At 60.8% G+C, this 57,671-nt stretch carries 52 protein-coding genes and 1 tRNA gene (2 of these 53 cut by a window edge); 32 read left to right on the top strand and 21 right to left on the bottom strand.

Annotation, left to right across the window (positions count from 1 at the left end):
- From ACRESH_RS07785 to ACRESH_RS07775, 3 genes are all read left to right on the top strand, one after another.
- Positions 1-5: the end of a histidine triad nucleotide-binding protein gene (locus ACRESH_RS07785; RefSeq protein WP_431741435.1), read on the top strand. Its footprint begins 334 nt before the window's first position; only the last 5 of its 339 coding nucleotides appear in the window; the start codon falls outside the window, past its left edge; its stop codon occupies positions 3-5.
- 65 nt (positions 6-70) lie between these two features.
- Complete coding sequence (coq7, locus tag ACRESH_RS07780) at positions 71-718, top strand: 2-polyprenyl-3-methyl-6-methoxy-1,4-benzoquinone monooxygenase (protein WP_431741434.1); 648 nt, start codon at positions 71-73, stop codon at positions 716-718.
- Positions 719-726: 8 nt separating this feature from the next.
- Entirely contained in the window at positions 727-1,767 is a 1,041-nt protein-coding gene (locus ACRESH_RS07775) for a DUF2157 domain-containing protein (protein WP_431741433.1), read from the top strand.
- Positions 1,768-1,840: 73 nt separating this feature from the next.
- Here ACRESH_RS07775 and ACRESH_RS07770 read toward each other — a convergent pair whose 3' ends face one another.
- Positions 1,841-2,263, bottom strand: coding sequence for an OsmC family protein (locus tag ACRESH_RS07770; protein WP_431741432.1), 423 nt, complete (start codon positions 2,261-2,263; stop codon positions 1,841-1,843).
- Between the two features lie 189 nt (positions 2,264-2,452).
- Between ACRESH_RS07770 and crp the strand changes: the two genes are divergently transcribed.
- On the top strand, positions 2,453-3,097 hold the full coding sequence (crp, locus tag ACRESH_RS07765) for a cAMP-activated global transcriptional regulator CRP (RefSeq protein ID WP_431741431.1): 645 nt from the start codon (positions 2,453-2,455) through the stop codon (positions 3,095-3,097).
- Here crp and ACRESH_RS07760 read toward each other — a convergent pair.
- The 13 genes from ACRESH_RS07760 to ACRESH_RS07700 all read right to left on the bottom strand — a co-directional run bounded on the left by ACRESH_RS07760 (position 3,094) and on the right by ACRESH_RS07700 (position 17,212).
- Positions 3,094-3,798 (bottom strand): lipoate--protein ligase family protein, encoded by a 705-nt coding sequence (locus tag ACRESH_RS07760; protein ID WP_431741430.1) that lies wholly within the window; start codon positions 3,796-3,798, stop codon positions 3,094-3,096. The genes crp and ACRESH_RS07760 overlap by 4 nt on opposite strands.
- Positions 3,799-3,851: 53 nt before the next feature.
- A complete protein-coding gene (gene trpC / locus ACRESH_RS07755; RefSeq protein ID WP_431741429.1) occupies positions 3,852-4,688 on the bottom strand; it encodes an indole-3-glycerol phosphate synthase TrpC in 837 nt (278 codons plus the stop codon).
- Positions 4,685-5,734 (bottom strand): anthranilate phosphoribosyltransferase, encoded by a 1,050-nt coding sequence (gene trpD / locus ACRESH_RS07750; protein WP_431741428.1) that lies wholly within the window; start codon positions 5,732-5,734, stop codon positions 4,685-4,687. The genes trpC and trpD overlap by 4 nt, the downstream gene beginning before the upstream one ends.
- 9 nt (positions 5,735-5,743) lie before the next feature.
- Positions 5,744-6,337 carry an aminodeoxychorismate/anthranilate synthase component II gene (locus tag ACRESH_RS07745; RefSeq protein ID WP_431741427.1) on the bottom strand — a complete coding sequence of 198 codons (594 nt, stop codon included), beginning with the start codon at positions 6,335-6,337 and terminating at the stop codon, positions 5,744-5,746.
- Between the two features lie 53 nt (positions 6,338-6,390).
- Positions 6,391-7,872, bottom strand: a complete 1,482-nt coding sequence (gene trpE / locus ACRESH_RS07740) for an anthranilate synthase component I (protein WP_431741426.1) — start codon at positions 7,870-7,872, stop codon at positions 6,391-6,393.
- A gap of 69 nt (positions 7,873-7,941) precedes the next feature.
- Entirely contained in the window at positions 7,942-8,760 is an 819-nt protein-coding gene (locus ACRESH_RS07735; protein ID WP_431741425.1) for a phosphoglycolate phosphatase, read from the bottom strand.
- Positions 8,757-9,431 carry a ribulose-phosphate 3-epimerase gene (gene rpe / locus ACRESH_RS07730; protein ID WP_431741424.1) on the bottom strand — a complete coding sequence of 225 codons (675 nt, stop codon included), beginning with the start codon at positions 9,429-9,431 and terminating at the stop codon, positions 8,757-8,759. The genes ACRESH_RS07735 and rpe overlap by 4 nt, the downstream gene beginning before the upstream one ends.
- A 186-nt stretch (positions 9,432-9,617) precedes the next feature.
- On the bottom strand, positions 9,618-10,445 hold the full coding sequence (locus tag ACRESH_RS07725; protein WP_431741423.1) for an ABC transporter permease: 828 nt from the start codon (positions 10,443-10,445) through the stop codon (positions 9,618-9,620).
- A gap of 11 nt (positions 10,446-10,456) precedes the next feature.
- Entirely contained in the window at positions 10,457-11,704 is a 1,248-nt protein-coding gene (locus ACRESH_RS07720; RefSeq protein WP_431741422.1) for an ABC transporter permease, read from the bottom strand.
- A 64-nt stretch (positions 11,705-11,768) separates the two neighbouring features.
- Positions 11,769-12,803 carry an ABC transporter substrate-binding protein gene (locus ACRESH_RS07715; RefSeq protein ID WP_431741421.1) on the bottom strand — a complete coding sequence of 345 codons (1,035 nt, stop codon included), beginning with the start codon at positions 12,801-12,803 and terminating at the stop codon, positions 11,769-11,771.
- A gap of 39 nt (positions 12,804-12,842) precedes the next feature.
- Entirely contained in the window at positions 12,843-13,967 is a 1,125-nt protein-coding gene (locus ACRESH_RS07710) for an ABC transporter ATP-binding protein (protein ID WP_431741420.1), read from the bottom strand.
- A 214-nt stretch (positions 13,968-14,181) separates the two neighbouring features.
- On the bottom strand, positions 14,182-14,814 hold the full coding sequence (locus tag ACRESH_RS07705) for a response regulator (RefSeq protein WP_174446954.1): 633 nt from the start codon (positions 14,812-14,814) through the stop codon (positions 14,182-14,184).
- Between the two features lie 7 nt (positions 14,815-14,821).
- Complete coding sequence (locus ACRESH_RS07700) at positions 14,822-17,212, bottom strand: PAS domain-containing sensor histidine kinase (RefSeq protein ID WP_431741419.1); 2,391 nt, start codon at positions 17,210-17,212, stop codon at positions 14,822-14,824.
- A gap of 94 nt (positions 17,213-17,306) precedes the next feature.
- On the opposite strand from ACRESH_RS07700, the gene ACRESH_RS07695 reads away from it, so the two are divergent.
- Positions 17,307-18,311, top strand: coding sequence for an alpha/beta hydrolase family protein (locus ACRESH_RS07695; RefSeq protein WP_431741418.1), 1,005 nt, complete (start codon positions 17,307-17,309; stop codon positions 18,309-18,311).
- On the opposite strand, the gene ACRESH_RS07690 is transcribed toward ACRESH_RS07695, so the two are convergent.
- Genes ACRESH_RS07690 through ACRESH_RS07680 form a run of 3 tightly spaced genes read right to left on the bottom strand, consistent with a single transcriptional unit; the run spans position 18,308 to position 20,767 of the window.
- Positions 18,308-19,072: a TerB family tellurite resistance protein gene (locus ACRESH_RS07690; protein WP_431741417.1), complete on the bottom strand. Its 765-nt coding sequence runs from the start codon at positions 19,070-19,072 to the stop codon at positions 18,308-18,310. The genes ACRESH_RS07695 and ACRESH_RS07690 overlap by 4 nt on opposite strands.
- Position 19,073: 1 nt before the next feature.
- On the bottom strand, positions 19,074-19,745 hold the full coding sequence (gene murU, locus ACRESH_RS07685) for an N-acetylmuramate alpha-1-phosphate uridylyltransferase MurU (RefSeq protein ID WP_431741416.1): 672 nt from the start codon (positions 19,743-19,745) through the stop codon (positions 19,074-19,076).
- Positions 19,742-20,767: an aminoglycoside phosphotransferase family protein gene (locus tag ACRESH_RS07680; RefSeq protein ID WP_431741415.1), complete on the bottom strand. Its 1,026-nt coding sequence runs from the start codon at positions 20,765-20,767 to the stop codon at positions 19,742-19,744. Before ACRESH_RS07680 ends, murU begins: the two co-directional genes overlap by 4 nt.
- A 130-nt stretch (positions 20,768-20,897) precedes the next feature.
- Between ACRESH_RS07680 and ACRESH_RS07675 the strand changes: the two genes are divergently transcribed.
- The 11 genes from ACRESH_RS07675 to ACRESH_RS07625 all read left to right on the top strand — a co-directional run bounded on the left by ACRESH_RS07675 (position 20,898) and on the right by ACRESH_RS07625 (position 34,928).
- Positions 20,898-23,714 (top strand): LPS-assembly protein LptD, encoded by a 2,817-nt coding sequence (locus ACRESH_RS07675; protein ID WP_431741414.1) that lies wholly within the window; start codon positions 20,898-20,900, stop codon positions 23,712-23,714.
- Positions 23,695-25,011, top strand: coding sequence for a peptidylprolyl isomerase SurA (surA, locus tag ACRESH_RS07670; RefSeq protein ID WP_431741413.1), 1,317 nt, complete (start codon positions 23,695-23,697; stop codon positions 25,009-25,011). The genes ACRESH_RS07675 and surA overlap by 20 nt, the downstream gene beginning before the upstream one ends.
- Entirely contained in the window at positions 25,008-25,997 is a 990-nt protein-coding gene (pdxA, locus tag ACRESH_RS07665) for a 4-hydroxythreonine-4-phosphate dehydrogenase PdxA (protein WP_431741412.1), read from the top strand. The genes surA and pdxA overlap by 4 nt, the downstream gene beginning before the upstream one ends.
- Positions 25,994-26,800 carry a 16S rRNA (adenine(1518)-N(6)/adenine(1519)-N(6))-dimethyltransferase RsmA gene (rsmA, locus tag ACRESH_RS07660; protein WP_431741411.1) on the top strand — a complete coding sequence of 269 codons (807 nt, stop codon included), beginning with the start codon at positions 25,994-25,996 and terminating at the stop codon, positions 26,798-26,800. The genes pdxA and rsmA overlap by 4 nt, the downstream gene beginning before the upstream one ends.
- A gap of 105 nt (positions 26,801-26,905) precedes the next feature.
- Positions 26,906-27,286 carry a Co2+/Mg2+ efflux protein ApaG gene (gene apaG, locus ACRESH_RS07655; protein ID WP_431741410.1) on the top strand — a complete coding sequence of 127 codons (381 nt, stop codon included), beginning with the start codon at positions 26,906-26,908 and terminating at the stop codon, positions 27,284-27,286.
- Positions 27,286-28,158, top strand: a complete 873-nt coding sequence (locus ACRESH_RS07650) for a symmetrical bis(5'-nucleosyl)-tetraphosphatase (protein WP_431741409.1) — start codon at positions 27,286-27,288, stop codon at positions 28,156-28,158. The genes apaG and ACRESH_RS07650 overlap by 1 nt, the downstream gene beginning before the upstream one ends.
- Before the next feature lie 17 nt (positions 28,159-28,175).
- A complete protein-coding gene (gene glpE / locus ACRESH_RS07645; RefSeq protein WP_431741408.1) occupies positions 28,176-28,505 on the top strand; it encodes a thiosulfate sulfurtransferase GlpE in 330 nt (109 codons plus the stop codon).
- A gap of 282 nt (positions 28,506-28,787) precedes the next feature.
- Positions 28,788-30,710 (top strand): PrkA family serine protein kinase, encoded by a 1,923-nt coding sequence (locus tag ACRESH_RS07640; protein WP_431741407.1) that lies wholly within the window; start codon positions 28,788-28,790, stop codon positions 30,708-30,710.
- Between the two features lie 104 nt (positions 30,711-30,814).
- Complete coding sequence (locus ACRESH_RS07635; RefSeq protein ID WP_431741406.1) at positions 30,815-32,083, top strand: YeaH/YhbH family protein; 1,269 nt, start codon at positions 30,815-30,817, stop codon at positions 32,081-32,083.
- A complete protein-coding gene (locus ACRESH_RS07630; RefSeq protein ID WP_431741405.1) occupies positions 32,080-33,642 on the top strand; it encodes a SpoVR family protein in 1,563 nt (520 codons plus the stop codon). Before ACRESH_RS07635 ends, ACRESH_RS07630 begins: the two co-directional genes overlap by 4 nt.
- 56 nt (positions 33,643-33,698) lie before the next feature.
- Positions 33,699-34,928 (top strand): multifunctional CCA addition/repair protein, encoded by a 1,230-nt coding sequence (locus tag ACRESH_RS07625; protein ID WP_431741404.1) that lies wholly within the window; start codon positions 33,699-33,701, stop codon positions 34,926-34,928.
- A 62-nt stretch (positions 34,929-34,990) separates the two neighbouring features.
- On the opposite strand, the gene folK is transcribed toward ACRESH_RS07625, so the two are convergent.
- Both folK and folB read right to left on the bottom strand, forming a co-directional pair.
- Complete coding sequence (gene folK / locus ACRESH_RS07620) at positions 34,991-35,500, bottom strand: 2-amino-4-hydroxy-6-hydroxymethyldihydropteridine diphosphokinase (RefSeq protein ID WP_431741403.1); 510 nt, start codon at positions 35,498-35,500, stop codon at positions 34,991-34,993.
- A complete protein-coding gene (folB, locus tag ACRESH_RS07615; protein WP_431741402.1) occupies positions 35,491-35,844 on the bottom strand; it encodes a dihydroneopterin aldolase in 354 nt (117 codons plus the stop codon). Before folB ends, folK begins: the two co-directional genes overlap by 10 nt.
- 74 nt (positions 35,845-35,918) lie before the next feature.
- On the opposite strand from folB, the gene plsY reads away from it, so the two are divergent.
- The gene (plsY, locus tag ACRESH_RS07610) at positions 35,919-36,488 is read left to right on the top strand and encodes a glycerol-3-phosphate 1-O-acyltransferase PlsY (RefSeq protein ID WP_431741401.1); all 570 of its coding nucleotides are present in this window, start codon (positions 35,919-35,921) and stop codon (positions 36,486-36,488) included.
- Positions 36,489-36,511: 23 nt separating this feature from the next.
- On the opposite strand, the gene tsaD is transcribed toward plsY, so the two are convergent.
- A complete protein-coding gene (gene tsaD / locus ACRESH_RS07605) occupies positions 36,512-37,537 on the bottom strand; it encodes a tRNA (adenosine(37)-N6)-threonylcarbamoyltransferase complex transferase subunit TsaD (RefSeq protein ID WP_431741400.1) in 1,026 nt (341 codons plus the stop codon).
- Positions 37,538-37,739: 202 nt separating this feature from the next.
- Here tsaD and rpsU point away from each other — a divergent pair, with 202 nt between their 5' ends.
- The 5 genes from rpsU to ACRESH_RS07580 all read left to right on the top strand — a co-directional run bounded on the left by rpsU (position 37,740) and on the right by ACRESH_RS07580 (position 46,105).
- Complete coding sequence (gene rpsU, locus ACRESH_RS07600) at positions 37,740-37,955, top strand: 30S ribosomal protein S21 (RefSeq protein WP_002551877.1); 216 nt, start codon at positions 37,740-37,742, stop codon at positions 37,953-37,955.
- A 304-nt stretch (positions 37,956-38,259) separates the two neighbouring features.
- Positions 38,260-40,230 carry a DNA primase gene (dnaG, locus tag ACRESH_RS07595; protein WP_431741399.1) on the top strand — a complete coding sequence of 657 codons (1,971 nt, stop codon included), beginning with the start codon at positions 38,260-38,262 and terminating at the stop codon, positions 40,228-40,230.
- A gap of 67 nt (positions 40,231-40,297) precedes the next feature.
- Complete coding sequence (rpoD, locus tag ACRESH_RS07590) at positions 40,298-42,145, top strand: RNA polymerase sigma factor RpoD (RefSeq protein WP_431741398.1); 1,848 nt, start codon at positions 40,298-40,300, stop codon at positions 42,143-42,145.
- 126 nt (positions 42,146-42,271) lie between these two features.
- Entirely contained in the window at positions 42,272-46,015 is a 3,744-nt protein-coding gene (locus ACRESH_RS07585; protein ID WP_431741397.1) for an EAL domain-containing protein, read from the top strand.
- A gap of 13 nt (positions 46,016-46,028) precedes the next feature.
- Positions 46,029-46,105 (top strand) — tRNA-Ile (locus ACRESH_RS07580).
- Positions 46,106-46,190: 85 nt separating this feature from the next.
- On the opposite strand, the gene ACRESH_RS07575 is transcribed toward ACRESH_RS07580, so the two are convergent.
- Complete coding sequence (locus ACRESH_RS07575; protein WP_431741396.1) at positions 46,191-46,844, bottom strand: glycosyltransferase family 25 protein; 654 nt, start codon at positions 46,842-46,844, stop codon at positions 46,191-46,193.
- Between the two features lie 204 nt (positions 46,845-47,048).
- Between ACRESH_RS07575 and ACRESH_RS07570 the strand changes: the two genes are divergently transcribed.
- From ACRESH_RS07570 to ACRESH_RS07525, 10 genes are all read left to right on the top strand, one after another.
- Positions 47,049-47,510 carry an Lrp/AsnC family transcriptional regulator gene (locus ACRESH_RS07570; protein WP_431741395.1) on the top strand — a complete coding sequence of 154 codons (462 nt, stop codon included), beginning with the start codon at positions 47,049-47,051 and terminating at the stop codon, positions 47,508-47,510.
- Between the two features lie 171 nt (positions 47,511-47,681).
- A complete protein-coding gene (locus tag ACRESH_RS07565) occupies positions 47,682-49,364 on the top strand; it encodes a flavin monoamine oxidase family protein (protein WP_431741394.1) in 1,683 nt (560 codons plus the stop codon).
- 13 nt (positions 49,365-49,377) lie between these two features.
- Positions 49,378-50,181, top strand: a complete 804-nt coding sequence (locus ACRESH_RS07560; RefSeq protein WP_431741393.1) for a carbon-nitrogen hydrolase family protein — start codon at positions 49,378-49,380, stop codon at positions 50,179-50,181.
- 38 nt (positions 50,182-50,219) lie between these two features.
- Complete coding sequence (gene pqqF, locus ACRESH_RS07555) at positions 50,220-52,565, top strand: pyrroloquinoline quinone biosynthesis protein PqqF (RefSeq protein WP_431741392.1); 2,346 nt, start codon at positions 50,220-50,222, stop codon at positions 52,563-52,565.
- A 160-nt stretch (positions 52,566-52,725) separates the two neighbouring features.
- Positions 52,726-52,797 carry a pyrroloquinoline quinone precursor peptide PqqA gene (gene pqqA / locus ACRESH_RS07550; RefSeq protein ID WP_008365141.1) on the top strand — a complete coding sequence of 24 codons (72 nt, stop codon included), beginning with the start codon at positions 52,726-52,728 and terminating at the stop codon, positions 52,795-52,797.
- Between the two features lie 67 nt (positions 52,798-52,864).
- On the top strand, positions 52,865-53,776 hold the full coding sequence (gene pqqB, locus ACRESH_RS07545) for a pyrroloquinoline quinone biosynthesis protein PqqB (RefSeq protein ID WP_431741391.1): 912 nt from the start codon (positions 52,865-52,867) through the stop codon (positions 53,774-53,776).
- 11 nt (positions 53,777-53,787) lie between these two features.
- A complete protein-coding gene (pqqC, locus tag ACRESH_RS07540) occupies positions 53,788-54,543 on the top strand; it encodes a pyrroloquinoline-quinone synthase PqqC (protein WP_431741390.1) in 756 nt (251 codons plus the stop codon).
- Positions 54,540-54,815, top strand: a complete 276-nt coding sequence (gene pqqD / locus ACRESH_RS07535; RefSeq protein WP_431741389.1) for a pyrroloquinoline quinone biosynthesis peptide chaperone PqqD — start codon at positions 54,540-54,542, stop codon at positions 54,813-54,815. The genes pqqC and pqqD overlap by 4 nt, the downstream gene beginning before the upstream one ends.
- Positions 54,787-55,947 carry a pyrroloquinoline quinone biosynthesis protein PqqE gene (gene pqqE / locus ACRESH_RS07530; protein ID WP_431741388.1) on the top strand — a complete coding sequence of 387 codons (1,161 nt, stop codon included), beginning with the start codon at positions 54,787-54,789 and terminating at the stop codon, positions 55,945-55,947. The genes pqqD and pqqE overlap by 29 nt, the downstream gene beginning before the upstream one ends.
- A protein-coding gene (locus tag ACRESH_RS07525; protein WP_431741387.1) for a S9 family peptidase crosses the window boundary here: on the top strand, positions 55,913-57,671 show its 5' portion. The gene runs 80 nt beyond the window's last position; 1,759 of the gene's 1,839 nt are visible here — the first part of the coding sequence; it begins with the start codon at positions 55,913-55,915; its stop codon lies beyond the right edge, outside the window. The genes pqqE and ACRESH_RS07525 overlap by 35 nt, the downstream gene beginning before the upstream one ends.

Raw genomic sequence — 57,671 nt, 5'->3', positions numbered from 1 at the left:
GCTGATCCAGGGCAAGCCCGATCATCACGATTGCGGTAAACTGTCGGGCACATTCTTGCGGAGGTGCCCGATGGCTACCGAACGTCACTATTCGCCGCTCGACCGCTTGTTGCTGCAGGCCGATACCGCCATGCGCACCTTGCTGCCCTTCAGCGGCCAACCATCCCGCCCGTCGCCGGCCATCATCCAGCCGGATGTCGCCCTGGACGATACCCAGACCCGCCACGTGGCCGGGCTGATGCGTATCAACCATACCGGTGAAGTCTGCGCCCAGGCGCTGTATCAGGGTCAGGCCCTGACCGCCAAGCTGCCACAAGTGCGCAAGGCCATGGAGCACGCTGCCGAAGAAGAGATTGATCACCTGGCCTGGTGCGAACAACGTATCCGCCAGCTTGGCAGCCACCCGAGCGTGCTCAACCCGCTGTTCTACGGTATGTCGTTTGGCATCGGCGCGCTGGCCGGCCTGGTCAGTGACAAGGTCAGCCTGGGGTTTGTCGCCGCCACCGAACATCAGGTGTGCAAGCATCTGGACGAGCATCTGGAGCAGATTCCAAGCGAGGATGAAAAATCCCGGGCTATTCTTGAGCAGATGCGCGTCGACGAAGAACAGCATGCCGAATCGGCCCTGGAGGCTGGCGGCTTGCGCTTCCCGGCTCCCGTGCGTTTTGGCATGAGCTTGATGGCCAAGGTCATGACCAAGAGCACCTACCGTATCTAGGACACACCATGGCAGAGCGCTTCGATGCCAAGGACCTGGTCCGCGCTGTCAGTGCAGGCGTTCTGAAGCAGGGCCAGGACCAGGCCCTGCTTGAGTTCCTCAAGCAACAGCCAGCGACTCAGGCCAGCTTCCAGCTGGCCCACGTCGCCTTCTACTTCGGTGCATTGCTGATAATGGGCGCCATGGGCTGGCTGCTCAGCGAAGCCTGGATGCGCATTGGCGACAGCGCACTGCTGCTGATCGCCCTGGTGTACATCGGTGGCCTTTCCCTGGCTGGCCTGCTCATGCAGCACCGCGGCCACATCATCCCCGCCGGCGTGCTCGGCGCCGTTGCGGTGAGCATAGTGCCGTTGGCGGTGTTCGCCGTGGAGCGCCTGACGGGTTTCTGGCCGCTGGACGACGCGCAAAGCAAGTATCACAACTACTACACCTACGTGCAGGGCGGCTGGCTGCTGATGGAAGCAGCAACGGTTGTCGCCGGCCTGCTGATGCTGCGCCTGATCCCCTTCCCTTTTATCGTCATGCCGATCGCCGTGGCCCTGTGGTTCATGTCCATGGATTTGAGCGAATGGTTCTATGGCGATGCCTTCAACTGGGACCAGCGCCTCACGGTGTCGCTGTGGTTCGGCTTGGCCGGGCTGCTGGTCTTTCTGGTGATTGACGGTCGCACCCGCCAGGACTATGCCTTCTGGGGTTACCTGGCCGGGCTGCTGGCCTTCTGGCTAGGGCTGACCCTGATGGAGAGCGGCAGCGAGCTGAACAGGGCACTTTACTGTCTGATCAACCTGGGCCTGATGGGACTGGCGGTGTTGTTGCGCAGACCGCTGTTTATGGTTTTTGGCGCTATGGGCGTGGCAGCGTACCTGGGTTATCTGTCGTACGAAGTGTTTGCCGAGTCCCTGCTGTTCCCGGTGGTACTGACCTTGATCGGCCTAAGCGTGATTGGCTTGGGTATGCTTTATCAGAAGCATCGCGAAAATTTGAGTGCACGCTTTCGAGCGCAGCTGCCCAGTGGCCTGCAGAAATGGCTACCAGGGCTGCGCCGTTGAGGCTGCTTCGCAGCAGATCGCGGGGCAAGGCCCGCTCCCACAGGGATACCCCTGTAGGAGCAATGGCTTTAGATCAGCCGAGCTCGACGATCTCATAGCTGTGGGTAATTCCGACCCCCGCCCGACCGAGCATGATCGATGCCGAGCAATATTTCTCTGCCGACAGCTCTACGGCACGCTTCACCTGGGCTTCCTTGAGCCCGCGGCCCTTGACCACGAAGTTCAGGTGAATCTTGGTGAACACCTTTGGGTCCTCGCCGGCGCGTTCCGCTTCGAGGAAGGCTTCGCAGCTTTCCACCGCCTGGCGGGATTTTTTCAGGATGCTGACCACATCGAAGTTGCTGCAGCCACCCAGGCCCAGCAAGAGCATTTCCATGGGCCGTACACCCAGGTTGCGCCCACCGGCCTCGGGGGGACCGTCCATGACCACAACATGGCCACTGCCCGATTCGCCCAGAAACATGGCTTCACCTGCCCACTGGATACGCGCCTTCATCATCCGGACTCCCTTGCTTGAAAAAGGCTGCCAGCTTAGACCCAGAAGAGCCGGCGGAAAAGCTCAAGCGTGCGAGTAAATCTGCCGATACAACAACAAGTGTCTGATAAGCTGACGCCAAATCACTGGCACATTTGGCCAGACCACCTATAAAAGTGTACAGGCGTTGCCTCTTACCGGGATTCAGCCATGGTTGCCTCAGCCCTTCCAGCCAAGATCAAGAACATCGACAAGCTCCTCGCCCATTGCCAGCGGCGCCGCTACGCGGCCAAGAGCAACATCATCTATGCTGGCGACAAGGCCGATACGCTGTCATTCATCGTCAAAGGCTCGGTGACGATCCTGATCGAGGACGACGATGGCCATGAAATGATCATTGCCTACCTCAACAGCGGTGATTTTTTTGGCGAGCTCGGCCTGTTCGAGCCTGCCGGGCAGGAGCAACTGCGCAGCGCCTGGGTACGGGCCAAGAGCGAATGTGAAGTTGCAGAGATCAGCTACGAAAAATTCCGCGAACTGGTGCGTCAGGATCCAGATATTCTCTATGCCTTGGGCAGCCAGATGGCCCAGCGCCTACGCAACACCACGCGCAAGGTCGGTGATCTGGCATTTTTCGATGTCACCGGACGCGTTGCCCGCTGCTTGCTGGAACTGTGCAAGCAACCCGATGCCATGACCCATCCCGACGGCATGCAAATCAAGATCACCCGCCAGGAGATCGGTCGTATCGTTGGCTGTTCACGAGAGATGGTCGGCCGCGTCCTCAAGGACCTTGAAGAACGCAGCCTGGTTCACGTCAAAGGTAAGACCATGGTGGTCTTCGGCACCCGTTAGTCCCGAGCGATGCCTTGGATCACATCGGCATAGGCCTGACCGAGGCGCTCAAGTAGAGGCGCCTCGGGTACTACTTCGTGCAAGGCGATATGGCTGTCAGCCAGGCAACGCTGCTCCAGCTCACAACATTCGTTGAAGCGGTTGACCGCGGCCACCATCGATGCGCGCTCGTTGTCCAGCAACAAGGCACCATGCACCAGCACCACCGGGCGCTTACCGCCCAATCCCTGGCGCCAGCGCTGGGCCGTGCCCACCAGCTTACGGCCATTCAGGTTGACGTTGTAGCGGCCGTCACAGAACGCTCCTTCGATTTCGCCTACCGAGGCCAGCCCGCCCCACTCACGCAAAACATCGCACAAGGGCAGACACAGTCGCTCGTAGGCATTTTCGATTCGACCGTGGTCGCCTTCGCTACGTGGCGCCACATAAACCAGGGCGATATTGATTACCGCAGACGATTGCGGCACCGGCTCGCCGCCGGTTTCGCGCAAGAGCACCGGCCAGCCGGCAATCGCAAGTTCCGCACAGGCCGGCTCGAAGCCTTCCAGGCGGCTCATGCGCCGCGGCATGACCAGCGCGCGGTCGGTCGGGCGCCAGAACAGCAGGCCATATTCCTTTTCGCCCTTGCACACCGCGGCCAGCAGATCCTGCTCGGCATGCAGCCCGGCCTCGACAGTGACATCCAGCAATTGATCAGTCATCGCAGCAACCTTGTAGATACAAAAAAGCCGGCAACGCCGGCTTCAGAGTCGAATCAGTCCAGTCCTGGCACCAGGTTCTGCACTACTCGCTCGGGGAAGAACAGACGCTGCAACTCCAACCCCGGATGCTCGGCACGCATGAACGCTTCACCGACCAGGAACGAGTAGACCTCGTTGATTTCCATCAGCTCGACATCCGCGCGGTTGAGGATACCGCTCTCGGTAATGGCCAGACGGTCGCGAGGAATGCGCGGCAACAGATCGAGCGTGGTTTCCAGGCTGACCTCAAAGGTATGCAGGTTGCGGTTGTTGACGCCGACCAGCGGGGTATCGAGGGTTTTCAGGGCCCGCTCCAGCTCATCGCCGTCGTGCACTTCGACCAGCACATCCAGACCGACGCTTTTCGCCGTGGCAGCCAGTTCGGCCATCTTCACATCGTCCAGCGCCGAAACGATCAACAACACACAGTCGGCGCCCAGGGCGCGGGCTTCGACGATCTGATACGGGTCGATCATGAAGTCTTTGCGGATCACCGGCAGCTTGCACGCTGCACGGGCCTGCTGCAGGTAGATATCGGCGCCCTGGAAGTAGTCGACGTCTGTCAGTACCGACAGGCAAGTCGCCCCACCCTTTTCGTAGCTGGCGGCGATATCGGCCGGAACGAAGTTTTCGCGGATCACGCCCTTGCTCGGCGAAGCCTTCTTGATCTCGGCAATGACTGCAGGCTGCTTGCGCTTGGCCTGTTCGATCAGCGCATTGGCAAAACCGCGTGGCGCATCAGCGGCAGCAGCGAGGCGTTCAAGCTCGGCAAGGCTGACCCGGGCGCTGCGCTCGGCGACTTCCTGGACCTTGCGCGCCAGAATGTTTTCCAGAACTGTCGGTACACTCATCCTTCATTCTCCAGCTTGAATACGGCGGTGAAAGCGCCCAGCTCTTCGAGTTTTTCCCGGGCAAGACCAGTGTGCAGTGCGTCGTGGGCAAGCTCGACACCTTGCTTGAGGCTGATGGCGTGATCGGCGGCATAGAGTGCGGCACCGGCATTGAGCACGATCATTTCCGCAGCCTTCTGGCCATTCTCGGTCTTGCGCCGCCCCAGAGCATCGCGAATCAGCTCCAGGGACTTGGCCGGACTCTCGACGGCCAGGCCGTGCAGGCTCTGGCTTTTCATGCCGAGGTCTTCGGGTTCGACCCAGTACTCGGTGATCTGGTCATCCTTGAGTTCAGCAACGAAGGTCGGCGCGGCCAGGCTGAATTCGTCCAGACCGTCCTTGGAGTGCACCACCAGCACATGCTTGCTGCCCAGGCGTTGCAGTACTTCGGCCAGCGGCCGGCACAAGGCCTGGGTGAATACACCGACCACCTGGTGCTTCACACCGGCCGGATTCGTAAGCGGGCCAAGCATGTTGAACAAGGTGCGCAGCCCCAGATCACGACGCGGGCCGGCGGCATACTTCATCGCCTTGTGATGGGTCTGGGCAAACATGAAGCCGATGCCGACGCTGTCGATGCAACGTGCAACCTGTACTGGCGTCAGATTCAGGTAGATGCCGGCAGCTTCCAGCAGGTCGGCGCTGCCGCTCTTGCCCGAGACGGCACGGTTGCCATGTTTGGCCACGGTGCAACCGGCGGCGGCAACGACGAAGGCCGAAGCGGTGGAGACGTTGAAGATGTTCGCCCCGTCTCCACCGGTGCCAACTACATCGACCACCTGATCGAGTGTGTTGAGCTCGACCTTGTCGGCCAACTCACGCATCACCGACACCGCACCAACGATTTCATCGATGCTTTCGCTCTTCATGCGCATGCCCATCATGAAGGCGCCGATCTGCGCTTCACTGCACTGGCCGGTCATGATCTCGCGCATCACATCGCGCATCTCTTCGGTGCTCAGGTCCAGGTGGCCGACGATGCGGCTGAGCGCGCTCTTGATATCCATGATCGATCCTTAGCGGTGGCCGCCGGTCTGCTTGAGGAAGTTGGCGAACAGCTCGTGGCCCTGCTCGGTGAGGATCGATTCGGGGTGGAACTGCACCCCTTCGATGTTCAGCGTCTTGTGCCGCAGGCCCATGATCTCGTCCACCGAGCCATCTTCAAGGGCAGTCCAGGCGGTCAGTTCCAGGCACTCGGGCAAGGTTTCACGCTTGACCACCAACGAGTGGTAGCGGGTCACGGTCAGCGGGTTGTTCAGACCGGCGAACACGCCCTGGTCCTCGTGAAACACAGGGCTGGTCTTGCCGTGCATCACCTGACGGGCACGTACCACATCGCCGCCGAAGGCCTGGCCGATGGACTGGTGGCCCAGGCAGACACCGAGAATCGGCAGCTTGCCAGCAAAGTGCAGGATGGCTTCGATGGAAACGCCGGCCTCGGTCGGGGTGCACGGGCCGGGAGAGACCACAATGCGCTCGGGGTTCAGGGCTTCGATCTGGGCGATGGTCAGCTCGTCATTGCGAATGACCTTGACCTCTGCACCCAACTCGCCGAGGTACTGCACGACGTTGTAGGTGAAGGAGTCGTAGTTGTCGATCATCAGTAGCATCTGGATTCAACCTCTAGAATCAATTTCGCCGGGTGGACAGGCGTGGAGTTCGATCAACTGCGTGGCGTCTGTTCAGCCAGCGCCACCGCCCGGAACATCGCCCGGCGTTTATTGAGGGTTTCTTCCCACTCCAGTGCAGGTACCGAGTCGGCGACGATGCCGCCACCGGCCTGTACATGCAGTTCGCCATCCTTGATGACCGCAGTGCGAATCGCGATGGCCGTGTCCATGTTGCCGTTCCAGGCAAAGTAACCGACCGCACCACCGTAGACACCGCGTTTGACCGGCTCGAGCTCATCGATGATTTCCATGGCGCGGATCTTCGGCGCCCCGGACAAGGTCCCGGCTGGCAGGATTGCGCGCAGCGCATCCATGGCACTGAGTCCTTCCTTCAGCTCACCGGTGACGTTGGACACAATGTGCATGACGTTGGAGTAACGCTCGATCACCATCTTCTCGGTGACCTTGACCGTACCGGTTGCCGACACCCGACCGGCGTCGTTACGGCCCAGGTCGATCAGCATCAGGTGCTCGGCGAGTTCCTTGGCGTCCGACAGCAGGTCTTCTTCCAGCGCCCGATCCGCCTCTTCAGTAGCGCCGCGCGGACGGGTGCCGGCGATCGGCCGGACGGTGACCAGATTGTCTTCGACCCGTACCAGCACTTCCGGGGAGCTGCCCACCACGTGGAAGTCACCGAAATTGAAGAAGTACATGTACGGCGTCGGGTTAAAGCAACGCAGCGCCCGATACAGGTCAATGGGCGCGGCCTTGAAATCGATCGACATACGCTGGGACGGCACCACCTGCATGCAGTCGCCGGCCAGGATATATTCCTTGATGGTATCGACCGCACGCTCGTAGTCGCTCTGGGTGAAGCTGGAGCGGAAGGTCGGCTCGGCAGCTTGCGGGCCACCCAGTTCCAGGCCACGACGAGGAGTGATTGGCTGACGCAGTTGTTCGAGGAGGCCCTCCAGGCGTGCCAGGCCGTTTTCGTAGGCCTGTTCCTGGGCCGGGTCGACCAGCACGATGGCGTGCATCTTGCCCGCCAGGTTATCGAACACCACTACGGCGTCGGAAACCATCAGCAGGATATCCGGCACGCCCAGCGGGTCAGGATTCGGGCACTTGCCCAGACGCTTCTCGACATAGCGCACGCAGTCATAGCCGAAGTAGCCAACCAGGCCACCGTTGAAGCGCGGCAGACCGGCAATGGCCGGCACCTTGTAGCGTTCCTTGAAGGACTCGACGAAGGCCAGCGGGTCTTCCACGTCGTGCCGCTCGATCTCGACACCGTCATGAGTGATCCGCACCTGATGGCCATGTACGCGCAACACGGTGCGGCACGGCAAGCCAATGATCGAGTATCGCCCCCACTTCTCGCCGCCCTGTACCGACTCAAGCAGGTAGGAGTTGGGCTGATCGGCGAGTTTCAGGTAGATCGACAGCGGCGTGTCAAAGTCGGCCAGCGTCTCGCAGGCCAGGGGAACGCGGTTGTAGCCGGCAGCGGCCAGGCGCAGGAATTCTTCGCGGGTCATGATAGCCTCGTGGCAAACAGCAAATGGGTCAGACAGGCAAACGGGCCGGCAACGGCCGGCAGAGAACAGTCAGGCGCGCCAACGCCAACGGGCCAGGGCCTTGATGACTTTCATCCAGAGTTTGCTGGTAACCGCCACGATGGAATCTCGATCTGATGGGCAATGAACGTCCGTCAACGTTATCCCAGTGGCCGCATCTAAGCAACCGGGCAACAGCGCACGCAGGTCATCGATGACCAGGCACGGTGCTTCATCGCTGATCGGCCGCCCATGGTTGTAGCCATAGGTCAGGCCCACGCACTTGACCCCGGCAGCCTTGGCCGCCAGCACATCGCTGCGCGAATCGCCGACGAACAAGGCGGCTTCGGGCGGCACGCTGGCCATCTTCATGACGAACAACAACGCTGCCGGATCAGGCTTTTTCTGCGCCAGGGTGTCACCGCCGATGATCCAGCGAAAATAGCGACCGATCTTCATCTGGTCGAGCAACGGTGCGACAAAGCGCTCCGGCTTGTTGGTGATCAGGGCCATTTCCACGCCCTGCTTGTGCAACCACTTGAGCGTGTCGAGGACCCCGGGGTAAACCACGGTTAGCTGGTGGTTGTCGGCATAGGCCTGCATGAACAACTCAAGGCCCTTCTCAGCCTCGTCTTCATTGACGGCGGCATGATCCAGGCCGCCGGCCAGGGCCCGGCGCACCAGCACCGGGGCACCATTACCGACCCAGTGGCGCACAGCCTCCAGGCCTGCGGGCTTGCGCCCCATTTCGAGCAGCATGTGATCCACCGCCGCGGCCAGGTCGGGAACCGAATCGATCAGGGTACCGTCCAGATCGAACATCACCAGCCTGGGCAACGCTCCGGGGAACAGCTGCTCGAAGCCGCTCATGGGCGGGCCAGGGCCAGTTCGGCATGCATCTTGGCAATGACCTCCTGGTAGTTCGGGGTATTGAAGATCGCCGAACCGGCAACGAAGGTATCGGCACCGGCGGCAGCGATCTCACGGATATTGTTGACATTCACCCCGCCGTCGATTTCCAGGCGGATATCGCGGCCGCTGGCATCGATCAGCGCACGGGCTTCGCGCAGCTTGTCGAGGGTGCCGGGAATGAATTTCTGACCGCCAAAGCCTGGGTTTACGCTCATCAGCAGGATCATGTCGACCTTGTCCATCACGTACTTGAGGGCGTCAAGCGGCGTTGCCGGGTTGAACACCAGGCCGGCCTTGCAACCACCGTCACGAATCAACTGTAGTGAACGATCGATGTGCAGGGAGGCTTCCGGATGGAAGGTAATGTAGCTGGCACCCGCTTCGATGAAGTCGCCGATGATCCGGTCGACCGGGCTGACCATCAGGTGCACATCGATCGGCGCGGTGATGCCGTACTTGCGCAGTGCCGTGCAGACCATAGGACCGATGGTCAGGTTCGGCACGTAGTGGTTGTCCATTACGTCGAAGTGAACGATGTCGGCACCAGCGGCCAGCACATTGTCGACTTCCTCACCCAGGCGAGCGAAATCGGCAGACAGAATCGAGGGGGCAATAGCGTAGGGCTGCATGGCGCACCTGTAGGGCAGAATCACGGTGGCGCGCATTGTACCTCAGGCGAACGGCCAGGGGCTGACCGGTATCAAAGCGGTCGACGGAGTGGGAGCGGATTTATCCGCGAAGGACTGCGTGGCAGTCCCATTGCCTGGGACCGCTATGCGCCCCTTCGCGGATAAATCCGCTCCCACCGCAATCCATCAACCCGGCTGCTGGGTACGCAACTTCTCGCTACGCCCGCGCAACCATTCCAGGGTCAGCAACAGCACCACCGAAAATGCGATCAACAAGGTCGCCGCCGCCGCGATGGTCGGACTGAGGTTCTCACGGATGCCACTGAACATCTGCCGTGGCAGGGTCGCCTGCTCGGGGCCTGCGAGGAACAAGGTCACCACCACTTCGTCAAACGAGGTGGCAAAGGCGAACAAGGCTCCGGAAATCACCCCTGGGGCAATCAGCGGCAAGGTCACCCGGCGAAAGGCGGTCAGCGGCGAGGCGCCAAGGCTGGCTGCCGCACGCACCAGATTGTGGTTGAAGCCCTGCAGTGTCGCCGACACGGTGATGATGACGAACGGCACACCCAGCACCGCATGCACCAGGATCAGCGAAATGAAGCTGTTACCCATGCCCAACGGTGCAAAGAACAGGTAACTGGCTACACCGATGATCACCACCGGCACCACCATGGGCGAAATCACCAGCGCCATGATCAACGACTTGCCGGGGAAATCGCCGCGCGTCAGGCCGATCGAAGCCAGGGTGCCGAAGATCATTGCCAGCACGGTCGCCGCCGGGGCGACGATGATGCTGTTCTTCAGCGCCCGCATCCACTCGTCCGAGGCAAAGAAGTCGTGGTACCACTGCAGCGAAAAGCCTTGCAGCGGATAGACCAGGAAGCTGCCGGAGTTGAATGACAGCGGAATGATCACCAGCACCGGCAACACCAGGAACAACAGGATCAGCCCGCAGAGGATGCGCAAACTGTAGAACCAGACCCGCTCAACGGGCGACATGTAAGGGCTCAGCATGACAACGCTCCTCAGCTCAGACGCAGGCGGCTGGCGCCGACCAGCCAGCTATAGATCAGATACAAAATCACGGTGGCGAGCAGCAGCAGGCCGCCCAACGCAGTAGCCATGCCCCAGTTGATGCTGGTGTTGGTATAGAACGCCACGAAGTAGCTGACCATCTGATCGTTCGGGCTGCCGAGCAGCGCCGGGGTGATGTAGTAACCGATGGCCAGGATGAACACCAACAGGCAGCCCGCACCTACGCCGGCGTAGGTCTGTGGGAAGTACACCCGCCAGAAACTGGTGAACGGATGACAGCCCAGGGAGATCGCAGCACGCATGTAAGTGGGCGAGATCCCCTTCATCACGCTATAGATGGGCAGGATCATGAACGGCAGCAGGATGTGAACCATCGAGATGTACACACCCGTGCGGTTGAACACCAGCTCCAGCGGCTTGTCGATGATACCCAGGGCCATAAGCGCACTGTTGATCAGTCCACCCGATTGCAGCAGCACAATCCAGGCCGCGACCCGTACCAGGATCGAGGTCCAGAACGGCAACAGCACCAGGATCATCAACAGGTTGCTCTGCCGGGTCGGCAGGTTGGCCAGCAGGTAAGCCAGCGGATAGGCCAGCACCAGGCAGATGGCGGTGATGACGAAGCCCATCCACAGGGTCCGGGTAAAAATGTCCAGGTAAATGGCCTGGTCCGGCGTGGCCTTGGCCAGCTCGCCGAGGTCATCGATGCGATGATCCAGGGCCGCCAACAGGTAAAAAGATGTGACGTTACTGGTGTTACGGCGGATAGCCTGCCAGTAGGCCGGATCGCCCCAGCGCTCGTCCAGCTCTTGCAGTGCTTCTTTATAGGAAGCCGGCTCGGCCTTGAACGGCAAGGCTCGGGCAGTCTTGGCCAGCAGGCTGCGATAGCCGGCCAGTTCCATGTTCAGACGCTTGGAGGTGTCACCCAAGGTCTGGTTCTTGCGCGCCTGGCCGAGATCTTCACTCAGTGCCTTGTACACCGACTCACCCGGCAGGCCCTTACCGTCCCATTGCGTGACCGCCGTAACAGTCTGCGGCAAACCTGTGACAACTTCCGGGTTGCCGACGCTCTTGTAGAGCAGCGCGGCAATGGGCACCAGGAAAACCAGCAGCAGGAACAGCGCCAGCGGTGCGATCAGGGCTTGCGCCTTCCAGCGGTTGACCCGCTCGGCACGCGCCAGGCGCTGCTTGAGTGTGGAACCGGCGCCTTCATTCAGGGGCACTGCGATGGCCATAGCGAACTCCAAAATCTTGAGAACAGGGAGCGTCGGCAAGCTGCCGACGCTCCATCAGCCGACCTTACTTGGCAGCCCAGGCGTTGAAGCGTTGCTCCAACTGCTCGCTGTTGTCAGCCCAGAAGGCGACATCAATCTGCACCTGGTTGGCAATGTTTTCCGGGGTGGTCGGCATGTCTTTCTTGATCTCGTCGGAAAGCAGGCTCACCGCTTTGGAATTGGCCGGACCGTAGGCGATGTTTTCCGAATAGATCTTCTGCTGCTCGGGTTTGACCGAATAGGCGATGAACTTCTTGGCTTCTTCGGCATTCTTCGCACCCTTCGGAATGGCCCAGGCGTCGAAGTCGTAGATACCGCCGTTCCACACCACCTTCAGGTTGCTTTCTTTCTGCACAGCAGCGATCCGGCCGTTGTAGGCCGAGCTCATGACCACGTCACCGGAGGCCAGGTACTGTGGTGGCTGAGCCCCGGCTTCCCACCACTGGATGCTTGGCTTGAGTTCGTCGAGTTTCTTGAAGGCGCGGTCCTGGCCTTCCTTGGTGCCGAGTACCTTGTAGACATCTTTAGGCGCGACGCCGTCGGCCATCAGGGCGAATTCCAGAGTGTACTTGGCGCCCTTACGCAGGCCACGCTTGCCCGGGAACTGCTTGGTGTCCCAGAAATCGGCCCAGCTGGCCGGGGCGGTTTTCAGTTTGTCGGCGTTGTAGGCCATCACCGTGGACCAGACGAAGAAGCCTACGCCGCAAGGCTGGATGGCACCCGGAACATAGTCGGACTCGTCGCCGAACAGCGCCGGATCGAGCTCCTCGAACATGCCTTCGTCACAACCACGGGCCAGTTCCGGCGACTCGACCTCGACCAGGTTCCAGGACACGCTTTTGGTGTCGACCATGGCTTTGACCTTGGCCATTTCACCGTTGTATTCGCCCGCAACGATCTTGCCGTTGCCAGCCTTTTCCCATGGCTCGTAGAACGCTTTGACCTGGGCGGCCTTATTGGCGCCGCCGAAAGAGATCACGGTCAGGTCGGCCGCCGCCATGGCCTGGCCCGCCGCAAACAGCCCCAGGGTCAGAGCGGTCAACTTCATGTGCTTTAGCATTATTATTCTCTCCACAGTTCAGGGTTGGTAAGCAAACCTTCAATTGGCGTCCAGGAGCGGATCGAGCGCGCGGGCGTGCTCCACTTCCCAGCCAAGCGGTACCACATCGCCCACGGCCAGGGCCGGGTCGAGTTCGGCAATCGGCTGCTTCACGAAGAAATCGGCCTTGCCGCACACTTCCAGACGGACCCGTACGTGGTCGCCCAGATAGATGAACTCGGCCACCCGGCCGGAGAATCGGTTAACGCAGCTTTCGCTGTGGCCGTTCAGCCGTACGCGCTCGGGACGAATCGACAGGGTGACCGGTTCACCGCTCTGGCCGACATTGACAGCCAATGCCTCGACCTTCTCACCGCGGGCCAGTTGCACCAGGCAACGCTCACCGTCCTGACTGATCAGGCGACCGTTGATGCGATTGTTTTCACCGATGAAGTTGGCGACAAAGGTGTTCTTTGGCTCTTCATAGAGGGTGCGTGGATCGGCGATCTGCTGGATCTCGCCCTGATGGAACACGGCCACGCGATCAGACATAGTCAGCGCTTCGCCCTGGTCATGGGTCACATAGACCACAGTGACGCCCAGGCGCTGGTGCAGGTGCTTGATTTCCATCTGCATGTGTTCGCGCAACTGCTTGTCGAGGGCACCGAGCGGTTCATCCATCAGCACCAGCTGCGGCTCGAACACCAGTGCCCGGGCCAGGGCCACACGCTGCTGCTGGCCGCCGGACAGTTGACCGGGGTAGCGTTTGGCGAACGCATCGAGCTGGACCATATTCAGCACGCGCTTGACCCGCTCGCTGATGTCGGTCTTGCTCAGGTTGCGTACACTCAAGGGAAAGGCCAGGTTCTCAGCCACGGTCATGTGCGGAAACAGCGCGTAGTTCTGGAACACCATGCCAATGTCGCGCTTGTGCGGCGGCACGTTGTTGATCGAGCGCCCGGCCAGCTGGATCTCGCCGGCAGTCGGGGTCTCGAAGCCTGCCAGCATCATCAGGCTGGTGGTCTTGCCGGAGCCGGAGGGGCCGAGCAAGGTCAGGAATTCGCCTTTGCGAATATCCAGATTGAGGTCTTTGACGATCAGCGTCTCGCCGTCATAGCTCTTCTGCACACCGCGGAAGCTGACCAGCACTTCGCCGGCTGCAGCGCTCGAATTCACCTCACTCATACCCGTACCTTCCTGTTGGATGACTGCCGTGTTTACAGCCTAGTGAAGGTGCGAGCCGGCGCAAATCGGGGGGGGAGAGAGATTGATATCAGCGGGATGGAAGGCTTGGGGTAGGGATTGCCCTACAAGGATGACGTTTTTGGATATGTGATCGCGGGCAAGCCCGCTCCTACCGTAGAAGCGGGCTTGCCCCGCGATGTCGCTATCAGAACACTCAGAGCAACTTGTGCTCCATGGCGTACTTCACCAACTCCGCCAGCGAGTTGACATTGAGCTTCTGCATCAGGCGTGCCTTGTGGGTGCTGATGGTCTTGTTACTCAGTGCCAGCTGCTGAGCGATGTCGTTGACATTGGCCCCCTGGGCCAGGCGCTCGAACACCGAGAACTCGCGCTCCGACAGCAGCGAATGCAGTGGCCGGGCGTCAGTCAATCCGACCTCGAAGACCATCCGGTCAGCCAGATCCGGGTCGATATAACGACCACCTCCGGCCACTCGCCGAATGGCCGTCAACAGCAAGGCCGGATCGCTGTCCTTGGTCGCATAGCCAGCAGCACCGACCTTCAGCGCCCGCGCGGCCATCTGCGCCTCGTCATGCATCGACAGCACCAGAATCGCTGGCGGGTTGCTCAAGGCACGAATCCGCGGAATCGCTTCAAGGCCATTGACCCCGGGCATGGAGATATCCAGCAACACCACTTCGCAGTCAGTATGACGCAAGGTCTCCAGCAATTGCTCACCATTGCCGGCCTCCCCTGCCACCTGCATGTCCTTGGCCAGGCCGATCAACTGCTTGATACCTTCGCGGACGATGGTGTGGTCTTCGGCAACCAGAACTCGAATCACAATACCGCTCCTATTTCAGGGGAATACCCACGCTCAGGCTGGTGCCCTCGCCTGGCTCGCTCTCCAGGGTCATTTGCCCGCCCAACATCAACACCCGCTCACGCATCCCGACCAGGCCGAAGGATGCCGGGCGGCTTTCGTCCAGGGCAAAGCCGATACCGTCGTCGATCACCGTCAACCGCAAGGTACGACCGTCCAGGCTCAAGTTGATCTGCACAGTATGCGCCTGGGCGTGGCGCATGACATTGGTCAGCGCCTCCTGCAGGATGCGGAACAAGCCAATGGCCTTGGCATCGGTCAGCGGTGGCAGGTTTTCCGGTACCTGGACCAGGCATGGAATCTGCGTGCGCGCCTCGAAACGCCGCGCCTGCCATTCGATCGCCGAGGCGATGCCGGCATCCAGGATCGGCGGTCGCAACGCCGTGGCGACATCGCGAACCAGCTGGAAGAGCTGGGCAATCAGCCGTTTCATGCTGGCCAGGCGCTCGTTGAGGCCAGGGTCGAGGTCGGCGTAAGCCAGCTCACACATGGATGTTTCCAGCTTGAGCACTGTCAGCATCTGCCCCAGTTCGTCATGCACTTCCCGGGCGATGCGCGCCTTCTCTTCCTCACGAACGCTTTCCAGGTGCGCCGACAGGTCGCGCAACTGCTCCTGGGAACGCGCCAGCTCCAGCTCGACCCGTTTGCTCTGGGTGATGTCCCAGACCACGCCGTCCCAGACCACCCGGCCATCGCCCAGGCTACGGGTACTGGCCTTGATATCAGCCCAGCGTTGCTCACCTTCGCGGGTCAGGATGCGCCCCTGCCAGGACCAGTCGCGGTCGGTGGCCAGGGCCAGGTCCTGGACCTTGTGGTAGTCGGCCCGGTCATCCGGGTGAACCAGGTTGCGCAAACCCATGTCCGGGTGCTGCAAGGCTACCGGGGTATAGCCGACCAAGGCCTCGCTGCCTTCGCTGATGTAGGGAAACTCCAGTTCACCTTCAGCCGGGTTGCGTTCTAGCCGGAACACCAGGCCCGGGACGTTGCCGGCAATGCCCTTGAGCCTGGCCTCGCTTTCGCGCAAGGCGGCCAGGGCCCGACGACGTTCGGTCACGTCGGTGAGGAACACCACCAGGTACTCGGCATCGCGAAAACGCAGAAAACTCAGCGACACATCCACCGGCAGCAGGCTGCCATCGGCACGCAGGCACTGGGTTTCGAAATGCTGGGCGACATCGTTGCTGGCCCGGGCGCCCTTCCACAGCTCAAGCCAGCGATCCATGTGCAAGCCGGGCTCGAAGTCGATCAATGGCCGGTCGATCACCGCGCCCTCAGCGTAGCCGAGCATGCTTTCGGCAGCCCGGTTGGCATATCGCACATGACTGTCCCAGTTGACCCAGAGAATGCCCACGGTGCTCTGGTCGATGGAGAACTGACTCAAGCGCAAGGCCTCTTCCCGTGCCTGGCGCTGGTTGATGGTCTCCCGCGCACTCAGCAGGCTGTGCTCCAGCTGACGCAGCTGACGCCGCTGCCAGATCACGATGGCCATACTGCTGAACAGCAAGACGGCAAGCAGCAATCCCAGGTTCTGCCAGAAGCCCGGTGACTCGCTCAAGCGTGGGTACTTGGGCTCCAGCCAGCGCTGATGCAACTGTTCCAGGTCCTTGGCCGGGATGGCCTGCAGGCCGAGTTCAAGAATCTCCGCCAGCTGCGGCCAGTCGCGGCGCGAGGCAACGCGCAGCAATTGCGGCAGGCCGATATCACCGACCACCGCCAGGTCGCTGAACTCGCTCTCTCGCGACAGCCGGCTCAACTGCGCTTCGTCCACCACGGCGTAGCGAGCTTGTTCACTGAGCACCAACTGCAGTGCCTGGCGCTCCTGGGGAACGCCTTGCAAGTTGAGGTTCGAGTAGGTGGCGCGCAGATAGTCGGCCACCGCGCTGGGCATGCGTACCGCCACCCGTTCAGCGCCAGAGAGCTGCTCAATATCTACCGCCACCGCCCCACTGCGCAGCCCCACGATCAATTGGGGCACACGCATGTACGGATCACTGAACAACCACAAGCGCAGGCCGCTCGGCGTCTGGGTCAGGCCAGGAGCCAGATCGACCTCACCGGCCACCAGCGCCCGCTCAAGAGCGGCCTGATCAGGGAAATTACGCCAGGTCAAGTCCAGCCCCAGCGAGCGACCCAACCAGTTCATCAGTTCGACATTGACCCCATAGAGCTGCTGCAAGCGACGATCGAACTGGGCAAAGGGGGCTTGCAACACCAGCCCGACCCGCAGGCTGCGATGCTGCTCGAGCCACTGCTGTTGCACAGGGTCCAGAACCACAGCGGCCGGCGTGCTTGCAGGGGCAGCCCAAGTGATCAAGGACCAGCAGAAACAGCCGATAAGCAACAGGCAGCGCACTGATTTCATCTAAACGCTCATCAAAGAATGGATGGCCACTGAGCATGGCCGTCCCGGACAAATACTATTAGGCTGCCGGTATTATTCTGGCCTGGACCACTCCATGTTCGCACTTTTTCGCACGACGCTTCCGGCGTTTTGCCTTGTACTGATACTACCTTGTAGCGCACAAGCGGCTGCGGATGAAACGCGGCAAGCCGCTGAAAACACTCCGCAAGCAACCGTCCAGCGCCAACCGCTGGCCGAACGCAGCCAGGAAGATGCCCTGGCGCTGGAGCGACAACTCCCCCAAGCCGAGCAACAAATGCTGCAAGCCGGCAGCGACAATTTCCTCGCCCTGTGGAAACCGGCCAACACCAGCGAACCTGATGGCGCACTGATCATCCTCGCCGGTGCTGGCGAAACCGCCGACTGGCCGAAGACCGTCGGCCCCTTGCGCCGCAAGTTTCCAGACGCCGGCTGGCATAGCCTGAGCCTGAGCTTGCCGGACCTGCTGGCCGACAGCCCGCAAGCACGCGTCGAAACCGCCCCGGCCCCGACCCAGCCGGCGCCACAAGGTCAGAGCGCACCGGCCAAGGACACGCCTGACGACGCCAATGCCAGTGTCGAAAAAGCCACGGCCGCCGAGAGTGAAGGCAGCGAAAGTGCAAGCCGAACCCAGGCGCCGGGCGTCGATGACAAGGCTGATGCCGAGCGAATCTTTGCCCGCCTTGATGCCGCTGTAGCCTACGCCCAGCAGCACAACGCCCGCAGTATTGTCCTGCTCGGCAATGGCAGTGGTGCTTACTGGGCTGCCCGCTACCTCAGCGAGCGGCAACCGGCACAGGTTCAGAAACTGGTGATGGTCGCAGCGCAGACACCCGCGCAAGCCGAGCAGAGCCTCGACACCCTGGCGCCTTCGCTGAAAGTCCCCACCGCTGACTTCTTCTATACAAACCAGGCACAAGCCCGACGCGCTGCCGAGCAGCGCCTGCAAGCCAGCAAACGGCTCAAGGACAACAGCTATCGCCAGGTAGGACTGACCGCCACGCCCGGCAACAGCGCGGCGGAACAGGAGCAACTGTTCCGCCGGGTGCGTGGCTGGCTTAGCCCGGAAAATGCTGACTAGAAACCGCGACGCTGGCGGATGACCGTGTAAGCCTGATGCAGTTCGCGGGTGCGTTCAGTGGCTTCACGCACCTGGGATGGGCTGGCACCACTGCCGACCAGCTTGTCCGGATGGTGGCGGCTGAGCAGCCGCCGATAAGCCTGTTTGATCTGGCCCGGTTCAGCTTGTGCCTCAACGCCGAGCAAGCGCAAGGCATCCTGGTAACCAAGGCTGGCGCTGGACAGGCCAGGCCGCTGGGGCTCGTATTCCAGCGCTAGCGCCTGGACCTTGGGCACCGACCACCCCAACTGCTGCCCCCAATCAAGCAACAGCTCGCGCTCATGACGACCCGCCCGGCCATCGGCCCAGGCCATGCGCCAGCAAGCGCGCAACATGCCCTCGGCAGCATGGGGCTGCTGCTTCAAGCGACGCAGGTATACACCCAGGCGGTCCTTGCCACGCTTGCCGCGGTTGAACGCGGCAATTGCCCGGCGGCGCGCAGGCTCGCTCATTTCCAGGCGCTGCATCTCCTGACGCGCCTGCTGAATGTGCCCGTCGACCACCCGCCCGTCACACTTGGCCAAACGCCCCAGCAGAACGAACAGCACCTCATCGTCACGCAACACCGGACGCCCACCCAGGCGCTCACGCACATGGGCCCAGCTGTGCAACTGCAAGCGGCGGTCCATCGCCTGACCCAGCAACGCCCCCAGCAATGCCCCTGGAATGCTGGCAATGGCGAAGCCGGCCCCGGCACCAATCACTGTGCTCGGCCACAACATGTCAGCGGCGCCCTTTGATCAGTTGTTCGACTTCAGCCAGACGCTCCTGCGTGCCGACATCCACCCAGTGGCCGCTGAAATACTCGCCACTGACTTGGCCAGCTGCCATTGCCTGGCGCAACAACGGTGCCAGCTTGAAGGCGCCCGCCGTACAGCCATCGAACAGGGCTGGGTCGATGACGGCTACACCGCTGTAGGTCAGGGTGGCAGCCCCGTCCTGGCCATCACTGACCAGCCCCTGCTGCAGGCAGAAATCGCCCTTGCCGTGATGCCCCGGGTTGTCGACCAGCACCAGATGGGCAAGCCCCGTCGGCTTTTGCGGCAAACGGGTGAAGTCGTAATCGGTCCAGACATCACCGTTGACCAGCACAAAGGGCTCATTACCGAGCAACGGCAAGGCCTTGAAGATCCCGCCCCCGGTCTCCAGCGGCTCGCTTTCCGGCGAGTAGCTGATGCTCAAGCCCCAACCGGCACCGTTGCCCAGGTGAGCTTCGATCTGCGCACCGAGCCAGGCATGATTGATCACCACCTCCTTGAAGCCTGCAGCCGCCAGGGCGCGCAGGTGGTACTCGATCAAAGGTACACCCGCCACTGGCAACAGGGGCTTGGGTGTGTGCAAGGTCAGAGGACGCATCCGCTCGCCTTTACCCGCCGCCAGAATCATCGCTTTCATGAATGCGCTCCGCCAGCCGCCTGCAGGCTCTCGATCAGCTCATCCAGCTCGGCCAGTTCAGGGCGGCGGGCAATCACTTCATCTATATAGGCAAAGAAGCGTGGTACGTCGGTCAGGTAGCGCGGCTTGCCATCGCGGTGGCAGATACGGGCAAAAATACCAATGACCTTGAGATGGCGCTGCACGCCCATCAGGTCGCTGGCTCGGTGAAAATCTTCAAAGTCGGCCTGCACCGGGATACCCTTGGCCTGCGCCCGTTGCCAGTAACCCTTCAACCAACCCTCTACCCGCGCTTGCGACCAACTCAGGAAAGCATCCTTGAACAGGCAGGTGACGTCATAGGTGACCGGCCCGTAAACGGCATCCTGGAAATCCAGCACGCCGGGGTTGGGATCGCTGTCCATCAGGTTACGTGGCATATAGTCACGGTGCACCAGCACCTTCGGCTGAGCCAGGGCGCTGTCGATCAGCAGGCTGCTGATGCGCTGCCAGGCGGCCAACTGAGCGCCGGTAAAACCCAGGCCGAGTTCGCGCCCCACATACCACTCGGGAAACAGCTCCAGCTCACGACGCAACAGGGCCACGTCGTAGCTCGGCAACGGCGCGTCGATCGGCAACTGCTGGAAAGCCAACAACGCTTCGATGGCGTCATCGAACAAGCCATCGGCATTGTCGGCATTGATGACATCGAGATAAGTCTGGGTGCCCAGGTCGCTGAGCAGGAGGAATCCGCGCTCTAAGTCCTGAGCATGAATGACCGGCACATTCACATTGGCAGTGGCCAGCAGGTGATCGATATCGACAAAGGGACGGCAGTTTTCCTGCGGTGGAGGTGCATCCATTACCACAAAACTGCGGCCTTCAGCCTGCCAGCGGAAATAGCGGCGGAAGCTGGCGTCGCTGCTGGCAGCGGTCAGGCTGCCGGTCGGAACAGCGCCCCAGCCCTGTTTCTGAAACAGATTCGCCAGTTGTTCTTCGAGCCAGACAGCGAGGTGTTGCAGGCGTACATCATGATCAGGCATTACAAGGGTCTCCGACGGCCCTAGCCGTCAAGCGGGTCATGCTTTATTATCCAGCATCTTTTTCAGACCATCGAGAGGCGTGCGGCCCCACACGCGGGCAGATGGCACGCAGGAAGCCCGGACTAATAAGATGGCATTGAAATCCCCCGCGTTTCGTAAAAAATTCCCGTTGCTGGTCACCGGCGGTCTGCTGGCACTGCAACCTCTGGCCACCTCGTACGTGGTCGCCGCAGAGCAATTCGACTGCCAAGTGTCCGCTGCCGGAGGCTGGGACTGCAAGCCCAAGACCAACGCCGCCGCGCTGCCACCTCGCCCGGTGCATCCGGGCGCAGCCGCCAGTTCGGCTGGCGAAGCCCCGGGTGAGGCTGGCGAAGCCGTCGCCGAGACCGGCAAGGCTCCGATGCTCGTTACCGAGAGCAAGGGCCGTGGCCTGAAATCCCGCAGTGGCGACTACAGCCACCTGGACTGGGTTCCGCGTGATCAGCTGACCCCTGCCCAGCTCGCCGAAACCGGGCCGTACTGTGCCGGCGCCTATATCGAGCCGACCCGTCCGGGCATGGATGACACCACGCCGAAAGACGAAGCACCGACCTTCATCGGCGCCAAGGTTTCCCGCTACCAGCAGGAGCAGCAGATCGCCACCCTCGCCGGTGACGTGGTCATGCGCCAGGGCAGCATGCAGGTCGAGGCCGACGAGGCCAACCTGTACCAGGCCGAAAATCGCGGCGAGCTCAGCGGCAACGTCAAGATCCGCGACAACGGTTCGCTGGTGGTCGGCGATCATGCCGACATCCAGCTCGACACCGGCGAAGCCAAGGTCGACAACGCCGAATACGTGATGCACAAATCGCGTATCCGCGGTAACGCGCTGTACGCCAAGCGGGCCGAGAACGCCATCATCCGCCTCAAGGATGGTACCTACACCACCTGTGAGCCGAACAGCAACGCCTGGCAGCTCAAGGGCAACAACATTACCCTGAACCCGGCCACCGGCTTCGGTACCGCGACCAACGTCACCCTGCGGGTCAAGGATATTCCGGTGTTCTACACACCGTACATCTACTTCCCGATCGACGACCGTCGCCAGTCCGGCTTCCTGCCGCCGTCGTTCAGCACCAGCAGCGATACCGGCTTCATGCTGGTCACGCCGTACTACTTCAACCTGGCGCCAAACTACGACGCCACGTTGTATCCACGCTACATGACCAAGCGCGGCATGTTGATGGAAGGCGAGTTCCGCTACCTGACCAAGTCCAGCGAAGGACAGTTTGGTGGTGCTTACCTGAATGACAAGGAAGATGAGCGCAAGCTGCAGTCTGACTACAAAGAACAGCGCTGGATGGTCAACTGGCAGCACAAGGGCGGCCTCGATGAGCGCCTGATGACTGAAGTCGACTACACCAATATCAGCGATCCTTACTACTTCCAGGACCTGGAATCGGATCAGATTGGTGTCGAGAGCAAGGATTACATCAACCAGCTCGGTGGATTGACCTATCGCGGCGATACATACGCCGCCGGCGTCAGCCTGCAGGCAATCAAGCTGGCAACGATCACCAACATCACACCGTATAATCGTCTGCCGCAGATCTACTTCAGTGGCACACTGCCCTATCACCCGGGCGGCTTGAACTTTGGTTACGGCTCTGAGTTCACACGCTTCGATCGTGACCTGCGCGACGGCCTGTTCACCGATGAGAATGGCGTATCGACGCCATGGTATGACACCCGGGTCGGCGGCCTGGCCCGCGCCAATGGCGATCGGATCAACCTCACCCCGACCATGAGTCTTCCCATGGACGCCAGCTATGGCTTCGTGAGGCCGTCGCTCAAGTACGTCTATACCCACTACAACCTTGATCTGGACGCCACGGGCAAGAACCAGATTCGCCTGGGCCAGGAAGCTGCCGCCAATGGCGGGCCAGAATACATCTCGGGTGAGTTCTCCAGCACGCAGAACCGCAGCGTCCCGGTTTTCAGCATCGACAGCGGCCTGTACTTCGATCGCGATACCCAATGGTTTGGCAAGGGCTACCGTCAGACCCTCGAACCTCGTTTGTTCTATCTGTACGTGCCGTATAAAGACCAGACCGACATCCCGATTTTCGACAGCAGCGAGTCCACCTTCAACTATGCGTCGCTGTTCCGTGACAACCGCTTCTCCGGCTCGGACCGTATTGGCGACGAAAACAAGCTGTCGCTGGGCGTGACCAATCGCTGGATCGAAGAAAACGGCTTTGAGCGTCAGCGCCTGAGCGTTGGCCAGGCCCTCTACTTCAAGGACCGTAAAGTCCAACTGCCCGGTATCGACCCACGTACCCGCGTAGACGCAAAATCGGATGTTTCGCCCTATGCACTGGAGTACGAATACCGCTTCAACCGTGACTGGCGCCTGAGTTCCGACTTCAACTGGGACCCGGACAGCCGCAGCACCCGCTCGGGCAGCGCGATGTTCCACTACCAGCCGGAAGACAACCTGAACAAGGTTGTCAACCTCGGCTACCGCTACCGCAACGACATGGTCCGTTACGACCAATCCACCGGTCAATGGTCTGTGGGCGGCGGCGACTATGGCACTCCGGGCACGCCTGGCTACGTAAAGGACTACTACAAGATCCAGCAACATGACTTCTCGGTCATGTGGCCGATCGTTCCGCAGTGGACCGCGATCGCACGCTGGCAACATGACTACAACCGCAACCGCACCCTGGAAGCTTTCGGTGGTTTCGAATACGACAACTGCTGCTGGAAGCTGCGCCTGATCAACCGTTACTGGGTTGACTACGACGAGTTCAGCCAGGATGCACCGCAAAACGAAAAAGGCGACCACGGCGTCTTCCTGCAGGTTGTGCTGAAAGGCCTCGGCGGCGTAGTGGGCAATAAGGTCGAGTCTTTCCTCGACAAAGGCATTCAAGGTTATCGTACTCGTGAAGACCAAGCTTACTGATTGTCTGCGCCCGCTGTTGCTGGGCGCTGTATTGCTGAGCGGCACGGCGCATGCCGCCGTGCAACCTCTGGATAGCGTTGTGGCCATCGTCGATAACGATGTGGTCATGAAGAGCCAGCTGGACCAGCGTGTGCGCGAAGTCCAGCAGACCATCGCCAAGCGTGGCGGCTCCGTGCCACCAACTGGCGTGCTCGATCAGCAGGTGCTCGAACGCCTGATCGTCGAAAACCTGCAACTGCAGATTGGCGACCGCTCTGGTATCCGCATCACCGACGAAGAGCTGAACCAGGCCATCGGTACCATTGCCCAGCGCAATGGCATGAACCTGGAACAGTTCCGCGCGGCCCTGGCCCGTGACGGCCTGTCTTATGAAGATGCCCGCGAACAAGTACGTCGCGAGATGATCATCAGCCGCGTGCGTCAGCGCCGTGTGGCCGAACGCATCCAGGTATCGGAGCAGGAAGTGAAGAACTTCCTCGCCTCGGACATGGGCAAGATGCAGCTGTCCGAAGAGTTCCGCCTGGCCAACATCCTTATCCCAACCCCGGAACGCGCCGACTCGGCCACGATCCAGGCCGCAGCCAAGCAAGCGGAGCAGGTTTACCTGCAACTCAAGCAAGGCGCCGACTTCGCTCAACTGGCCATCGCCCGTTCGGCAAGCGAAACCGCGCTGGAAGGTGGTGAGATGGGCTGGCGTAAAGCGGCTCAGCTGCCCCCCCCCTTCGATCGCCTGCTCAGTTCCATGTCGGTAGGTGATGTCACCGAGCCGGTCCGCACCCCGGGCGGCTTCATCATCCTCAAGCTGCAGGAAAAGCGCGGCGGCCAGGCCATGGTGCGTGACGAAGTCCATGTTCGCCATATCCTGATCAAGCCAAGCGAGATCCGCAGCGAAGCGGCCACCAAGGCGCTGGCGGAAAAACTCTACGAGCGCATCCAGAGCGGCGAAGACTTCGCCCAACTGGCGAAGAGCTTCTCCGAAGACCCGGGTTCTGCCCTCAACGGCGGCGACCTGAACTGGATCGACCCGAATGCACTGGTGCCCGAGTTCCGTGAAGAAATGGCCAGCGCCCAGCAGGGTCAGGTGACCAAACCGTTCAAGACCCAGTACGGCTGGCACGTTCTGGAAGTCCTTGGCCGCCGTGCCACGGACAGCACCGAACAGGCTCGCGAGCAACAAGCGATGAACGTACTGCGTAACCGCAAGTACGACGAAGAGCTGCAGACCTGGCTGCGTCAGATCCGTGACGAAGCCTACGTTGAAATCAAGCTTCCTGGCGCCGATCAGGCCTCCCAGTGAAACCTCAGCGCTTCGCCCTCACACCCGGTGAGCCAGCCGGCATAGGTCCTGACCTGTGCCTGCTGCTTGCCGCGCAAGCCCAGCCACACCCCCTGATTGCCATTACCAGCCGTGACCTGCTCGCCGAGCGGGCCACGCAGCTGGGTGTGGCCGTCAATCTGCTACCGGTCAACCTCGACGCCCTCCCCGACCGGCCTGCACCAGCGGGAAGCCTGTATGTCTGGGATACGCCACTGCACAAACCGGTAGTGGCCGGCCAGTTGGACAAGGCTAATGCCTCTTTCGTACTGAAAACCCTGACCCGCGCTGGCCAGGGCTGCCTGGACGGGCATTTTGCCGGGATGATCACCGCGCCCGTGCACAAGGGCGTGATCAACGAGAGCGGTATCGCCTTCTCCGGCCACACCGAGTTCCTCGCCGACCTTACCGGCACCGCACAAGTGGTCATGATGCTGGCTACCCGTGGCCTGCGCGTGGCCCTGGTGACTACTCACCTGCCCTTGCGCGATGTTGCCGACGCCATCACCAGCGAGCGCCTGGAGCGGGTCACACGGATCCTGCATGCCGACCTGCAGCAGAAGTTCGGCATCGCCAACCCACGCATCCTGGTCTGCGGCCTGAACCCGCACGCAGGTGAAGGTGGCCACCTTGGCCATGAAGAAATCGATACCATCGAACCCACATTGGCGCGCTTGCGCAGCGAAGGCATGGACCTGCGCGGCCCGTTGCCCGCCGATACCCTGTTTACCCCCAAATATCTGGAGCACTGCGACGCAGTGCTGGCGATGTACCACGACCAGGGCTTGCCCGTACTCAAGTACAAGGGCTTTGGCGCCGCCGTCAACGTGACCCTGGGCCTGCCGATCATCCGCACGTCGGTCGATCACGGCACCGCCCTGGATCTGGCCGGCAGCGGCAAGATCGACACCGGCAGCCTGCAGGTCGCCCTGGAAACCGCCTACCAGATGGCCGAGACCCGACTATGAGTGAGCAATACCAACACCGGGCGCGCAAGCGCTTCGGTCAGAACTTCCTGCACGACGCCGGGGTCATTGACCGCATCCTGCGCTCGATCCACGCCAAGGCGGGCGATCGCATGCTGGAAATCGGCCCGGGCCAGGGCGCCCTGACCGAAGGCCTGCTGGGCAGCGGCGCACAGCTGGACGTGGTCGAGCTGGACAAGGACCTGGTGCCGATTCTCAACCAGCAATTCGCTGGCCGCGACAATTTCCGCCTGCACCAGGGCGACGCGCTGAAGTTCGACTTCACCAGCCTGGGCGCCGCGCCGAACAGTCTGCGTGTGGTCGGCAACCTGCCGTACAACATCTCCACGCCGCTGATCTTCCACCTGCTGGCCAACGCCGAACTGATCCGCGACATGCACTTCATGCTGCAGAAGGAAGTGGTCGAGCGCCTGGCTGCCGGCCCCGGCGGTGGTGACTGGGGTCGTCTGTCGATCATGGTGCAGTACCACTGCCGGGTCGAACACCTGTTCAACGTCGGCCCGGGTGCGTTCAACCCGCCGCCCAAGGTCGACTCGGCCATCGTTCGCCTGGTCCCGCACGAAACCCTGCCGCACCCGGCCAAGGATCACCGCCTGCTTGAGCGCATCGTTCGCGAGGCCTTCAACCAACGTCGCAAGACCCTGCGCAACACCCTCAAGGCCCTGCTCAGCAGCGAAGCCATCGAAGCCGCTGGCGTCGATGGCAGCCTGCGTCCGGAGCAACTGGACCTGGCCGCCTTTGTCCGCCTGGCCGACAAGCTGGCCGAGCAACAAGGCAGCCACTAAGGTGCTGCAACGGCCAGTCATGCCCGCATGACTGGCCGGCAACCCCGCCAATAGCCTAGACTGGATGCAATCGCCGTATCAGCGTCTGTTTCCAAGGCCCCTTGCATGTCAGATCCCCGCTACCAGATCGACGTCAGCGTCGTGACCCGCTTTCTCAAAGAACAATCCGACCCCGAAAACGACCGTTTCGCCTTCGCCTACACCATCACCGTGCAAAACAACGGCTCGGTGTCGGCCAAGCTGCTGTCGCGCCACTGGTTGATCACCAATGGCGATGGCCAGGTCGAAGAAGTAAAGGGCGCCGGCGTGATTGGCCAGCAACCACTGATCGAACCTGGCAAGAGCCATACCTACAGCAGCGGTGCAGTCATCAGCACCCAGGTCGGCACCATGCAGGGCAGCTACCAGATGGTCGCCGAAGACGGTAAGCGCTTCGACGCCAGCATAGCCCCGTTCCGCCTGGCCGTTCCCGGAGCCCTGCACTGATGGCGGTATACGCAGTTGGCGACCTGCAAGGGTGCCTGCAGCCACTCAAGTGCCTGCTCGAACGGGTCAACTTCAACCCCGCCGTCGACCGCCTGTGGCTGGTGGGCGACCTGGTCAACCGCGGCCCGGAGTCATTGGCAACCCTGCGATTCCTGTATTCCATTCGCGATTCGCTGGCCTGCGTGCTGGGCAACCACGACCTGCACCTGCTGGCGGCCTGGCATAACATCGAGCGCCTGAAAAAGAACGACACCCTGCGCGAGATTCTCCAGGCGCCGGACGCAGACGAACTGCTTGACTGGTTGCGTCGGCAAAAGCTGCTGCACTACGACGAGCAGCGCGGGGTGGCCCTGGTACATGCCGGCATTCCACCGCAGTGGACCCTGGGCAAGGCCCTGGAGCTGGCTGGCGAAGTAGAGGAAGTGCTGCGCGACGACAACCGCCTCAAACTCTATCTCGACGGCATGTACGGCAACGAGCCGCACAAATGGAGCAAGGACCTCAGTGGCGTAACCCGCCTGCGGGTGATCACCAACTACTTCACCCGCATGCGCTTTTGCACCAGCGAAGGCAAGCTTGACCTCAAGGGCAAGGAAGGCGCCGACACCGCCCTGCCCGGCTACAAGCCCTGGTTCGCCCACAAAGGCCGACGCTCGCGGCATGTGAAGATCATCTTCGGCCACTGGGCGGCGCTGGAAGGTCGCTGCAATGAACCTGGCGTCATTGCCCTCGACACCGGTTGCGTCTGGGGCGGGGCGATGACCCTGTACAACGTCGACAGTGGCGCCATGCACCGTTGCGAATGCACTGACAAAGGCGCCGCGCGGCCGCAGCCGACGCCTGCACAACCGGCTAGAATGAGCGACCATTGATGAAGGAAACCGTACCCATGAGCGAATTCAAACGCATCTCTCCCGAGCAGGCCCAGGCGCTGCGTGAGCAAGGTGCGGTCGTGGTCGATATTCGCGACCAGCCAACCTACGCCCTCGGCCATATCACCGGCTCGAAGCATCTGGACAACCATTCGGTGGCGGACTTCATCCGCGGCGCCGATCTGGATGCACCTACCGTGGTGGTCTGCTATCACGGCAATTCCAGCCAGAGCGCTGCTGCTTATCTGGTCAGCCAGGGCTTTTCCGACGTCTATAGCCTCGACGGCGGCTTCGAGCTTTGGCGTGGCACCTACCCGGCAGAAACCGCCCAAGGTAGCGCTGAATAATTTTTTTCATCTCCCGCAGCCCGCGTCCTCTGCGGGCTTGCGCCTGACCTGACGAACGGTCGCCAGCAACAATTCACCCAACCGCCCTTGACCTCGCCGAGAACCAACTATCCTTAAGCCGAGGCCATCCAAAAAGGGGAGAGCCGGTACACCGGCGTGCGGGTCATCGGTAGCGAGTTCTAGGTGTTCTGGGGGGTATACAGCAGTCGGCATTCGTCGATTGCATGCCAGCATCAGCTGACTGATCCGGCGTCGGCTCCACGTATCGAGCGAGGTGACGTCATGAGTATTTTTAGCCACTTCCAACAACGCTTCGAGTCCACCCGTCAGGAAGAATTCTCCCTGCAGGAGTACCTTGAGCTCTGCAAAAGCGATCGCAGTGCTTACGCGTCGGCGGCTGAACGCCTGTTGATGGCCATCGGTGAACCGGAACTGGTCGACACCTCGCACAACTCAAGGCTATCGCGAATCTTCTCCAACAAGGTGATCCGCCGTTATCCGTCCTTTGAAGACTTCCATGGCATGGAGGAGTGCATCGATCAGATCGTCTCCTACTTCCGCCATGCCGCTCAGGGCCTGGAAGAGAAGAAACAGATCCTCTACCTGCTCGGCCCCGTGGGTGGCGGCAAATCCTCCCTGGCCGAAAAACTCAAGCAACTGATGGAGAAGGTGCCCTTCTATGCCATCAAGGGCTCGCCGGTCTTCGAGTCGCCTCTGGGGCTGTTCAACGCCACGGAAGACGGCGCGATTCTCGAAGAAGACTTCGGTATTCCGCGGCGCTACCTGAATACCATCATGTCGCCCTGGGCGACCAAGCGACTGGCCGAGTTCGGCGGTGACATCAGCCAGTTCAGGGTGGTCAAGCTGTACCCGTCGATCCTCAACCAGATCGCCATCGCCAAAACCGAACCGGGTGACGAGAACAACCAGGACATTTCCGCCCTGGTCGGTAAGGTCGATATCCGCAAACTCGAGGAATACCCACAGAACGACGCCGACGCCTACAGCTACTCGGGCGCGCTGTGCCGGGCCAACCAGGGCCTGATGGAATTCGTCGAGATGTTCAAGGCGCCGATCAAGGTTCTGCACCCGTTGCTGACCGCCACCCAGGAAGGTAACTACAACAGTACCGAAGGCCTGGGGTCCATCCCCTACTCCGGGATCCTCCTGGCCCACTCCAACGAATCGGAATGGCACAGCTTCCGCAACAACAAGAACAACGAGGCGTTCATCGACCGCATCTACATCGTCAAGGTGCCGTACTGCCTGCGGGTCAGTGACGAGATCAAGATCTACGACAAGCTGTTGTTCAACAGTTCGCTGGCCAAGGCCCACTGCGCACCCGACACGCTGAAGATGCTCGCCCAGTTCACCGTACTTTCGCGGCTCAAAGAGCCAGAAAACTCAAACATTTACTCGAAAATGCGGGTCTACGACGGCGAAAACCTCAAGGACACCGACCCCAAGGCCAAGTCAATCCAGGAATACCGTGACTCAGCTGGCGTCGATGAAGGGATGAACGGCCTGTCGACCCGGTTTGCCTTCAAGATCCTGTCGAAAGTCTTCAACTTCGACCCACACGAGATTGCCGCCAACCCTGTGCACTTGCTGTATGTGCTTGAGCAGCAGATCGAGCAGGAACAGTTCCCGGCCGAGATGCGCGAGCGCTACCTGCGCTACCTGAAAGAATACCTGGCACCACGCTACATCGAGTTCATCGGCAAGGAAATCCAGACGGCTTACCTTGAGTCCTACAGCGAGTACGGCCAGAACATTTTCGACCGCTACGTGCTGTACGCCGACTTCTGGATCCAGGACCAGGAATACCGCGACCCGGAAACCGGCGAGATCCTCAATCGCATCGCCCTCAACGAAGAACTGGAGAAAATCGAGAAACCAGCGGGCATCAGCAATCCGAAGGACTTTCGCAACGAGATCGTCAACTTCGTGCTGCGCGCCCGAGCCAACAACAACGGCAAGAACCCGACCTGGCTCAGCTACGAAAAACTGCGGGTAGTGATCGAGAAGAAAATGTTCTCCAACACCGAAGACCTGCTGCCAGTCATCAGCTTCAACGCCAAGGCGAGCAAAGAGGATCAGCAGAAACACAACGACTTCGTCACCCGAATGGTGGAACGCGGCTACACAGACAAGCAAGTTCGGCTGCTCTCGGAATGGTACCTGCGGGTCAGGAAATCGCAGTGATCGAGCTGTAAGTGGCAAGCCGCAAGCTCTGCGCCAGGCTCTTGTCAGTCACCTGGCTCGGCTTGCGGCTTGAAGCTTGAGTCTTCAGCTCCCCGGAGGGGCCTATGAGCTATGTGATCGACCGACGCCTGAACGGCAAGAACAAGAGCACGGTAAACCGCCAGCGCTTTTTGCGGCGTTACCGTGACCACATCAAGAAAGCCGTCGAGGAGGCCGTAAGCCGCCGCTCCATTACCGACATGGAACATGGCGAGCAGATCAGCATACCCGGTCGTGATATCGACGAACCGGTGCTTCACCATGGCCGAGGCGGCAAGCAGACCGTGGTGCACCCGGGCAACAAGGAATTCACCGCCGGGGAACACATCGCCCGACCACAGGGTGGCGGTGGGGGCGGTCGCGGCAAGGCCGGCAATTCCGGCGAGGGCATGGATGAGTTCGTCTTCCAGATCACCCAGGAGGAATTTCTCGAGTTCATGTTCGAGGATCTGGAGCTGCCCAACCTGGTCAAACGTCACCTGACCGGCACCGATACCTTCAAGACCGTGCGAGCCGGCATCAGCAATGAAGGTAACCCGTCACGCATCAACATCATCCGCACCCTGCGCTCAGCTCACGCCCGACGTATTGCCTTGTCTGGCAGCAGTCGCGCCAAACTGCGCGTAGCGCAAGAGGAACTGGCGCGGCTGAAACGGGAAGAACCAGACAATTTCGGCGATATTCAGGCAATAGAAACCGAAATTGAACGTTTGAGCGCGCGTATAAACCGCGTACCTTTCCTCGACACGTTCGACCTCAAGTACAACTTGCTGATTAAACAACCCAACCCCAGTTCCAAAGCCGTGATGTTCTGCCTGATGGACGTTTCCGGGTCCATGACCCAGGCCACCAAGGATATCGCCAAGCGCTTTTTCATCCTTCTGTACCTGTTCCTCAAGCGCAACTACGACAAGATCGAGGTGGTGTTCATCCGCCACCACACCAGTGCTCGCGAAGTCGACGAAGAGGAGTTCTTCTATTCCCGGGAAACCGGCGGCACCATCGTCTCAAGCGCCCTGAAGCTGATGCAGGAGGTAATGACCGAACGCTACCCGGCCAATGAGTGGAATATTTACGCAGCTCAAGCCTCGGATGGCGACAACTGGAATGACGATTCGCCGATCTGCCGCGAGATACTGAGCAAGCAGATCATGCCATTCGTCCAGTACTACACTTACGTTGAGATTACCCCCCGCGAACATCAGGCATTGTGGTTCGAATATGAACGTATCGGCGAAGCCTTTGCCGACACGTTTGCCCAGCAACAGCTGGTGTCGGCCGGCGATATCTATCCGGTCTTCCGTGAACTCTTCCAGCGCAGGTTAGTGACATGACCGCTAGAGAGCAGAAGCGCCAACCCATTTCCACCGGGTCCGAATGGACATTCGAACTGATCCAGGCCTATGACCGGGAAATCAGCCGCCTGGCCGAGCGCTATGCCCTGGACACCTACCCCAACCAGATCGAAGTGATCACCGCCGAGCAGATGATGGACGCCTATGCGTCCGTTGGCATGCCCCTGGGCTATCACCATTGGTCCTATGGCAAACACTTCCTCAGCACCGAGAAGTCCTACAGCCGTGGCCAGATGGGCCTGGCCTACGAGATCGTGATCAACTCCGATCCCTGCATTGCCTACCTGATGGAAGAAAACACCATCTGCATGCAGGCCCTGGTGGTTGCTCATGCCTGTTACGGACACAACAGCTTCTTCAAGGGCAATTACCTGTTCCGCACCTGGACCGATGCCAGCTCGATCATCGACTACCTGGTGTTCGCCAAGCAGTACATCACCCAATGCGAGGAACGCCACGGCATCGATGCGGTGGAGGACCTGCTCGACTCCTGCCACGCCCTGATGAACTATGGTGTCGACCGTTACAAGCGCCCCTACCCGATTTCCGCCGAGGAGGAACGGCGCCGGCAGAAGGAACGTGAAGAACACCTGCAAAAGCAGATCAACGACCTGTGGCGGACCATCCCCAAGGGTGCCGGCAAGAACAGCGAACGCGACAACGCCCGCTTTCCGGCCGAACCCCAGGAGAACATTCTCTACTTCATCGAGAAGCACGCACCGCTGCTCGAACCCTGGCAGCGCGAAGTCGTGCGCATCGTGCGCAAGATCGCGCAGTACTTCTACCCGCAACGTCAGACCCAGGTGATGAACGAAGGCTGGGCGACCTTCTGGCATTACACCTTGATGAACGACCTGTACGACGAAGGCCTGGTCACCGAGGGCTTCATGATGGAGTTCTTGCAGTCGCACACCAGCGTGGTGTTCCAGCCCGGTTTCGACAGCCCTTACTACAGTGGCATCAACCCCTATGCCCTGGGTTTTGCCATGTACCGCGACATTCGGCGCATGTGCGAAAACCCCACCGAAGAGGACCGTCGCTGGTTCCCCGATATCGCTGGCAGCGACTGGCTGTCGACCATCAAGTTCGCCATGAGCAGCTTCAAGGACGAGAGTTTCATCCTCCAGTACCTGTCACCCACGGTGATCCGGGACCTCAAGCTGTTCAGCATCCTCGACGACGATCAGCGCGATGACCTGCTGGTGCCGGCCATCCATGACGAAAGCGGCTACCGGATCATCCGGGAAACCCTGGCCGCCCAATACAACCTGGGCAATCGCGAACCCAACGTGCAGATCTGGAGCATCGACCGCCGCGGCGACCGCTCCCTGACCCTGCGCCACCAGCAACATGATCGCAAACCACTAGGCGACTCGACGGAGGAGGTTCTCAAGCACCTGCACCGCCTCTGGGGCTTCGATATCCACCTGGAAACCCTGCAGGGTGAGCAAATCATGAAAACCCACCATGTGCCACCCAAGGGCGAACACGGCGAAGCCGAGTATGGTCGCCTGGACTTGGCAGTCGTACACCTCTAGCCCGACCCTCCGTTGCTGCCAGACAGGGTATCCTGTGGTATCAACGGAGGATTTACATGCAGATCTACAAAGTCGGCGGCGCCGTAAGGGACCGCCTGCTCGGCCAGCCGGTCAGTGATATCGACTGGGTTGTGGTCGGCGCTACCGCAGAGCAAATGCAGGCGCTTGGCTATCGGCCAGTGGGTGCCGACTTTCCGGTGTTCATCCACCCCAAAAGCGGCGAGGAGTACGCCTTGGCGCGTACCGAACGCAAGAGTGGACGTGGTTACGGCGGGTTCACCTTTCATGCCAGTCCCGAGGTAACACTTGAAGAGGACCTGATCCGACGCGACTTGACCATCAACGCCATGGCCGAGGACGAACAGGGTAAAGTCAGTGATCCTTATCACGGCCAAAAAGATCTAAAAGCCCGGATTTTACGCCACGTATCCCCGGCGTTCGCCGAAGACCCTTTACGAGTCCTGCGCGTCGCCCGCTTTGCCGCGCGTTATGCCAGACTGGGTTTCAAGGTGGCCCCGGAAACTATTGAACTGATGCGCCAGCTCAGCGAATCCGGTGAGCTCCAGGCGCTCACCGCCGAACGCAGCTGGAAGGAAATCGCTCGGGCGCTGATGGAAGATCAACCTCAGGTATTCATCCAGGTACTACGCGATTGCAGTGCCTTGAAGGAGCTGATCCCGGAGCTCGATGCGCTGTTTGGCGTACCACAACCAGCCGCTCACCACCCTGAGATCGACAGCGGCATCCACACCCTTGCCGTCCTCGAACAAGCCGCACGGCATCAGCAACCCCTGAGTGTGCGCTGGGCCTGCCTGCTGCATGATCTGGGCAAGGGGCTGACCCCAGAAGAGGAATGGCCTCGGCACATCGCACACGAGCATCGCGGGCTCAAACTGATCAAGGTGGTCAACCAGCGCTTCAGGGTGCCGCGCGACTGCCAGGAGCTGGCGATGCTGGTCGGCGAGTACCACACCCATTGCCACCGCGCCCTGGAGCTCAAGGCCTCGACCTTGCTCGAGCTGCTGCAGAGTTTCGATGTTTATCGCCGGCCGCAACGCTTTGAGGAGTTCATTGCTGCTTGCGAAATGGATGCCCGTGGGCGCTTGGGGCTGGAGCAGCGCGAATATCCGCAGGCGGGCTACCTGCGCGGCGCTGCGACAGCGGCGCGGGCCGTACAGGTGCAGGCGCTGATGCAGCAAGGGCTGACCGGGCAGGCACTGGGTGAGGCGCTCAAGGGCGAACGCTTGAAGGCACTGAAAATATACAAGGACAGCGTCGAAAGTTGATCCCATCGCGGGGCAAGCTCGCTCCCACAGGGTCGGCGGGAGCGGGCTTGTCCCGCGATGCCTCAAAGGCTGGTCAACTGCTGCCCACGCCACTCAAACGGCACTGGCGCGAGCACCTGCTCTATCTGCGCCTCAGCCCACAACTGCGCCGTGATCTTGCCCGCCCCCGGATGCACCAGTTCCGGTGCAATCAACGAGAGCGGCCATAGCACGAAAGCGTTCTTGAGGATCTCAGCCCGAGGCAGCACCAACCCATCAAAACTGCCATACAGGTCGTTGTACATCAGTACATCGATGTCCAGCGGCAAGCCTTTGCGCTCGGGCGCGTATCGGCCGTTGTCGGCTTCGATGAACTTGAGCCGACGGTCCAGCTCCATCAGTGGCAAATCGGTCAGCCCGGTAACCACCAGATTGAAGAAAGGGCCGCTTTTTATCCCCACCGCCTGGCTCTCGAACACCGCCGAACAACGCATGTCCTGCAGAAAACCCGCCAGCGCATCCAGCCCCGCACACAGATTCCGCTCACGCTCGACATTGCTGCCAAGGCCAAGGTAAACCCGGTTCAGAGACATCCGCGCTCGATCTCCACGCCCACTCCAGTGGCGGCCGATACGGCGCCGGGCTTGGTCAATTTGAGGTGCAGCCAGGGAATCTGGAACTCACTCATCAACACCGCTGCCAGGCGCTCGGCAAAGGTCTCTACCAACTGGAACTCGGATTGCTCGGCAAACGCCTGGATACGCGCAGTCACACTGGCGTAGTCGAGTGCCAGGGTCAGGTCGTCGCCCGCCGCTGCCGGACGGTTATCCCAGGCAAAACGCAGATCCAGACGCAGGCACTGGCGGATGCCACGCTCCCAGTCATAGGCACCGATGACGGTATCGACTTCCAGGCCTTCGATGAACACTCTGTCCAAGCACTTCTCTCCACTGCACGACAAGGGCGACTGGCGCCGTTAGAATCGGGGCGTCCTCGCCCGGAATAGTTAGCATGTTTTGGTTACTGGCGCTGCTCGCCTACCTGCTTGGCTCGCTGTCCTTTGCTATCCTCCTGAGCCGCCTCAATGGCAGCCCGGACCCGCGCATGAGCGGTTCCGGCAATGCCGGTGCAACCAACATGCTGCGCCTGGCCGGCCGCAAACTGGCAGTCCTGACCCTGCTAGGCGACCTGTGCAAGGGCTTGTTCCCCGTACTGATCGCCGGTCTTGCCGGCCTTGGCCTGCAACAGCAGGCCTGGATCGGCTTGTGCGCAGTCATCGGCCACCTGTTCCCGGTGTACTTCTGCTTTCGCGGCGGCAAAGGTGTCGCCACGGCCGCTGGCATACTCCTGGGCCTCTACCCACCAGCGGCGCTACTGGCCATTAGCGCTTGGCTGCTGACTTTCTACCTGACCCGTACCAGTTCCTTGGCCGCGCTGATCGCCACCCCCCTGACCCTACCGCTGTTGGCCTGGCGCGAGCCGCAAGTGCTGTTGCCGATCAGCGTATTGACCGCGCTGATCGTCTGGCGTCACCGCGGCAATCTACGCGACCTTTTTGCCGGCCGCGAACGGCATTTCTGAATCACCTGCATGAGCAGCACTCATTACAGCGGCGCCAGTTGCTCCATCGGCCAACGTGCCTGCACGCTGATCGCCAGGCTTTCCTTCTGCCCCACAGCCAGTCGCTGGCAACCGGCATAGGCGATCATTGCGCCATTGTCGGTGCAGAACTGTGGCCGGGCGTAGTACACATTGCCCTTGATGCCCGCGAGCATGTCCTCCAACGAAGCCCGAAGAGCCTTGTTGGCACTGACACCACCGGCGATCACCAGCCGTTTGAGACCGGTCTGCTTCAAGGCGCGCTTACACTTGATGGTCAGAGTTTCCACCACCGCCTGCTGGAAGGCTAGCGACACGTCGCAACGGGTTTGCTCGCCGTCGTCTCCAGCCTTCTGGCACTGCTGCCAGGTGTTCAGGGCAAAAGTCTTGAGGCCGCTGAAGCTGAAATCCAGGCCTGGGCGATCGGTCATCGGCCGCGGGAACACGAAACGCCCAGGAACGCCCTGGGTCGCGAGACGGGCGATTTCCGGGCCACCCGGATAATTCAGGCCCATCAGCTTGGCGGTCTTGTCGAACGCCTCGCCCGCTGCATCATCAAGGGTTTCACCCAGCAACTCGTATCGACCGATGCCATCCACGCGTACCAGCTGGGTATGTCCACCGGACACCAGCAAAGCGACGAACGGAAACTCAGGCGGCTGCTCCTCGAGCATCGGCGCGAGCAAATGGCCTTCCATATGGTGCACGCCCAACGCCGGGATACCCCAGGCAAAGGCCAGGGCCTGGGCGCAGGACGCCCCCACCAGCAGCGCGCCGACCAACCCAGGGCCCGCGGTATAGGCAATGGCATCAATCTCGGTGGCGACACAGTCGGCTTCGGCCAGCACCTGACGGATCAACGGCAGCATGCGCTTGACGTGATCACGCGAGGCCAGCTCCGGCACCACGCCGCCATAGGCACGGTGCAGGTCGATCTGACTGAACAATGCATCGGCCAAAAGACCGCGCTCACTGTCGTATAATGCGACGCCGGTTTCGTCGCAGGATGTTTCCAATCCCAGTACTAGCATGGGTCTGCGCCTTGTGGAGGCTGAATTCGAAGGCGCGCATGATAGTCCCCACTCCCGGTGCCGACCAGCGGTTTTCGATCAGAGGCTTTGCATTCCTGCTGGCTAAGGGTTAACATCCGCAACCCTTAAAAACCGACGTTCTCCAGTGCACAGTTTTGCCACGAGTTCGTTGACCCCCGGTAATGAATGAAGGTAGCTCTGGATGCCAGCCGTCAAAGTTAAAGAGAATGAACCCTTCGACGTAGCTCTGCGTCGTTTCAAGCGCTCCTGCGAAAAAGCCGGTGTTCTGGCTGAAGTTCGTAGCCGCGAATTTTACGAGAAGCCGACTTCTGAGCGTAAGCGCAAGGCAGCAGCCGCTGTTAAACGTCACGCCAAGAAAGTTCAGCGCGAACAGCGCCGCGCCGTTCGCCTGTACTAATACAGACGTCCGTCGCAAGCTTCTGCCTCGCCCGGCCCAAAGCCGGGCTGCCGGCAGTCGTTGCTTGATCCTCAGGCCTTTGTGCCCGAGGCGTCCCATTGCCCTGCAGTGCGGACAACCTGCCTGAATCGTCAGAACTGGCCTCACCGCCAGCTGTGCACGTCATTACTGACGAGCCCTCACCGGCTACAGACGAGCACGTCTTTCCGAATTTTGTGTTACGCCATTCGACATCGCTCGAACGCGCAGCCGTTCCCGCAGCATTAGCGATTACACTTGTTTATCGCCTGATGATGAGAGTGCCATGGCCGGGCTGATTCCCCAAAGTTTCATCGACGACCTCCTCAACCGTACCGACATCGTCGATGTGGTGAGTTCGCGCGTGCAACTGAAAAAGGCCGGCAAGAACCTCACCGCCTGCTGCCCGTTCCACAAGGAAAAAACCCCGTCCTTCAGCGTCAGCCCTGACAAGCAGTTCTATTACTGCTTCGGCTGCGGCGCAGGCGGCAACGCCCTTGGTTTCATCATGGACCACGATAACCTGGACTTTCCCCAGGCCGTCGAGGAACTGGCCAAGGCTGCCGGAATGGAAATCCCACGCGAGGAAGGTGGCCGCGGGCAAAAACCTCGGCAACCCACCGACTCGCCGCTTTATCCCCTGCTGGAAGCGGCTGCCGAATTTTATCGCCAGGCCCTGAAAAGCCACCCGACACGCCGTTCGGCCGTGGAATACCTCAAAGGCCGCGGCCTGTCCGGTGAAATCGCTCGCGACTTCGGCCTGGGCTACGCCCCACCCGGCTGGGACAACCTGTTCAAGCACTTGAGCAGCGATACCCTGCAACAGAAGGCCATGATCGATGCCGGCCTGCTGATCGAAAACGCCGAATCAGGCAAGCGCTATGATCGCTTCCGCGACCGGGTCATGTTTCCGATCCGCGACAGTCGCGGCCGGGTCATCGCCTTCGGTGGCAGGGTGTTGGGCGACGACAAACCCAAGTACCTGAACTCCCCGGAAACCCCGGTATTCCACAAGGGCCAGGAGCTATACGGGCTGTACGAAGCGCGCAAGTTCAACCGCAACCTCGATGAAATCATCGTGGTCGAAGGCTACATGGACGTCATCGCCCTCGCCCAGCAAGGCCTGCGCAATGCGGTGGCGACCCTGGGCACAGCCACCAGCGAGGAACACCTCAAACGCCTGTTTCGCGTCGTCCCCAGCGTGCTGTTCTGCTTCGACGGCGACCAGGCAGGCCGTAACGCCGCCTGGCGCGCTCTGGAGGCAACGCTGTCGAGCCTGCAAGACGGGCGCAAGGCGCGCTTCCTGTTCCTCCCGGAGGGTGAAGACCCGGATACCCTGATCCGCGCCGAAGGCACCGACGCCTTTCGCGCCCGTATCAACCAGCATGCCCAGCCCCTGGCCGACTACTTTTTCCAGCAGTTGACCGAAGAAGCCGACCCGCGCTCGCTTGAGGGCAAGGCGCATATGGCCACCCTGGCAGCACCGTTGATCGAAAAAGTGCCCGGTGCCAACCTTCGTGCACTGATGCGCAATCGTCTCAAGGAAATCACCGGGCTCGACAACCAGCAGGTCGAGCAGCTGAGCCACAGCGCGCCAGCCGAAGCACCACCCAGCTACGACCCTGGCATCGATTACGACGCGATTCCCGACTACACCCCGGACTACGGCGACTTTCACCAGCCCGAGTACGCGCCTGCGCAGCAGCAGTGGACGCCGAACAAGGGCGGCAAGAAGAAGTGGGAAGGCAAGCCGTGGGACAAGAAGGGCAAGAAGTGGGAGCGTAATGGCCAACGCCAGGAGGCTCCAGAGTGGACACCAATTTCGGTCGAACCGCCGATCATTACAGCGCTGCGCTCCATCCTGCACCACCCGCAACTTGCCAGGAAGGTAGAGGATGCCAGTCACTTCGCAGCCGAAGAACACCGCTACCCCCAGCTGCTCGTAGCTCTACTCGAAGCGTTGCAGAAAAATCCTGAGCTACGCTCTTTACAGCTAATCGCACGCTGGCACGGCACTGAACAGGGCCGCTTGCTACGCGCACTGGCGGAAAAGGAGTGGCTGATAGATGCCGAAAACCTTGAACAACAGTTTTTCGACACCATAACTAGATTATCAGCCCGCCAACGGGAACAGAGGCTGGATAATCTACTCTTAAAAGCAAACGTAAGCGGATTGAACGCAGACGAGCAAAAACAGCTGCTTGACCTATTAAGCCGTAATGTTCCCGCACAATCCCCGACCTCAACTGGCGCGTGAGGTCCTAGCTCGGGTATAATCCTCGGCTTGTTTTTTGCCCGCCAAGACCTTCAGTGGATAGGGTGTTATGTCCGGAAAAGCGCAACAGCAGTCTCGCATCAAAGAGTTGATTACCCGCGGTCGTGAGCAGGGCTACCTGACTTACGCGGAGGTCAACGACCACCTGCCTGAGGATATTTCAGATCCGGAGCAGGTGGAAGACATCATCCGCATGATCAACGACATGGGGATCAACGTATTCGAGAGTGCTCCGGATGCGGATGCCCTTTTGTTGGCCGAAGCCGATACCGACGAAGCCGCAGCTGAAGAAGCCGCTGCTGCGTTGGCGGCTGTGGAAACCGATATCGGTCGCACGACTGACCCAGTGCGCATGTACATGCGTGAAATGGGTACCGTCGAGCTGCTGACCCGCGAAGGCGAGATCGAAATCGCCAAGCGTATCGAAGAAGGTATTCGCGAAGTCATGGGTGCTATCGCCCACTTCCCGGGTACTGTCGACTACATTCTCAGCGAATACGACCGAGTGACCGCCGAAGGCGGCCGCCTGTCGGATGTTCTCAGTGGCTACATCGACCCGGACGACGGCATCGCCCCGCCGGCCGAAGTGCCGCCGCCTGTCGACCCGAAAGCACCGGCCAAGGCCGAAGCTGACGACGAAGACGAAGAGAAGGACGGTGACGACGAAGAGGAAGAGGCCGAAAGCGGTCCCGACCCGGTCATTGCACAGCAGCGTTTTGGTGCCGTTCAGGAACAACTGAACGCTACCCTCAAAGTGCTGAAAAGGAATGGCCGCCAGCACAAGGACAGCCTCAAGGCGATGCTTGAACTGGCAGAACTGTTCATGCCGATCAAGCTGGTGCCAAAGCAGTTCGAAGTTCTGGTCGAACGCGTTCGCAGCGCTCTGGATCGTCTGCGCCAGCAAGAACGCGCGATCATGCAACTTTGCGTCCGTGACGCACGCATGCCACGCGCCGACTTCCTGCGTCTGTTCCCAAGCAATGAAACCGACCAGACCTGGAGCGGCGATCTTTCCAAGCGCAGCACCAAGTGGGCTGCCGCGCTGGGCGAGAAAAACGACGCAATCGTCGCTTGCCAACAGAAGCTGATCGACCTGGAAACCGAAACCGGTCTGAGCATCGCCGAGATCAAGGACATCAACCGTCGCATGTCGATCGGTGAAGCCAAGGCTCGTCGGGCGAAGAAAGAGATGGTTGAGGCCAACCTGCGCCTGGTTATCTCCATCGCCAAGAAGTACACCAACCGTGGCCTGCAATTCCTCGACCTGATCCAGGAAGGCAACATCGGCTTGATGAAAGCGGTGGACAAGTTCGAATACCGTCGTGGTTACAAGTTCTCGACCTATGCCACCTGGTGGATTCGCCAGGCGATCACCCGTTCGATCGCCGACCAGGCTCGCACCATCCGTATTCCGGTGCACATGATCGAGACGATCAACAAGCTCAACCGTATTTCCCGGCAGATGTTGCAGGAAATGGGTCGCGAACCGACCCCGGAAGAGCTGGGTGAGCGCATGGAAATGCCTGAGGACAAAATCCGCAAGGTATTGAAGATCGCCAAAGAGCCGATCTCCATGGAAACCCCGATCGGTGATGACGAAGATTCGCATCTGGGCGACTTCATCGAAGACTCGACCATGCAGTCGCCAATCGATGTGGCCACGGTCGAAAGCCTCAAGGAAGCGACCCGTGACGTGCTCTCCGGCCTGACTGCACGCGAAGCCAAAGTGCTGCGCATGCGTTTCGGTATCGATATGAACACCGATCACACCCTCGAAGAGGTCGGCAAACAATTCGACGTGACCCGTGAGCGGATCCGTCAGATTGAAGCCAAGGCGCTACGCAAGCTGCGCCACCCGACGCGAAGCGAGCATCTGCGCTCCTTCCTCGACGAGTGATAACAAACCCCGGCCCAGGCCGGGGTTTTTCTTTTGCGCGCGAAGAAACTTTAAGACTTTCGCCATACCCTTTCACAGAAATGCCCGTCTACACTCGAAGCAGTCCACCTGTGTGACGAGGCCGTTATGCCCAGAATGCCGGCTCTTCTGTTGCTATTCCAGCTGCTCTGGAGTGCAACGGCCGGCGCCTTGACCCTGACCGACGAAGAACAAGCCTGGCTCAGCGCCCACCCGCAGCTGCGCCTGGGCGTCGACGCATCCTGGCCACCGTTTGAGTACCGTGACCAGGACGGCCGCTACCAGGGATTGGCTGCCGACTACATTGCCCTTATCCAGGACCGGCTGGGTGTGGCGTTCAAGCCGGTCGAGCCGACCACTTGGACAGCCGTGCTTGAACAGGCACGGCAAAACAAACTGGATTTGCTCCCCGGCATCATGTCGACGCCGGGGCGCCAGGCCTTCCTGGCCTTTACCCGCCCCTACCTGGACTTCCCGATCGTCATCCTGGCTCACAAGGGAGGGCCGCAACCACGAAACATCAAGGACCTCTACGGGCTGAAGGTTGCGGTGGTGGAAAACTACGCCCCCCACGAACTGCTACGCACCTATCACCCCGACCTGAACCTGGTCGCCTTGGCCAATGTCAGCTCGACCTTGCAGGCACTGGCCACCGACGAAGTCGATGCGGTGGTCGGCGACCTTGCATCAAGCATCTGGAGCCTGCGTCAGCTCAAGCTTGAAGGCCTGCATGTCAGCGGTGAAACACCCTATCGCTATCAACTGGCCATGGCCGTACCACGGGAACAGAAAATCCTGGTGGGCATCCTCGACAAGGTCATGGCTGACATGAGTAGCAATGAAATCAGCAGTATTCAGGAGCGCTGGGTTGGCAAGGTGCTGGATCATCGCACCCTCTGGCACGACCTGCTGATCTACGGCCTGCCCGCCGTGCTGCTGTTGGTGGCAATACTGGCCGCGATGATTCAGGTCAATAGGCGCCTGAGTTCGGAAATTTCCCGACGCATCTCCCTGGAGCAGGAACTGCGCAGCAGCGAGTACCACTACCGAGGTCTGGTCGAAAGCCTGTCAGCAATCGCCTGGGAAGCCGACGCCAATGACTTCACCTACAGCTACGTTTCGCCCCACGCCGAGAACCTGCTTGGCTATCCACTAGGCCAATGGCTGCGCCCAGGCTTCTGGCGCAGCATCATCCACCCCGATGACGCCCTCTGGGCCCAGGCTTACTGCGACAGCGAAACCGCCGCCAGGCGCGATCACAGCTTCGACTACCGGGTGATTTGCGCCGATGGCCGCAGCCTTTGGGTACGCGATATCGTCAGCCTGATCGAGCACGGGCATAAGCCGGTGATGCGCGGACTGATGATCGATATCAGCGAAACCAAGAATACCGAAGACGCCCTGCGTCTCTCTGAGCAGAAATTTGCTTCGGTGTTCCAGCAATGTCCGGACATCCTGCTGATCGCCCGCCTCAGCGATGGCTGCCTGCTGGAGGTCAACGAGGCTTTCGAAGAGCAGATCGGTCTGAGCTCGGCACAGGTCATTGGACGTACGGCCACCGAGCTGAATATCTGGGGGAGCGACGGAGTCGGCCCAGGACTGCTCCTGCGCCTGCAGTCAGGCAGCGTTCGCAACCTGGAAACGCTGTTTCGACGCAGTAACGGCCAGCTGTTCACCGGACTGATCTCGGCTGAGACCTTTGAACTGGACAGTACACCCGCCCTGGTCGTGGCCGTGCGCGATATCAGCCAGCTCAAGGAAACCCAGCAACAACTGCAAACCTCCGAAGAGAAGTTCGCCAAGGCCTTCCACGCCTCCCCTGACGGCCTGCTGCTATCGCGTCAAAGCGACGGTCTACTCCTGGAGGTCAACGAGGGCTTCTGCCGCCTGACCGGTTTCGACAGTCACATGTCACTGGATCACTCCACCCTGGATCTGGGCATCTGGGTGGATCTCAACGAACGCCGACGCCTACTGGAAATGCTGAAAAAAGACGACTTCGTCCGCGACTTCAGCTGCCATATCCGTCGCAGCGACGGGCAGATACGCCTGTGCGAGCTCTCTGCCCGGCCATTACCGATTGCCGGTGTCGATTGCATGCTGACCATCGCCCGGGACATCACTGAACGCCATCTGATGCAGGAAAAGCTGCAACTGGCCGCCACAGTATTCGAAAATACCGCCGAAGGCGTGTTGATCACCGACACCGAGCAGCACATCAGTGCCGTCAACCGGGCCTTCAGCGACATCACCGGTTACAGCGAACTCGAAGCGTTGGGACAAACACCGCGCCTGCTCGCTTCGGGCCAGCACGACAGTGCTTTTTATGCTGCCATGTGGCACCAGTTGACCGCCGAAGGGCACTGGCAGGGCGAAATCCACAACCGACGCAAAAATGGCGAGCTGTATCCCAGCTGGCTGACCATCAGTGCCGTGCGTAACAGCGAGCGGGGTATCACCCACTTTGTCGCGGTGTTCGCCGATATTTCCAGCCTCAAGCATGCCCAGGCGAAACTCGACTACCAGGCCCACCACGACCCACTCACCGGCTTGCCCAACCGCACGCTGTTCGAAAGCCGCCTGCACGCCGCCCTCAACTGTGCCCAGAGCTCCAATCGCCAGGGCGCTGTGTTGTTCCTCGACTTGGACCGTTTCAAACACATCAACGACAGCCTTGGCCATCCGGTCGGCGACCTGCTACTCAAGGGCATCGCCCAACGCCTGAAAGAACAGGTGCGCGATATCGACACAGTGGCACGCCTGGGGGGTGATGAGTTCATCATTCTGTTGCCCGGCCTGCACCAGCCCAGCGATGCCAGCCATATCGCCAACAAACTGCTGGCCTGCTTCGGCGCCCCCTTCCAGGCCGGGGAACACGAGTTTTTCACCAGCGCCAGCATTGGCACCAGCCTGTATCCACAGGACGGCACCGATGTTGCCTCACTGATCCGCAATGCCGACGCAGCGATGTATCGATCCAAGGCCAAAGGCCGCAACCGGGTCGAGTCCTACACCCGCGACCTCACGGCCCAAGCCAGCGAACGCATTGCCCTGGAGCACGAGCTGCGCCGGGCAATAGAGCGCAATGAACTGAGCCTGAGCTACCAGCCCAAGTTCAGCCTGAAAACCCAGAGCCTGGTTGGTGCCGAAGCACTGATCCGCTGGACTCACCCGCGGTTCGGCGACGTGCCTCCGGAACATTTCATCAGCCTGGCCGAAGAGAACGGCATGATTCTGCAGCTGGGTGACTGGGTACTGGAACAGGCTTGCCAGCAAATGCAGGAATGGAAGAAAAGCTACCTGGCATTCGGTCCCCTGTCGGTCAACCTTGCCGGCGCCCAACTGCGTCAACCCTGCTTGATCAAGCGCATTGAGCAGCTACTCAATGCTCACCAGCTCAAAGCCGGTGACCTGCAACTGGAAATCACCGAGAACTTCATCATGAGCCAGGCCGAAGAAGCCCTGGCCATCCTCCACCAGCTCAAGCAACTAGGAGTGCAACTGGCTATCGACGACTTTGGCACAGGCTACTCGTCACTGAGTTACCTCAAGCGCCTGCCGCTGGACATCCTCAAGATCGACCAATCGTTCATTCGCGGGCTGCCGGACGACCCCCACGATGCCGCCATCGCCCGGGCGATCATTGCCCTGGGGCGCAGCATGCAACTGACCATCATTGCCGAAGGCGTGGAGAACCAGGCGCAACAGCAATTTCTCGCCGCCGAAGGCTGCGAGCAGATCCAGGGTTACATCGTCAGCCTGCCGCTGCCCGCCGAGGAATTTGCCGCATCATTCCTTCGTATAGCCATTTCGGATCTTTCAGATAGCACAGCCTGGAAACCCTCGTTATAATCCGCGACCACTGGGGCCTATAGCTCAGTTGGTTAGAGCAGAGGACTCATAATCCTTTGGTCCACGGTTCAAGTCCGTGTGGGCCCACCAAACAAAAAGCCGCGCATTGCGCGGCTTTTTCTTACCTGAAGCAAACCTGCGGCCACCTTGCCTCCAGCCCCTCCAAGCCCTAGCCTCAGAAACGCACTCGGAACAGGGTACGCCAAAAGTTCTTCAGGGGGGAAAGACGATGCTTGTGCCAATTACGCTGCCAGAACTCATCTTCGTTCTTGACCACTGATTCAATATCGCTCCCCGTTGCTGACGCCGCATGTTGACGAAACAACATCGGGAACACGCAGTGCTGTTTGATCCGCTGCTTGAACATGACATCGACCGGCGTACCGTCATAAGGCGTTTCAGCCAGAATCCGGCAACCCTCAGGCGAAAGGATGTAGGCATGGAGGGCCACTACCCGGCCGCGAGCGATATAAGGGAACCAGGTCAACCACGTTCTGCCCATGCTGTAGCCCAAGTGCAGCACTTCAAATTTGCGTGAACGGATAAAGCGATTGACCCAGCGGATCTGTGTCGCTTTCAGCGGGTAGGCTTTAACGTCATCCTCGAAGATCAATACGCGCTGCAAACCTTCATTCAACGCCTGCTGTGCCAAGGCCTGGTGTGATTCGTAGCAGCCTTTGACAGGGTCATCACTACGCTCGACCACGTGGAAGATCACCGGGTTCTGGATCAGGCTGGCAACGGTCTGGTTGAACAGTTCGCGCCTATCGCTTCTCTCTTTGATAGATATGCAATAAACGGCATCTACGTCGAAATTGATCTTGCTCACCACACAGTTCCTTCGTGCATCAACTCGCATTCACGTATGGTGCATCTGAAAAAAAACGATTTTACTGCCTATAGCGTGATAGTACAAAGACCCCCTGAACTTCAGCCTCTGCGCACAGGCGTCTTGCTGGAAGGCGCATGGAATAGATAGGCTACCGCGCTTATTCCATGCCCCGCGCTATGCGGCGTTCGCCAGAGAGTTTCCATGTCCGACAGCCGTCCCGCCGCCCTCGATGAAATCGACCGCCAACTGATTTCACTGCTGCAGATCAACGCCCGCGAAAGCGTCGCCATGCTCGCCCGGCAACTGGGCATCGCCCGTACCACAGTGACCTCGCGCCTGGCCAGGCTGGAAAAGACCAAGGTCATCAGCGGCTACGGCGTGCGTCTGGGCCAGCGCCTGATCGATGGCGGCTTGCAGGCCTATGTCGGGATCAAGGTGCAACCACGCTCGGGCAAAGACGTGGTGCGCCGCCTCAGTGCCATGGGGCAGGTCCAGCAGCTGTGCACGGTGAGTGGTGAGTTTGACTACGTGGCCTGGCTACGCAGTGACTCGCCGGAGCAACTGGACCAGTTGCTCGACCAGATTGGCAGTATCGAAGGGGTAGAAAAGACCACGACCTCAATCATCCTCAGCAGCAAGGTTGATCGTGGCCAGCCGGTTTGATTGCAGAACAGGATCGGTCAATATGATCAACAATCAAGTCATAGTGACAAAAATAATCACATATCGACGACACTCTGCATCTTAATTACGTAACTCCCACCCCCTAAACTGACCGCCAGCGTTTTCCTATACTCAAGCTCCGCATCCTGCGCAGCCCTGGCAAGGTCACCCATGAACAAGAACAATCGTCACCCCGCCAACGGCAAGAAACCTGTCACTATCTTCGGCCCGGACTTCCCGTTCGCCTTTGACGACTGGATCGAGCATCCTGCGGGCCTGGGCAGTATCCCGGCCGAGCGCCACGGCGAAGAAGTGGCGATTGTCGGTGCCGGTATCGCTGGCCTGGTGGCGGCGTACGAGCTGATGAAGCTGGGCCTCAAGCCCGTGGTCTACGAAGCATCGAAGATGGGCGGACGCCTGCGTTCACAAACCTTCGAAGGCACCGACGGGATCATCGCCGAACTTGGCGGCATGCGTTTCCCGGTATCTTCCACGGCGTTCTATCACTACGTGGACAAGCTCGGCCTTGAGACCAAACCCTTCCCCAACCCGCTGACCCCGGCGTCAGGCAGCACGGTCATCGACCTGGAAGGCCAGACCCATTACGCCGAAAAACTCTCAGACCTGCCGCAACTATTCCAGGAAGTAGCCGATGCCTGGGCCGATGCCCTGGAAGATGGCGCCCGCTTTGGCGATATCCAGCAGGCTATCCGCGACCGCGACGTAGCGCGTCTCAAAGAACTGTGGAACACCCTGGTGCCGCTGTGGGACGACCGCACCTTCTACGACTTTGTCGCCACCTCCAAAGCCTTTGCCAAGCTCAGCTTCCTGCACCGGGAAGTCTTCGGCCAGGTCGGATTCGGCACCGGCGGCTGGGACTCGGATTTCCCCAACTCGATGCTGGAAATCTTCCGCGTGGTCATGACCAACTGTGACGACCACCAACACCTGGTGGTGGGGGGCGTCGAGCAGGTGCCGCTGGGCATCTGGCGCCATGTACCCGAGCGTTGTGCCCACTGGCCGCAAGGCACCAGCCTCAGCTCACTGCACCGTGGCGCGCCGCGTCCGGGGGTCAAGAGTATCGCCCGCGACGCCGACGGGCGCCTGGCGGTGACCGACAACTGGGGCGACACCCGCCACTACGCCGCCGTACTCACTACCTGCCAGAGCTGGCTGCTGACCACCCAGATAGAATGCGAAGAATCGCTGTTCTCGCAAAAGATGTGGATGGCCCTGGACCGCACCCGCTACATGCAGTCGTCGAAGACTTTCGTCATGGTCGACCGGCCATTCTGGAAAGACAAGGATCCAGAGACCGGCCGCGACCTGATGAGCATGACCCTGACCGACCGCCTGACCCGCGGCACTTACCTGTTCGACAACGGTGACGACAAGCCGGGGGTCATCTGCCTGTCCTACTCATGGATGAGCGATGCCCTGAAGATGCTCCCGCACCCGGTGGAAAAACGCGTGAAGCTGGCGCTCGATGCGCTGAAGAAGATCTACCCGAAAGTGGACATCGCCGGCCACATCATTGGGGATCCGATCACCGTGTCCTGGGAAGCCGACCCGCATTTCCTCGGGGCCTTCAAGGGGGCCCTGCCTGGGCACTACCGTTACAACCAGCGCATGTACGCGCACTTCATGCAGCAGGATATGCCAGCCGAACAACGCGGCATTTTCATCGCCGGTGACGATGTGTCCTGGACGCCGGCCTGGGTCGAAGGCGCGGTGCAGACCTCGCTCAATGCGGTGTGGGGTATCATGAATCACTTCGGGGGGCATACCCATCCGGACAACCCAGGCCCAGGCGATGTGTTCAAGGAAATCGGGCCGATCGCCCTGGCCGACTGACGGGAGTAACGCCATGCGCATCGCACTGTATCAAGGTGCTCCGCAGCCATTGGATGTACCCGGCAACCTTGAGCGCCTGCACCAACAGGCGCAACTGGCCGCCGCCCGTGGTGTCGAGTTGCTGGTGTGCCCGGAAATGTTCCTGACCGGCTACAACATCGGCAGCGAAGCCGTGGCACGCCTGGCCGAGGCCGAAGACGGGCCGTCGGCCATGGCCGTGGTGGAAATCGCCCAGAGCAATCGCATCGCCATTGCCTACGGCTACCCGGAGCTGTCCGAGGACGGCCGGGTGTACAACGCCGTGCAGTTGATCGACGCCCACGGCAGTAGCCTGTGCAACTACCGCAAGACCCATCTGTTCGGCGGTCTGGACCGGGCGATGTTCAGCCCTGGGCCTGACCACTTCCCAGTGGTGGAACTGAACGGATGGCGCCTGGGCCTGCTGATCTGCTACGACATCGAGTTTCCGGAAAATGCCCGGCGCCTGGCCCTCGCCGGTGCCGAACTGATTCTGGTGCCGACCGCAAACATGGTGCCCTACGATTTCATTGCCCAGGTCACCGTGCGCGCCCGCGCCTACGAAAACCAGTGCTACCTGGCCTATGCCAACTACTGCGGTGCCGAAGACGAGATCCACTACTGCGGGCAAAGCAGCATTGTCGGCCCGGACGGCAGTATCCTGGCCATGGCCGGCCGCGACAGCACCCTGCTGCAGGCAGACCTGGAACTGCAACGGGTACACGAAGGACGCGCCAGCACGCCCTACCTGCACGACTTGCGCCCTGAGCTCTATGGCGATCCGCGTGATCGCGGATAATCCGCTAGCATGACGGCTCGCGCTGCAACGGAACCGTCATGCCCAGCACTGTGCACCACCTCATCCTCGACAATGGCCTGCAGGTCACCCTGCGTCATGCCCCGCAGCTAAAACGCTGTGCCGCCGCCGTGCGGGTCATGGCCGGCAGTCATGATGCTCCGCGTGCTTATGGGGGGCTCGCGCACTTTCTCGAACACCTGCTGTTTCTCGGTAATGACCGCTTTCCCGTCGACGATGGCCTGATGCGTTATGTGCAACGTCATGGCGGCCAGGTCAATGCCAGCACACGCGAGCGCACCACCGACTACTTTTTCGAAGTTCCGCAAGCGGCGTTTGCCGGCGGCCTTGAGCGCTTGTGCGAAATGCTCGCCCGGCCCGTTTTTGACCAACAACGCCAGTTGCGCGAACGCGAAGTGATCCATGCCGAATTCATCGCCTGGTCACGCAATCCCCAGGCCCAGGCCCAGTTCGCCCTGCTGCAGAGGGCTTTCAGGCAGCATCCTCTGAGTGGTTTCCAGGCGGGCAACCGCTACAGCCTGCCCGTACACAGCCGTGACTTTCAGACAGCCTTGCAGGGTTTTCACCAACGTTACTACCAGGCAGGACAAATGATCCTGAGCCTGAGCGGGCCGCAAAGCCTTGAGCAACTCGAAGCGCTGGCACGCGGCGCTGCAAACTGCCTGGCCACGGGTGAGCAGATCAAGCAGGCTGTACCACCAAAGCTTGTCGACGACAGGCTCGTGCCACAACTGCTTGGTCAGCAACTGGACCTGCTGTATGCCGTCGAGCAACAACCTGTGGGCATGGAGCAGGCCATCGACTTTCTCACCACCTGGCTAACTGACGCCCGCGCAGGCGGACTACTGGCGGCGCTTCGTCAGCGCGACTGGTTGCAATCACTCGAGTTCTCGTCGCTGTACAGCTTTGCCGGTCAGGCACTGCTGCGCACCCGCCTGAAGCTCAACAATGCTGCCGTAAGCGACCAGGCACAGGGGCTGCTGCAGGACTGGTTGAGGTTTTTCCGCGACGTGGACCGGTCAACGCTGTACGAGGAATACGCAAGTTTGCAACAGTGCCGCGCTCAGGCGGCGACAGCCTTGGACCTGGCATGCCGTGACAATGCCGCCCGACCTTATGAGGCCTTGAGCAAGCAAGCCCGGCACGCCTTGGACAGCTTGCTCGACAGCCTGCTGGAAGGCACTTCGCCGTTGTGCGCTGAACCGTGGCATCTGCCTGCCCCAGAACCCTTGCTCAACGCGCATCACCCCGACCACCTCGCCACCCTGGCCCCCACGGGTCTGTCTTTAAGCCCGCTACTGTCGCCGGTACGCCAGCATGGCGTCGTCTACCTGCGCTGGCAGCTGACTGCTACCGTATGCGATCGACTCTGGCAGGTCCTCGACCGGGCATTGCAGCCACTGCGTGAACGCGCGGCCAGGGTTGGCGTCACGTTGCAGTTCGACAGTTGTCGCGAGTTCTGGCAAATGCGTTGCGCTGGCGTACCTGAAGCGCTGGTCACAGTGACACGTGAGGCGCTGGCAGTACTGCAACACCCGTGTGCATCCAGCTGGACCGCGAAGCCTGCGAGCGAAGCCGATGCCATGCCGATCCGCGCCTTGCTCCGAGAACTTCCCGAACAGCTCATCGGCCGCAATGACGCCCCCTTGCCCGCTTGTACTCTCAGCCAGAGCGACCTGCAGGCCGCATGGGCACCCGCCCGATGGCAGGCCATGGCCACAGGATTCGGCGAGCGAGCGCAACAAGCGCTCAATGCTGCCTTGCAGAACGTCCCTGGGCGTCCGGGCGGGCATCGCCCAATGGTTCTGGAGGCTGTTCGGCGCTGGCAGATGCTGCCCCCCCTCGCCAGCGAACAGGCACTGCTGCTGTTCTGTCCCGTAGCGGTTACTGACGAGGCTGGCGCCCGCTTGCTGGCACAACAGATTCAGGGGTCGTTCTACCAGCGCCTGCGCGTTGAGCTGCAACTGGGTTACGCCGTCTTCAGTGCCTTCCGTCAGCTACAGGGCTGTAGCGGCCTGCTGTTCGGCGTACAGTCGCCAAACGCCAGCCACGAACAGATCTTCAGCCATATCCATGAGTTTCTCACGCCCCTGTCGTCTACCCTGAGCTGTAACACCGAGGTCCGTCAGGCTCTTGCCGAACAGTTGAGCGAAGCTAGCATGAGCAATAACGACGTCGCCGAGTGGGCTTGGCAGGCGCAACTGGCGCACCGCAGCCAGGCAAGCCTGGACGACCTGCAGGCAGCGATTCTGCGCGTAGATGATGGAATGCTGCGACAGTGCGCCGATGATCTGCTGCACGCCAGACAAGGGTGGCTGTGCCTGGCCAATGGCCCTGCGCCAGAAGGCGACTGGACAACAGCATGATCTTTACCAGATATGTAACGGCGCTTATCGTAGATTTAACCATTCAGCACAGCATTTTTTTAGTAAGATAGCGCAATCTCGGCTATTGGAACCCTTCGTCTCGAGGGTGGACTAAACAAGTAGCTGTGCAACCCCAGACCTATCCGGAAGGAGCAATCCCATGTGGACCAAACCTGCTTACACTGATCTGCGTATCGGCTTTGAAGTGACCATGTATTTCGCTAGCCGCTGAGTTTGCTTGCGTTACAACGCCTCGGTCAGCCGGGGCGTTTTTATTTCAAGACGCGGCAGGAGTGGCCATGTACATCCAGATTCTAGGTTCCGCCGCCGGTGGCGGATTCCCGCAGTGGAACTGCAACTGCGTGAACTGCAAAGGCTTTCGCGACGGTACCTTGCGCGCTTCGGCGCGTACCCAGTCGTCGATTGCCCTGTCTGACGACGGTGTCCACTGGGTGCTGTGCAACGCCTCGCCGGATATCCGCGCGCAACTGCAAGCCTTCGCGCCCATGCAGCCCGCACGCGCCCTGCGCGACAGCGGCATCGACGCCATCGTCCTGCTCGACAGCCAGATCGATCACACCACCGGCCTGCTGAGCTTGCGTGAAGGCTGCCCGCATCAGGTCTGGTGCACCGAGATGGTCCACCAGGACCTGAGCACCGGCTTTCCGCTGTTCAGCATGCTCAGCCACTGGAACGGCGGCCTGCAGTGGAAGCGCATTGAACTGCAAGGCAGCTTCGTCATCGACGCCTGCCCGAACCTGCGTTTCAGCCCCTTCCCGTTGCGCAGTGCCGCGCCGCCCTACTCGCCACACCGCTTCGACCCGCACCCGGGCGACAACCTTGGGCTGATGGTCGAAGACCTGCGCACTGGCGGCAAACTCTTCTACGCCCCGGGCCTGGGCCAGGTGGATGACCATCTGCTGCAGATGATGCATGAGGCCGATTGCCTGCTGGTCGACGGCACTCTGTGGGAGGATGATGAGATGCAGCGCCGTGGTGTCGGCACACGCACCGGACGGGAAATGGGTCATCTGGCGCAGAATGGCCCAGGCGGGATGCTGGAAGTGCTGGAAGGCTTCCCAGCGCAACGCAAGGTGCTTATCCACATCAACAACACCAACCCGATTCTCGATGAAGACTCGGCCGAACGCGCCGAACTCACTCGCCGTGGCGTCGAAGTCGCCTTCGACGGCATGAGTATCAGCCTCTAGCAGGAGCCGACATGAGCGACGCCAAAGCACTGTCCCCCGCCGAATTCGAACAGGCCCTGCGCGCCAAGGGTGCCTATTACCACACCCATCACCCCTACCATGTGGCGATGTATGAAGGCCGCGCCAGCCGCGAACAGATCCAGGGCTGGGTTGCCAACCGCTTCTACTATCAGGTCAACATCCCACTCAAGGATGCCGCGATCCTAGCCAACTGCCCGGACCGCGAGATCCGCCGTGAGTGGGTCCAGCGCCTGCTCGACCATGACGGCGCACCTGGCGAAGACGGCGGCATCGAAGCCTGGTTGCGTCTGGGCCAGGCGGTTGGCCTCGACCCCGACCAGCTGCGCTCTCAGGAACTGGTGCTACCCGGCGTGCGCTTTGCCGTCGATGCCTATGTCAACTTCGCTCGTCGCGCCAGCTGGCAGGAGGCGGCCAGCAGTTCGCTGACCGAGCTGTTCGCGCCGCAGATCCACCAGTCGCGCCTGGACAGCTGGCCGCAGCACTATCCGTGGATCGATCCGGCCGGCTACGAATATTTCCGAACTCGCCTGGGGCAGGCTCGCCGTGATGTCGAGCACGGACTGGCAATCACCCTGCAGCACTACACTACAGTTGAGGGCCAGCAGCGCATGCTGGAGATCCTGCAGTTCAAGCTGGACATTCTCTGGAGCATGCTCGATGCCATGAGCATGGCCTATGAGCTGAACCGCCCGCCCTATCATAGTGTCACCAGCGAACGGGTCTGGCACAAAGGAATCGCCCTATGAGTTTTGATCGCGCACTCACCCCGAAATGGCGCCCGGGTTATCGTTTCCAGTACGAGCCGGCGCAAAAGGCGCATGTCCTGCTCTACCCCGAGGGCATGATCAAACTCAATGAAAGCGCAGCGCTGATCGGCGGGCTGATCGATGGCCAGCGTGATGTGGCAACGATCATTGCCGGGCTGGACAAGCAGTTCCCCGGTGTACCCGAGCTCGGTGACGACATCGAGCAATTCATGGAGGTCGCCCGTGCCGAACACTGGATCGTCCTTGAGTGAAGTACCGGCAAAACCCGAAGTCGGCCTGCCGCTGTGGCTGCTCGCCGAGCTGACCTATCGTTGCCCGCTGCAATGCCCGTATTGCTCCAACCCGCTGGACTTCGCCGCCCAGGGCCAGGAGCTGACGACCGGGCAGTGGTTCAAGGTGATGGCCGAAGCGCGGGAAATGGGTGCTGCGCAGTTGGGCTTTTCCGGCGGTGAGCCGCTGGTGCGTCAGGACCTGGCCGAGTTGATCGGTGAAGGCCGACGCCTGGGTTACTACACCAACCTGATCACCTCCGGCATCGGCCTGACCGAGCAGAAGATCGCGGCCTTCAAAGCGGCCGGCCTGGACCACATCCAGATCAGCTTTCAGGCCAGCGACGAACAGGTCAACAACCTGCTGGCAGGCTCAAAAAAGGCCTTCGCGCAGAAGCTCGAAATGGCCCGGGCGGTCAAAGCCCACGGCTATCCGATGGTGCTGAACTTCGTCACCCACCGGCACAACATCGACAAGATCGACCGCATTATCGAACTGTGTATCGCCCTTGAGGCCGACTTCGTTGAATTGGCCACCTGCCAGTTCTATGGCTGGGCCCACCTGAACCGCGTCGGCTTGTTGCCGACCCGCGCGCAGCTGGAGCGGGCCGAACGCATCACCAACGAGTACCGGGAGCAACTCAAGGCTGCCGGCAACCCGTGCAAGCTGATTTTCGTCACCCCGGACTACTACGAAGAACGCCCCAAAGCCTGTATGAACGGCTGGGGCAGCGTGTTCCTCACAGTGACCCCGGACGGCACCGCGCTGCCGTGCCACGGCGCCCGTCAGCTACCGGTGCAGTTTCCCAACGTGCGCGAGCACAGCATGCAGCGCATCTGGTACGACTCGTTCGGCTTCAACCGCTTTCGCGGCTATGACTGGATGCCCGAGCCGTGCCGCTCGTGCGATGAAAAAGAACAGGACTTCGGCGGCTGCCGCTGTCAGGCCTTCATGCTCACCGGCGACGCCAGCAATGCCGACCCGGTGTGCGCCAAATCAGCGGAGCACGGCATCATCCTCAAGGCCCGCGAAGAAGCCGAGCACGCCCAATTGAACATTGATCAGTTGACCTTCCGCAATGAGCGAAATGCCCGTGTCATCGCCCGCGGCTGAACGTTTTAGCGCCGAACAGGCGGTGGCCGCCGGCACCGACTTCGCCGAACTGCGGGTCGGTCCCCAGGGTTTGTTCTGGAATGAATTCCGTCCGCACGATGGTGCCTGCCGGATCTGGCACTGGCGTAACGGCCAGGCCCATTGCCTGACCCCGGATGGCTTCAGCGTGCGCAGCCGGGTCTACGAGTACGGCGGTGGCAGCTTCTGCCTGAACGATGCAGGCCTGGTGTTCGTCAACGAGGCCGACCAGCAGCTCTACACCCAGGATCTGCCAGGTGGCGCGCCTCAACCGCTCACCCAGGGCGAGCGCCGTTACGGCGATCTACGCTGGGCCGCAGGCCAGGTCCTGGCCGTGGAAGAAACCCATGCGCCAGGTCAGGTCGAACACCGCCTGGTGGCAATCGCTGCGCAGCAGCGAGAGGTGCTGGCCGAAGGCGCGGATTTCTATGCCGCGCCAACCCTGAGTGCCGATGGCTCGCGCTTGGCGTGGATCGAGTGGAGCCGGCCCGAACAGCCCTGGACCGCTACCCGCCTGCTCTGCCGCGAGCGAATGAATGATGGTCGGTGGGGTGAGCCACGCTGCATCGCCGGCAACCAAGGCCCGGCGCAATCCCTGCAGCAGCCACGCTTCGATGGGCGTGGCCGCCTGTACTGCCTGTCCGATCGCAACGGTTACTGGCAACCCTGGGGGGAAACCGCCCAGGGCTGGAGTGCACTACCGGCGGTAGACGCCGATCACGCGGCAGCCCCCTGGCAACTGGGTGCCTGTACCTGGCTACCGCTGGGTGAACATCATTACCTGGCCACCTGGCTCGAAGACGGCTTCAGTCGTTTGGGCCTTTGTCATGCCGATGGTTCGCAGCAGCAGGTGGAAACCGACTACAGCCGTTTGCGCTGTCTGGACCTGGATCAGGATTATCTCTACGCCATCGCCGCGTCGCCCACCAGCCCGTCTGCGGTCATTGCCATCGACCGCGTGGAGCATCGCGTACAGGTCCTGGCCGGTGGCGCGCCGCCCTTGCCCGCAGAACGCATCAGTCGTCCACAGTCATTGTGCTACCCCAGCGGCGATGGCACCGCCTATGGTTTCTTCTACCCGGCCATGAACGGTGCCAAACGGCCGCCCTTGATCGTGTTCATTCATGGCGGTCCGACCTCGGCCTGCTACCCGGCACTCGACCCGCGCATCCAGTACTGGACCCAGCGTGGCTTTGCCGTGGCTGATCTCAACTACCGTGGCAGCAGTGGCTACGGCCGGGCCTATCGCCAGGCTCTGCACCTGCGCTGGGGCGAAATCGATGTCGAAGATGCCTGCGCGGTGGTCGAGCATCTGGCCGGGCGTAACCTGATTGACCCCACCCAGGCGTTTATCCGCGGCGGCAGTGCCGGTGGCTACACCACCCTGTGTGCCCTGGCTTTTCACGATGTCTTCCGCGCCGGTGCCAGCCTGTATGGCGTCAGCGATCCCCAGGCCCTGGCCCGGGCCACACACAAATTCGAAGGTGACTACCTGGACTGGCTGATCGGCGATCCGCTTGCAGATGCCGAGCGCTACCGGCAACGTACGCCGTTGCTGCATGCCTCATGTATCAAGGTGCCAGTGATCTTCTTTCAGGGCGAGCTGGATGCCGTGGTGGTGCCCGAGCAGACCCGCTCGATGCTCGCAGCACTCAAGGCCAATGGCATTCGCGCCGAAGGGCATTTCTACCCGTCAGAACGTCACG

Origin of the sequence: Pseudomonas sp., from assembly GCF_050739775.1 — a bacterium.
In the GTDB taxonomy this organism is placed as follows: domain Bacteria; phylum Pseudomonadota; class Gammaproteobacteria; order Pseudomonadales; family Pseudomonadaceae; genus Aquipseudomonas.
The sequence above is the reverse complement of the archived record's forward strand: the minus strand, read 5'-3'. Positions and strand labels throughout refer to the sequence as shown.

Bases quoted from the DNA above. Each gene is read 5' to 3' on its own strand.
- coq7 (WP_431741434.1), top strand. From the start codon at position 71: ATGGCTACCGAACGTCACTATTCGCCGCTCGACCGCTTGTTGCTGCAG.
- ACRESH_RS07775 (WP_431741433.1), top strand. From the start codon at position 727: ATGGCAGAGCGCTTCGATGCCAAGGACCTGGTCCGCGCTGTCAGTGCA.
- ACRESH_RS07770 (WP_431741432.1), bottom strand. From the start codon at position 2,263: ATGAAGGCGCGTATCCAGTGGGCAGGTGAAGCCATGTTTCTGGGCGAA.
- crp (WP_431741431.1), top strand. From the start codon at position 2,453: ATGGTTGCCTCAGCCCTTCCAGCCAAGATCAAGAACATCGACAAGCTC.
- ACRESH_RS07760 (WP_431741430.1), bottom strand. From the start codon at position 3,798: ATGACTGATCAATTGCTGGATGTCACTGTCGAGGCCGGGCTGCATGCC.
- trpC (WP_431741429.1), bottom strand. From the start codon at position 4,688: ATGAGTGTACCGACAGTTCTGGAAAACATTCTGGCGCGCAAGGTCCAG.
- trpD (WP_431741428.1), bottom strand. From the start codon at position 5,734: ATGGATATCAAGAGCGCGCTCAGCCGCATCGTCGGCCACCTGGACCTG.
- ACRESH_RS07745 (WP_431741427.1), bottom strand. From the start codon at position 6,337: ATGCTACTGATGATCGACAACTACGACTCCTTCACCTACAACGTCGTG.
- trpE (WP_431741426.1), bottom strand. From the start codon at position 7,872: ATGACCCGCGAAGAATTCCTGCGCCTGGCCGCTGCCGGCTACAACCGC.
- ACRESH_RS07735 (WP_431741425.1), bottom strand. From the start codon at position 8,760: ATGAGCGGCTTCGAGCAGCTGTTCCCCGGAGCGTTGCCCAGGCTGGTG.
- rpe (WP_431741424.1), bottom strand. From the start codon at position 9,431: ATGCAGCCCTACGCTATTGCCCCCTCGATTCTGTCTGCCGATTTCGCT.
- ACRESH_RS07725 (WP_431741423.1), bottom strand. From the start codon at position 10,445: ATGCTGAGCCCTTACATGTCGCCCGTTGAGCGGGTCTGGTTCTACAGT.
- ACRESH_RS07720 (WP_431741422.1), bottom strand. From the start codon at position 11,704: ATGGCCATCGCAGTGCCCCTGAATGAAGGCGCCGGTTCCACACTCAAG.
- ACRESH_RS07715 (WP_431741421.1), bottom strand. From the start codon at position 12,803: ATGCTAAAGCACATGAAGTTGACCGCTCTGACCCTGGGGCTGTTTGCG.
- ACRESH_RS07710 (WP_431741420.1), bottom strand. From the start codon at position 13,967: ATGAGTGAGGTGAATTCGAGCGCTGCAGCCGGCGAAGTGCTGGTCAGC.
- ACRESH_RS07700 (WP_431741419.1), bottom strand. From the start codon at position 17,212: ATGAAATCAGTGCGCTGCCTGTTGCTTATCGGCTGTTTCTGCTGGTCC.
- ACRESH_RS07695 (WP_431741418.1), top strand. From the start codon at position 17,307: ATGTTCGCACTTTTTCGCACGACGCTTCCGGCGTTTTGCCTTGTACTG.
- ACRESH_RS07690 (WP_431741417.1), bottom strand. From the start codon at position 19,072: ATGTTGTGGCCGAGCACAGTGATTGGTGCCGGGGCCGGCTTCGCCATT.
- murU (WP_431741416.1), bottom strand. From the start codon at position 19,745: ATGAAAGCGATGATTCTGGCGGCGGGTAAAGGCGAGCGGATGCGTCCT.
- ACRESH_RS07680 (WP_431741415.1), bottom strand. From the start codon at position 20,767: ATGCCTGATCATGATGTACGCCTGCAACACCTCGCTGTCTGGCTCGAA.
- ACRESH_RS07675 (WP_431741414.1), top strand. From the start codon at position 20,898: ATGGCATTGAAATCCCCCGCGTTTCGTAAAAAATTCCCGTTGCTGGTC.
- rsmA (WP_431741411.1), top strand. From the start codon at position 25,994: ATGAGTGAGCAATACCAACACCGGGCGCGCAAGCGCTTCGGTCAGAAC.
- apaG (WP_431741410.1), top strand. From the start codon at position 26,906: ATGTCAGATCCCCGCTACCAGATCGACGTCAGCGTCGTGACCCGCTTT.
- ACRESH_RS07650 (WP_431741409.1), top strand. From the start codon at position 27,286: ATGGCGGTATACGCAGTTGGCGACCTGCAAGGGTGCCTGCAGCCACTC.
- glpE (WP_431741408.1), top strand. From the start codon at position 28,176: ATGAGCGAATTCAAACGCATCTCTCCCGAGCAGGCCCAGGCGCTGCGT.
- ACRESH_RS07640 (WP_431741407.1), top strand. From the start codon at position 28,788: ATGAGTATTTTTAGCCACTTCCAACAACGCTTCGAGTCCACCCGTCAG.
- ACRESH_RS07635 (WP_431741406.1), top strand. From the start codon at position 30,815: ATGAGCTATGTGATCGACCGACGCCTGAACGGCAAGAACAAGAGCACG.
- ACRESH_RS07630 (WP_431741405.1), top strand. From the start codon at position 32,080: ATGACCGCTAGAGAGCAGAAGCGCCAACCCATTTCCACCGGGTCCGAA.
- ACRESH_RS07625 (WP_431741404.1), top strand. From the start codon at position 33,699: ATGCAGATCTACAAAGTCGGCGGCGCCGTAAGGGACCGCCTGCTCGGC.
- folK (WP_431741403.1), bottom strand. From the start codon at position 35,500: ATGTCTCTGAACCGGGTTTACCTTGGCCTTGGCAGCAATGTCGAGCGT.
- plsY (WP_431741401.1), top strand. From the start codon at position 35,919: ATGTTTTGGTTACTGGCGCTGCTCGCCTACCTGCTTGGCTCGCTGTCC.
- tsaD (WP_431741400.1), bottom strand. From the start codon at position 37,537: ATGCTAGTACTGGGATTGGAAACATCCTGCGACGAAACCGGCGTCGCA.
- rpsU (WP_002551877.1), top strand. From the start codon at position 37,740: ATGCCAGCCGTCAAAGTTAAAGAGAATGAACCCTTCGACGTAGCTCTG.
- dnaG (WP_431741399.1), top strand. From the start codon at position 38,260: ATGGCCGGGCTGATTCCCCAAAGTTTCATCGACGACCTCCTCAACCGT.
- rpoD (WP_431741398.1), top strand. From the start codon at position 40,298: ATGTCCGGAAAAGCGCAACAGCAGTCTCGCATCAAAGAGTTGATTACC.
- ACRESH_RS07585 (WP_431741397.1), top strand. From the start codon at position 42,272: ATGCCCAGAATGCCGGCTCTTCTGTTGCTATTCCAGCTGCTCTGGAGT.
- ACRESH_RS07570 (WP_431741395.1), top strand. From the start codon at position 47,049: ATGTCCGACAGCCGTCCCGCCGCCCTCGATGAAATCGACCGCCAACTG.
- ACRESH_RS07565 (WP_431741394.1), top strand. From the start codon at position 47,682: ATGAACAAGAACAATCGTCACCCCGCCAACGGCAAGAAACCTGTCACT.
- ACRESH_RS07560 (WP_431741393.1), top strand. From the start codon at position 49,378: ATGCGCATCGCACTGTATCAAGGTGCTCCGCAGCCATTGGATGTACCC.
- pqqF (WP_431741392.1), top strand. From the start codon at position 50,220: ATGCCCAGCACTGTGCACCACCTCATCCTCGACAATGGCCTGCAGGTC.
- pqqB (WP_431741391.1), top strand. From the start codon at position 52,865: ATGTACATCCAGATTCTAGGTTCCGCCGCCGGTGGCGGATTCCCGCAG.
- pqqC (WP_431741390.1), top strand. From the start codon at position 53,788: ATGAGCGACGCCAAAGCACTGTCCCCCGCCGAATTCGAACAGGCCCTG.
- pqqD (WP_431741389.1), top strand. From the start codon at position 54,540: ATGAGTTTTGATCGCGCACTCACCCCGAAATGGCGCCCGGGTTATCGT.